The organism is Bacillus sp. CFBP9009 (assembly GCF_036541465.1).
Classification (GTDB): Bacteria; Bacillota; Bacilli; order Bacillales; family DSM-1321; genus Peribacillus.
In genome coordinates this window covers 1-49992 of record NZ_JAZHFU010000023.1, presented here as the reverse complement: position 1 = coordinate 49992, position 49992 = coordinate 1, and the positions used below count along the sequence as shown (strand labels likewise).

At 36.7% G+C, this 49992-nt stretch carries 47 protein-coding genes and 4 pseudogenes; 17 read left to right on the top strand and 34 right to left on the bottom strand.

The features are described 5' to 3' along the window. From V3595_RS26375 to V3595_RS26360, 4 genes and pseudogenes are all read right to left on the bottom strand, one after another. Nucleotides 1-848 (bottom strand): annotated as a pseudogene (locus V3595_RS26375) (IS110 family transposase); the annotation flags it as partial. Between the two features lie 222 nt (nucleotides 849-1070). Then, complete coding sequence (locus V3595_RS26370; RefSeq protein ID WP_485910729.1) at nucleotides 1071-1409, bottom strand: NIPSNAP family protein; 339 nt, start codon at nucleotides 1407-1409, stop codon at nucleotides 1071-1073. Nucleotides 1410-1657: 248 nt separating this feature from the next. Further along, complete coding sequence (locus tag V3595_RS26365; RefSeq protein WP_485910727.1) at nucleotides 1658-1837, bottom strand: hypothetical protein; 180 nt, start codon at nucleotides 1835-1837, stop codon at nucleotides 1658-1660. Continuing rightward, nucleotides 1837-2688, bottom strand: coding sequence for an SDR family NAD(P)-dependent oxidoreductase (locus V3595_RS26360; RefSeq protein WP_305275134.1), 852 nt, complete (start codon nucleotides 2686-2688; stop codon nucleotides 1837-1839). The genes V3595_RS26365 and V3595_RS26360 overlap by 1 nt, the downstream gene beginning before the upstream one ends. A gap of 291 nt (nucleotides 2689-2979) precedes the next feature. Between V3595_RS26360 and V3595_RS26355 the strand changes: the two genes are divergently transcribed. Next, nucleotides 2980-3630 (top strand): TetR/AcrR family transcriptional regulator, encoded by a 651-nt coding sequence (locus V3595_RS26355; protein ID WP_485910724.1) that lies wholly within the window; start codon nucleotides 2980-2982, stop codon nucleotides 3628-3630. 612 nt (nucleotides 3631-4242) lie between these two features. On the opposite strand, the gene V3595_RS26350 is transcribed toward V3595_RS26355, so the two are convergent. Both V3595_RS26350 and V3595_RS26345 read right to left on the bottom strand, forming a co-directional pair. Then, nucleotides 4243-5520, bottom strand: a complete 1278-nt coding sequence (locus tag V3595_RS26350) for an IS110 family RNA-guided transposase (RefSeq protein WP_485910722.1) — start codon at nucleotides 5518-5520, stop codon at nucleotides 4243-4245. Between the two features lie 405 nt (nucleotides 5521-5925). Further along, nucleotides 5926-6273, bottom strand: a complete 348-nt coding sequence (locus V3595_RS26345) for a VOC family protein (protein ID WP_485910735.1) — start codon at nucleotides 6271-6273, stop codon at nucleotides 5926-5928. Nucleotides 6274-6639: 366 nt separating this feature from the next. Here V3595_RS26345 and V3595_RS26340 point away from each other — a divergent pair, with 366 nt between their 5' ends. Continuing rightward, nucleotides 6640-7047, top strand: coding sequence for a helix-turn-helix domain-containing protein (locus V3595_RS26340; protein WP_485910720.1), 408 nt, complete (start codon nucleotides 6640-6642; stop codon nucleotides 7045-7047). Then, on the top strand, nucleotides 7044-7193 hold the full coding sequence (locus V3595_RS26335; protein WP_214795833.1) for a hypothetical protein: 150 nt from the start codon (nucleotides 7044-7046) through the stop codon (nucleotides 7191-7193). The genes V3595_RS26340 and V3595_RS26335 overlap by 4 nt, the downstream gene beginning before the upstream one ends. Nucleotides 7194-7445: 252 nt before the next feature. On the opposite strand, the gene V3595_RS26330 is transcribed toward V3595_RS26335, so the two are convergent. From V3595_RS26330 to pdxR, 12 genes are all read right to left on the bottom strand, one after another. After that, entirely contained in the window at nucleotides 7446-8873 is a 1428-nt protein-coding gene (locus V3595_RS26330; protein WP_278090119.1) for an APC family permease, read from the bottom strand. A 749-nt stretch (nucleotides 8874-9622) separates the two neighbouring features. Continuing rightward, entirely contained in the window at nucleotides 9623-10063 is a 441-nt protein-coding gene (locus V3595_RS26325) for an SRPBCC family protein (protein ID WP_485910718.1), read from the bottom strand. Between the two features lie 326 nt (nucleotides 10064-10389). After that, nucleotides 10390-11061, bottom strand: a complete 672-nt coding sequence (locus V3595_RS26320) for a hypothetical protein (protein WP_485910716.1) — start codon at nucleotides 11059-11061, stop codon at nucleotides 10390-10392. 226 nt (nucleotides 11062-11287) lie between these two features. Next, nucleotides 11288-12181, bottom strand: coding sequence for a DMT family transporter (locus V3595_RS26315; protein WP_485910714.1), 894 nt, complete (start codon nucleotides 12179-12181; stop codon nucleotides 11288-11290). Between the two features lie 317 nt (nucleotides 12182-12498). Then, on the bottom strand, nucleotides 12499-13701 hold the full coding sequence (locus V3595_RS26310; protein ID WP_485910712.1) for an aminotransferase-like domain-containing protein: 1203 nt from the start codon (nucleotides 13699-13701) through the stop codon (nucleotides 12499-12501). 203 nt (nucleotides 13702-13904) lie between these two features. Next, complete coding sequence (locus V3595_RS26305; RefSeq protein WP_485910710.1) at nucleotides 13905-15287, bottom strand: aminotransferase-like domain-containing protein; 1383 nt, start codon at nucleotides 15285-15287, stop codon at nucleotides 13905-13907. 80 nt (nucleotides 15288-15367) lie between these two features. Next, a complete protein-coding gene (locus V3595_RS26300; protein ID WP_485910708.1) occupies nucleotides 15368-15505 on the bottom strand; it encodes a hypothetical protein in 138 nt (45 codons plus the stop codon). Between the two features lie 472 nt (nucleotides 15506-15977). Next, nucleotides 15978-16355 carry a hotdog domain-containing protein gene (locus V3595_RS26295; RefSeq protein ID WP_485910706.1) on the bottom strand — a complete coding sequence of 126 codons (378 nt, stop codon included), beginning with the start codon at nucleotides 16353-16355 and terminating at the stop codon, nucleotides 15978-15980. A 201-nt stretch (nucleotides 16356-16556) separates the two neighbouring features. Further along, entirely contained in the window at nucleotides 16557-17576 is a 1020-nt protein-coding gene (locus V3595_RS26290; RefSeq protein WP_485910704.1) for an MBL fold metallo-hydrolase, read from the bottom strand. Nucleotides 17577-17598: 22 nt separating this feature from the next. Beyond that, nucleotides 17599-18375 (bottom strand): helix-turn-helix domain-containing protein, encoded by a 777-nt coding sequence (locus V3595_RS26285; RefSeq protein ID WP_485910702.1) that lies wholly within the window; start codon nucleotides 18373-18375, stop codon nucleotides 17599-17601. Between the two features lie 25 nt (nucleotides 18376-18400). After that, nucleotides 18401-18976 (bottom strand): LysE family translocator, encoded by a 576-nt coding sequence (locus V3595_RS26280; protein WP_485910700.1) that lies wholly within the window; start codon nucleotides 18974-18976, stop codon nucleotides 18401-18403. Between the two features lie 252 nt (nucleotides 18977-19228). Then, nucleotides 19229-20710: a MocR-like pyridoxine biosynthesis transcription factor PdxR gene (pdxR, locus tag V3595_RS26275; protein WP_485910698.1), complete on the bottom strand. Its 1482-nt coding sequence runs from the start codon at nucleotides 20708-20710 to the stop codon at nucleotides 19229-19231. 148 nt (nucleotides 20711-20858) lie between these two features. Here pdxR and V3595_RS26270 point away from each other — a divergent pair, with 148 nt between their 5' ends. Next, nucleotides 20859-21638, top strand: a complete 780-nt coding sequence (locus V3595_RS26270; protein WP_485910696.1) for a PhzF family phenazine biosynthesis protein — start codon at nucleotides 20859-20861, stop codon at nucleotides 21636-21638. Nucleotides 21639-22439: 801 nt separating this feature from the next. Here the strand turns inward: V3595_RS26270 and V3595_RS26265 are convergent. The 3 genes and pseudogenes from V3595_RS26265 to V3595_RS26255 form a co-directional block, all read right to left on the bottom strand. After that, entirely contained in the window at nucleotides 22440-23084 is a 645-nt protein-coding gene (locus V3595_RS26265) for a YczE/YyaS/YitT family protein (RefSeq protein ID WP_485910694.1), read from the bottom strand. A gap of 356 nt (nucleotides 23085-23440) precedes the next feature. Then, nucleotides 23441-23593, bottom strand: a pseudogene (locus tag V3595_RS26260) (site-specific integrase); the annotation flags it as partial. A gap of 290 nt (nucleotides 23594-23883) precedes the next feature. Further along, on the bottom strand, nucleotides 23884-24429 hold the full coding sequence (locus tag V3595_RS26255; RefSeq protein WP_485910692.1) for a TetR/AcrR family transcriptional regulator: 546 nt from the start codon (nucleotides 24427-24429) through the stop codon (nucleotides 23884-23886). A 180-nt stretch (nucleotides 24430-24609) separates the two neighbouring features. Here V3595_RS26255 and V3595_RS26250 point away from each other — a divergent pair, with 180 nt between their 5' ends. The 4 genes from V3595_RS26250 to V3595_RS26235 all read left to right on the top strand — a co-directional run bounded on the left by V3595_RS26250 (nucleotide 24610) and on the right by V3595_RS26235 (nucleotide 27400). After that, nucleotides 24610-25365, top strand: a complete 756-nt coding sequence (locus V3595_RS26250) for a carboxymuconolactone decarboxylase family protein (RefSeq protein WP_485910690.1) — start codon at nucleotides 24610-24612, stop codon at nucleotides 25363-25365. An 18-nt stretch (nucleotides 25366-25383) separates the two neighbouring features. Beyond that, on the top strand, nucleotides 25384-26130 hold the full coding sequence (locus tag V3595_RS26245) for an SDR family oxidoreductase (protein WP_485910688.1): 747 nt from the start codon (nucleotides 25384-25386) through the stop codon (nucleotides 26128-26130). Nucleotides 26131-26164: 34 nt separating this feature from the next. Beyond that, complete coding sequence (locus tag V3595_RS26240) at nucleotides 26165-26575, top strand: cupin domain-containing protein (protein ID WP_485910686.1); 411 nt, start codon at nucleotides 26165-26167, stop codon at nucleotides 26573-26575. A gap of 90 nt (nucleotides 26576-26665) precedes the next feature. Continuing rightward, nucleotides 26666-27400: a dihydrofolate reductase family protein gene (locus V3595_RS26235; RefSeq protein ID WP_485910684.1), complete on the top strand. Its 735-nt coding sequence runs from the start codon at nucleotides 26666-26668 to the stop codon at nucleotides 27398-27400. Between the two features lie 143 nt (nucleotides 27401-27543). Here the strand turns inward: V3595_RS26235 and V3595_RS26230 are convergent, their stop codons facing one another. Next, nucleotides 27544-27927 carry a YkvA family protein gene (locus tag V3595_RS26230; protein ID WP_485910682.1) on the bottom strand — a complete coding sequence of 128 codons (384 nt, stop codon included), beginning with the start codon at nucleotides 27925-27927 and terminating at the stop codon, nucleotides 27544-27546. 240 nt (nucleotides 27928-28167) lie between these two features. Continuing rightward, a complete protein-coding gene (locus tag V3595_RS26225; protein ID WP_485910680.1) occupies nucleotides 28168-29169 on the bottom strand; it encodes an ABC transporter substrate-binding protein in 1002 nt (333 codons plus the stop codon). 644 nt (nucleotides 29170-29813) lie between these two features. Here V3595_RS26225 and V3595_RS26220 point away from each other — a divergent pair. Beyond that, nucleotides 29814-30329, top strand: a complete 516-nt coding sequence (locus tag V3595_RS26220) for a DinB family protein (protein WP_170971726.1) — start codon at nucleotides 29814-29816, stop codon at nucleotides 30327-30329. Nucleotides 30330-30765: 436 nt separating this feature from the next. On the opposite strand, the gene V3595_RS26215 is transcribed toward V3595_RS26220, so the two are convergent. Continuing rightward, complete coding sequence (locus V3595_RS26215) at nucleotides 30766-31728, bottom strand: polysaccharide deacetylase family protein (protein ID WP_485910678.1); 963 nt, start codon at nucleotides 31726-31728, stop codon at nucleotides 30766-30768. A 488-nt stretch (nucleotides 31729-32216) separates the two neighbouring features. On the opposite strand from V3595_RS26215, the gene V3595_RS26210 reads away from it, so the two are divergent. Both V3595_RS26210 and tagU read left to right on the top strand, forming a co-directional pair. Beyond that, complete coding sequence (locus V3595_RS26210) at nucleotides 32217-33548, top strand: glycosyltransferase family 2 protein (RefSeq protein ID WP_485910733.1); 1332 nt, start codon at nucleotides 32217-32219, stop codon at nucleotides 33546-33548. Nucleotides 33549-33628: 80 nt separating this feature from the next. Further along, nucleotides 33629-34564 (top strand): polyisoprenyl-teichoic acid--peptidoglycan teichoic acid transferase TagU, encoded by a 936-nt coding sequence (gene tagU / locus V3595_RS26205; protein WP_485910676.1) that lies wholly within the window; start codon nucleotides 33629-33631, stop codon nucleotides 34562-34564. Between the two features lie 500 nt (nucleotides 34565-35064). Here the strand turns inward: tagU and V3595_RS26200 are convergent, their stop codons facing one another. Beyond that, on the bottom strand, nucleotides 35065-35235 hold the full coding sequence (locus tag V3595_RS26200; RefSeq protein WP_485910731.1) for an aspartyl-phosphate phosphatase Spo0E family protein: 171 nt from the start codon (nucleotides 35233-35235) through the stop codon (nucleotides 35065-35067). 205 nt (nucleotides 35236-35440) lie between these two features. On the opposite strand from V3595_RS26200, the gene V3595_RS26195 reads away from it, so the two are divergent. Next, a complete protein-coding gene (locus V3595_RS26195) occupies nucleotides 35441-35653 on the top strand; it encodes a hypothetical protein (protein ID WP_485910674.1) in 213 nt (70 codons plus the stop codon). A 218-nt stretch (nucleotides 35654-35871) separates the two neighbouring features. On the opposite strand, the gene V3595_RS26190 is transcribed toward V3595_RS26195, so the two are convergent. From V3595_RS26190 to V3595_RS26175, 4 genes and pseudogenes are all read right to left on the bottom strand, one after another. Further along, nucleotides 35872-36360 (bottom strand): hypothetical protein, encoded by a 489-nt coding sequence (locus V3595_RS26190; RefSeq protein WP_485910672.1) that lies wholly within the window; start codon nucleotides 36358-36360, stop codon nucleotides 35872-35874. 365 nt (nucleotides 36361-36725) lie between these two features. Continuing rightward, nucleotides 36726-36857, bottom strand: a complete 132-nt coding sequence (locus V3595_RS26185; RefSeq protein ID WP_094246567.1) for a hypothetical protein — start codon at nucleotides 36855-36857, stop codon at nucleotides 36726-36728. A gap of 542 nt (nucleotides 36858-37399) precedes the next feature. Further along, a pseudogene (locus V3595_RS26180) lies at nucleotides 37400-37555 on the bottom strand (JAB domain-containing protein); the annotation flags it as partial. 279 nt (nucleotides 37556-37834) lie between these two features. Next, complete coding sequence (locus tag V3595_RS26175) at nucleotides 37835-38095, bottom strand: CPCC family cysteine-rich protein (RefSeq protein WP_485910670.1); 261 nt, start codon at nucleotides 38093-38095, stop codon at nucleotides 37835-37837. A gap of 227 nt (nucleotides 38096-38322) precedes the next feature. On the opposite strand from V3595_RS26175, the gene V3595_RS26170 reads away from it, so the two are divergent. Both V3595_RS26170 and V3595_RS26165 read left to right on the top strand, forming a co-directional pair. Further along, complete coding sequence (locus V3595_RS26170; protein WP_289314799.1) at nucleotides 38323-38598, top strand: transporter; 276 nt, start codon at nucleotides 38323-38325, stop codon at nucleotides 38596-38598. Between the two features lie 75 nt (nucleotides 38599-38673). Next, nucleotides 38674-39165 (top strand): hypothetical protein, encoded by a 492-nt coding sequence (locus tag V3595_RS26165; protein WP_057277227.1) that lies wholly within the window; start codon nucleotides 38674-38676, stop codon nucleotides 39163-39165. 201 nt (nucleotides 39166-39366) lie between these two features. Here the strand turns inward: V3595_RS26165 and V3595_RS26160 are convergent, their stop codons facing one another. Then, the gene (locus V3595_RS26160; protein WP_485910667.1) at nucleotides 39367-40602 is read right to left on the bottom strand and encodes a chloride channel protein; all 1236 of its coding nucleotides are present in this window, start codon (nucleotides 40600-40602) and stop codon (nucleotides 39367-39369) included. Between the two features lie 698 nt (nucleotides 40603-41300). Between V3595_RS26160 and V3595_RS26155 the strand changes: the two genes are divergently transcribed. The 3 genes from V3595_RS26155 (at nucleotide 41301) to hutH (ending at nucleotide 46005) form a co-directional block, all read left to right on the top strand. Next, nucleotides 41301-42797, top strand: a complete 1497-nt coding sequence (locus tag V3595_RS26155; RefSeq protein WP_485910665.1) for a helix-turn-helix domain-containing protein — start codon at nucleotides 41301-41303, stop codon at nucleotides 42795-42797. 173 nt (nucleotides 42798-42970) lie between these two features. Continuing rightward, nucleotides 42971-44341, top strand: coding sequence for an MFS transporter (locus V3595_RS26150; protein ID WP_485910663.1), 1371 nt, complete (start codon nucleotides 42971-42973; stop codon nucleotides 44339-44341). Between the two features lie 131 nt (nucleotides 44342-44472). Next, nucleotides 44473-46005 carry a histidine ammonia-lyase gene (gene hutH / locus V3595_RS26145; protein WP_485910661.1) on the top strand — a complete coding sequence of 511 codons (1533 nt, stop codon included), beginning with the start codon at nucleotides 44473-44475 and terminating at the stop codon, nucleotides 46003-46005. A gap of 411 nt (nucleotides 46006-46416) precedes the next feature. Here the strand turns inward: hutH and V3595_RS26140 are convergent, their stop codons facing one another. From V3595_RS26140 to V3595_RS26125, 4 genes and pseudogenes are all read right to left on the bottom strand, one after another. Next, nucleotides 46417-47469 (bottom strand): NHL repeat-containing protein, encoded by a 1053-nt coding sequence (locus V3595_RS26140; protein ID WP_485910659.1) that lies wholly within the window; start codon nucleotides 47467-47469, stop codon nucleotides 46417-46419. A gap of 313 nt (nucleotides 47470-47782) precedes the next feature. Beyond that, entirely contained in the window at nucleotides 47783-48145 is a 363-nt protein-coding gene (locus V3595_RS26135) for a cupin (RefSeq protein ID WP_364277934.1), read from the bottom strand. A gap of 45 nt (nucleotides 48146-48190) precedes the next feature. After that, entirely contained in the window at nucleotides 48191-48460 is a 270-nt protein-coding gene (locus V3595_RS26130) for a hypothetical protein (protein WP_485910657.1), read from the bottom strand. A 712-nt stretch (nucleotides 48461-49172) separates the two neighbouring features. Then, nucleotides 49173-49553: pseudogene (locus tag V3595_RS26125) on the bottom strand (VOC family protein); the annotation flags it as partial. Between the last annotated feature and the right edge of the window lie 439 nt (nucleotides 49554-49992).

Here is a 49992-nt window from a genome sequence, read left to right as displayed (position 1 = left end):
TACATCCTTAACCTCTTGTTCCACTCTTTCGAGTTGTAAGACTGCGAGGTTATACTCCTCTAATAATTGTTCCAAATGAAATTTATACGCTTCAAGTGCTTGTCTTGTGCCGACAGATTTCCTAGCTAACTGAAGAAGTAATTGAGCTTTCTTTAATCCAGGCTGCCTCTTCATTATTGATTTCATCCTGAAACTACATCATGAGGTTTCAGGGAACGCAGTTCCATTGGAGATGGAAATAAACGAAGTGTGGCAATAGCCCCTTTACCAGTAATGTCTTTAAATACTTGCCTGAGTTCGGGAAAGACAATATCCACCCAACGGTTTAATTGATTAATAGTGCTAACGAGTCGTTTAACTACCACATCACGGTTAGACATAAGGACCCTAAGTATTTCAAATGATTCTGAAGTGTTCCTGACAAAGGCGTAGTAACCGTTCTTCACCATATCAGCGATGACCAGGGCATCTTTCTTATCACTTTTGGACTGAGTATTATCACGGTTTTCTTTATTCCTTTTTACTAAGTGAGGGTTTACTGTTACTACCTCAATTCCTTGTTTAAATAGCCATTTTGAAAGATTAATCCAGTAATGGCCTGTAGGTTCCATTCCCACGATGGTTGCATCCAGTTTATTTAATCTTTGAAGCTTATCCATCCATTTTAATAAACTAGCAAATCCATCTTCATTATTTTCAAATGCAAGTGGATCTCCAACTACAATTCCACGGAAATTCACTGCTCTAGCCACATGTAATTGTTGGGCAATATCCACTCCAACAACAAGGTGTTTATCGGAAATTCTTTCTATTAGTTGATTTTGTTTATCTTGCATTTTAAACTTCATATTAGGGTTCCTCCTAAAGTTTTGAGTTAGAGTGGTGTCTTACTCATATCTTACTGAGGAGCCCTATTTTTTTCAAAGCTAAAAAATAACGAACTACAGGAATGCTATCCTGCCCCGTTAGTTCCGTAAAAAAAAGGTTGCCGCAGCAACCTCCCTTATTGAAGTAAAGCACCTGTTAGCTTAACAAGGTATGTATAGATTTTTTTTTACTTTAATGTATGTTCATTCGAATATAGGACGCATAAAGCTTCTCTCATAACTTAAAATACATTTAGTCTCTTCTGCAAATTTATATGCTTCTTGACATTCTGCATCCAATGCCATTTTTACTCGGTACTCTTCATATGCTGCTAAACTTGGGAAAGTGAATAATGCAAAAGCAATATTATTAGCACCCTCATGTGGAAGGAAATAACCCTGATGTGTACCGCCTAATTTATTAACTAATCGAATCCACATCTTACCATATTCCTCGAACTCATTTAATTTATATGGGTCAATAACATATTTCAAATAGCATGTAACCATTTTAATCCCCCTAAAAAATCTATTTTTTTCCATCATAACATATAATTCGACTAACCTGCCCCGTTAGTACAATTGGTTACTCCATGTACTTCCACCTCTTTATCCTACTAGTAATTCAATCAAACTCCACCCTCTTTCGAGGTGTAGCTTTTAAATAAAGTTTAATCAAAAATATCTCGCAAACCCACATTTTACGATAAATAAAAAGAATCTATTTTGAAAAAAGATTGATCAAAATAGATTCCTGTCCAGAATATCCAGTTTGATTTTTATAAAATATTTTAATCAATTTCAGTGTATCTAAAGTTTATTCTGCCTTCTCGAATTGAATGTTCCAGCTTTCCATGACTTTCCCGGCCGGGCTGATCTCTGAAACAAGCCTGTGCTTCACCAGCGTGTGTTCGGTCCCGGATGGGTTGATGGACAGCAGCATTAGCAGAAATATTTGCCGAATTAGCCATCAGTGCGCCTCCTGGATCATCCATCCTGCAAGATCGGACGGACCGGCCGACTTCTTATTGTTGGCGGAGCCGTCGCGTGGACGAAGCATGCCGCCAACGAGACGAAGTCCCTGTTTCCTCGTCATGAATCGACCGATCTGCGTACCTATATAATTCTGTGTACCCGGAACGACATACAGCTTCCCGTCCTTCAATGCCCGAAGCGCAACTTCCACGACTCGCTCCGGTGTGTCTTTCTTACCGACGGCGGCTTCTTCCGCGCCTACGACGTTGAAGAAGCCGGTGTCCGTCGCTCCGGGACAAAGCGTGAAAAATTGGACTCCACTGTTGCGGTTTTCCCACCACAAGGCTTGGGTAAACGACAAGACGAAGGCTTTCGTTGCTCCGTATACGGCCATATAGGGAAGGGGCTGAAATCCGGCGGTCGATGCGACATTGATAACGGCCCCGGAGTTTCTACACAACATATCCGGCAAGAACAAGTGCGTCATATCTACAACAGCGGCAACATTGAGCATGACTTCCTCATGCTGGCGCACGCCTGACACTTGTTCAAACAAACCGTGCGTGGCAAAGCCTGCGTTGTTGACCAGCAGTTCGATCTCTAAATTCAGAAGTTGACATTGCCGATATAACTCGCCTGGCGCGCCCTCTTTGCCAAGATCGGTAGGAATCACCTCGACCTTGACGCCGTGCTTCTTTCTAAGCTCCGATGCCAGGTTCTCCAGCTTGTTTTTCGATCTGGCTACGAGTACAAGGTCGCCACCCTCTTTGGCCAATTGTCGGGCGAATTGCTCTCCGATGCCGGATGAAGCTCCCGTGACAAGCGCCCAATTTCCTTTTATGTTCATTGTGCAACTCTCCTATCTACTTTTTTATAATTAGGAAACAGTGTTACTTTGTTCTTAAAAATAATTCCTGACTCTCATAAGAGTCAAGAATTGTGATGCGTTCCGGTAACACCGTTTCTAATTGAAATCATTGTAACTAAGCTTTTTAAGAAAGTCAACATCGTTTCTTGAATCGGTGGTTTTTGGCATCCCTCGCAACATTGACAACGGTCCTACAATTATATTAAAATTCCTGTTAAGAGCTGGAAACATTGTTTCTTATCAAAAATGTATTAATTGAGGGTGATAGCGATGACAGACCAAAATAATTCCTTCGCTGCAAATACGAAAAAGTTGGAAACGTATCAGGAGGCTCGCTTGAAAAATATTGAAAATCTTCGAAAGCTCGTCGTCGATGCTGCGGCAACGATTTTGTACGATGAGGGTCCTGAAGCTGTGACGGTGCGTAAAGTTGCGCAGAAGATGAATTGCTCTACCAAAATCATATACAACCTGTTTGTCAATAAAGATGGACTGGCTCAGCAGCTTTATCTCGACGGCTGCAAGCTTCTCGCCAACGAATTCGAGGGAACGCCGCGCTCTGACGATCCGATGCAGCAGCTGTTTAATTTAGGCGAAACCTTCTGGCAATTCGGACAGCGTTACTCCGGTTATTACAAGCTGATGTTCGGAGGAGCCTTCGCGGATTTCAAACCAGACCAGGAGAGCATACACGGCACCGTAACAGCTATGCGGCAATTATTGACAGTAATTGGTAATGCACAAGAGCAGGGACTGATTACCGGTCCGTATGACACGGAAACCGTCGTCCGTATCTTCTGGGCGTCGCTCCACGGTGTTATCCACCTTTACATGTGCGGACATTTTGGTGATGTTCAGTCCGCACATGCCGTTTACAAGCAAACGTTGTCTTTGGTTGTCGGTTCGTTATTTTCGAGTTGAGGCTTCTAGAGAGGAAAAAAAGCACCTTAGGGTGTCTTTTCTTTATTTTTTTAAAACGTCGCAACTTTATTTCAAAACGACACGAGGGGTATTTTTTTAATACAAGCAACCTTGATAAATGAATAAATAGAAAGGGCATGTTTTGAAAAAGATTAATCAAAACATGCCCTTATACTATTTAATTGGATTATTCTTTTATAAAAAAGATTGAACATTTTTATGTTCCTTAATGAACTAACCTCCCTCTATAAACATTGATGTATCAACGGTTTGCACCACTCGGTGTATTAGGGTAATTATTTTTTCATTCTACTTTTAAACAGAGTATTGAAATTATGGTTTTTATTACTAAATTGAGCGTACGCTTCGCTAAAACTAATGGAAATCATTAGCTATTTTCTCCACTATGTGGTGCACAATAGATCTCTGCGAAACTTATGATGACGTACCCTCCCATGTCTCTTAGCGTCATTTGCGCTTACATTCCTTCGTTCGGTCTATTCATAAGGCAGAGGCCTGCTAAGCTGCCCCGGGGACTCTTGGTCTTAGTTTAGTAATGTTGCTGGCTTCTCCGTGTCATCCTTCTTGTTATAAATCGATAGTTAGAAATGCTTACGCTGCCTCTGAGAGGCAGTAGAGATCCTTCATCATATTCCGCTCATTAAAATGGACTTTCTTTTTACAAATACCATGCAATACTTTCAACAATTTACCACAGAGTACCACCATCGATTGCTTTCCGCGTAAGGGATTTTGTTGGCGTGTTGTGTAATATTCATGAAGCTGTTTAAACCCCTCGTTGTGACGAATGAGTGGTACTATTACTTTGAAAAGAATATATCTAAGTCGCTTTCTTCCTCGTTTGGAGATATGTTTTTGTCCCTTATGTTGACCAGATGAGTTTTCACGTAATGTTAATCCCGCTAGTTTAATCAATTGGCGTGGATTTTCATAAAGTGAAAAGCTCCCGACTTCTGAAAGCAAATCAACAATGGTTGCATCTCCTAATCCAGGAACTGAAGCCAGCAGCTCATATTCCATAGTTGTTTGGGCCATTTCGGATAATTGACTATTCACAGATTCAATTTCGTTTTCTAGTAAACGATACTGACGCAGGAGCGTGGCAATTTCATGTCGGGCCATCTGTGTCCCTTCTGTCAGTCCAATTGAGTTCGTCGCTGCTTCAATGAGTAGCTTTGCTTTTGGTAGCTGTGGGGCTCTCATTCCCTTTACCTTACGGTAAAGAAAGACAAGCTCCTCAGCACTTTTTCCATCGATATCCTGTGGCAACGGAGTCATTTCCAATGTAGCTAGAGCCATCTTTCCGAAAGCCGGAAAGACTTGAGTAAACTCGGGAAAATAACGATCAAGCCAACGAATGATTCGGTTTTTAATACTCGCTAAATCTTCCGTTAACTTTGAACGAAGAGTAGATCCGATACGAAGTTCTGCTTCTACTTCTTTTAATAAACGTGGATAGCTAAAACGCCCATCTTTCAATAAACGAGCGATGACTAATGCATCTTTTTTATCGTTCTTTGTCGGTAAATTATCGTCCAGTTCCTTCGATCGTTTGACATGCATTGGATTCACCATGACTAGTGGTATGCCGTAATGATCTAAGAAATTAGCTAAGTTCATCCAGTAGTGGCCTGTTGGCTCAATTCCAACAATTACTTCTGTTTTCTTAGCTTCCTTCATCGTTTGACGAATCTTTTCATACAGGTGTTCAAAGCCCTCTTTTGATTGATGTACTGCGAAGGCTTTTTCTATCACGCGCCCTCGTTCATCAACAAAACAAGCGTAATGAACACGCTTGGCAATATCCATACCAACAACGAGTGTATTTTCAGTAACTTGATTAATTTTTTCATTCCATTTAAACTGCATAGAGAAGTCCTCCTTGTTTGATGCTGAGTCAATGGTCGTTGACACTCATGCATCATACAAGAGGGCTCTTTTTCTTTCAAGACTTCGAACATCCTCCTAACAGGAATGCTGCCCCTTTAGTTCCATAAGAAAATGAGCTGCCAAAGTAACTCTCTTATAGAAGTAAAGCACCCGTTAGCCATCCATGAATCGCAAAAATCGGCGATCCACCACAAAGAATGAAAATGGTTGGGAAGTGTCCATACTGATACTGACCTTAATCCAGTCAACCCTAATCCATAGACTAATTAACGCTCTCCTCTTTTTTTAAACGATTGAGCAGGGTCTTCTTAAGTATTGTCATTTTTCATTATTAAAGAATCTTATTTTCATGGTAGTTCAACAACAAAATTTATTATTATCCTATTACTTCTCCCAAAGCTCTATACGTCTTCCCTCTGGATCTTCAATCCAAATAAACTTTCCAAATTCATTAATCGTCTTTTCCATAACAAGGGGAACACCCATTTTTTCTATATGTTTGATACTGTCATCCAAATTTTCAACTTGAAAGTTTAACATCACTTGTTGTTCTGTTGGAAAATAGCGGTCATTTTCAGAAAAGAAGGAAAAGATAGTTTCATTGCCTGATTGTGGTGTAATAATGGTACCATTCCAATTTTCAATTTCAATTTTTAGGACTTTACTGTACCATTTTTTTATATCCTCTAGATTTTTAGTCCTCCAAAAGATTCCTCCAAAACCCTTTATTATCATAAGAATCTCCTTCCTATCCCATTAGTTATTAATTTAAATTCTAATTTTGAAAGCGAATTCCTCTTTCACTAACCTGCCAGTTAGAACAATTTAAAAAAGGCTGCTTCGGTTATATGTAATTCCATATAAATGTTATTTTATAGGGGGTTTTATATAGTATTTAATAAGATGTTGATCATTAAAACAAGTAGAAACAAAAGGGATAGAAATCTATCCCTTTTTATTTATGCTGACCTCAAAATGACCTCATTTACCACAACAACTCAAAGAATGTAATTGTAAAATTTTCAATTTTAAATTTTGGCTCTGTTAAAGTAAATTGTTGATTTTTGAGCAAAAAAAAGACCACAATTTTTGTGGTCTTTGCTTTTCCTTATTCAATTAACGCACCCGTTACTTTGTGACCGTATCGCTAAGATTGAGGGCAGTAAGAATGAGTTTAAACGATTCCAAGCCCCAGTATTAACACTGAATAAGGAAGAGGAGGAGGATATCTTTGATAACCTTATTCATCTGTTTGACGGGGTTGTTGTGGAGGGTGAAATTCAAGAGGTCAAAGAAGAAGAACCAATTGACCAGCTGAAACGCTGGATCGCAAACACTGGTGAGCTCCGAGTAAATGAGTTAGCAAGATTGATAGGTTTAGGGAATAATAAGGTTCATGCCATGATGGTGGAATTAGTAAATGAAGGGTATTTGAAGAAGGAAGGCAGAAGTTATGCCATTAACGTGAATGATGAAGAATTGGATAAATGGAGGGATAAGGAATGATACCTTTTACGACTGCATTGATAATCCCTGTTGTAACCTTCTACGCAATGATCAAAGGAATCGATTATATGTATAGTGAAATGACTGGAAAAGAAAAACCGATTACGTCCATTAACTTTCGCCAATGGAAGGACGGATGGGGATGAATAAAAAATTAGTAAAATGTAAGTCTGCGTTGATAGAATAATTGAACATAAGCAGAAGGGTTCGAGAATCTTTAAAAGATCTCGAACCCTTCTGTTTTAATATGTGAGTGTCCAGTCTAGTTTACGGGATGCGTGAAAAAAAAAACGAGTGAAAATATAATTTCTGGTAATCAAAGTTTAAGAGATTTTTACGAATAAAAAAAGTGAAGAAGGAAAACCCTTTAGAGTGGCTAATATGAGTTAGCAACAAACCTACATTGACATGTCATTGCGCTTGTTTTTATGAGAGATATATTTTTTCGGTATCGCAACATTATACGGCACATTGCTATGTCCGTAGCTACGATGAATCATCATATACAGTAAACCAATACCTACAACTATGACTCCTGAAACGAGCACGATATAGTTATCATACCAAGGTGCATCTGGCGTTCTTGGCCAACACATGTTGATCATTGCGATGATTCCGTAGACAAGCGCACCAATATTGACGGGCAGTCCCCACTTGCCCAATTGATACTTACCACTTGGCTTCCATCCTTTTAGTCTAGCTCGAAGTGCAGCAAAGACAACCATTTGGAATCCAAGATAAATGCCAAATGCCGCAAAACTGATTACCTTTGTGAGCGCATCTGTAGACACTTTTGATCCAAGCACAATGAGGGCAGGGACAATTGCGGCAAGAAGCAGCGCATAAGGTGGAATGTGACGAGCAGCCGAAAATTTCTTTAACAATCGGCTTCCTACAATCATGTCATCACGGCCATACGAATAGGCAAGTCTGCTTGCTGCCGCTTGTAAACTCATTACACATGAAAGGAAAGAAATCAACACAATACCCAGTACAATCTTCGCGCCAACAGCACCAAATGCATCGTTTAGTAAGGTATCAACAGGCGTTACGTCCTTACCAGCGATAACTGCTGGGATATCAGCAACTGATAGTACTAAAGCAAGGCAAACAAAAGTTGCTGCAGCACCGCCAATGTAAATGGTCCGACGCATTGCCTTTGGGATAAGAACACCTGGATTCGGTACTTCTTCAGCAACATCACCACAGGCTTCGAACCCATAATATTGAAAAATTCCAATTAATCCAGCTGCTGCAAATGCATACATGTAGCTATGACTACCTTGAGCACCAAAAGAATCAAAGAGCACATCAAGACCGTGCACCCTTTGTGTGATAAGCAACCAAAATCCAACTACAAGCGCACCGATAAGTTCAGCAGCAAAACCAATAACTGCTGCAGCCGCGAGAACCTTTGTGCCAAGAAAATTGATGATAGTCGATAGTGCAAGAAGGACTACTGCACAAAGAATCGCAGAGTCCACCGATACTTCAAAACCCAAAACTTGTGCTAGATAAGGTCCAGCTCCGTACGCGACACTGGCAATCGTCACAAGCAAGGCCATTAAGTAAACCCAGCCAGTCATCCACGCCCACTTGCGCCCCCATAGTCTTCGTGCCCAAGGATAAACTCCTCCTGCAACAGGGTATTGCGCAACAATCTCACTGAAGACAAGTGCGACTAGTAATTGTCCGAGTCCAACGATGAAAAAACTCCAAATCATAGGTGGGCCACCTTGCGCAAGTGCGTATGCAAATAGTGAGTACACACCTACTACAGGTGAAAGATAAGTGAACCCTAGCGAAAAGTTTGCCCACGGACTCATGTCGCGGCGAAATTCAGATTCATATCCAAGCGATGCCAGTTGTGCAGCATCACTATCATAATGTTCTGACGCAGAACCTCCATTTTTTTTATTCAGATTTTCTTGCATATTTGAGCCTCCTTAAAATGGTAGATATATTCTTATATGCAATTGTTGTGCCAATATAAAAAATAATATAAATATTCAGTTAATTACACTTTGATAGAGGTAAATTTTACAATTAAATTTCAATTTTGATATTTTGTATTCAACTCTGAAATAATTTTAAGATGGGGGATAGGGATTTTATGCCAAATAACTTCCATCTGTTATTACTTTTTAATCATTAATGCATAATTTATTCATAACTTCATAGGAACGTGGAATTGTTGGGCAGAACCCTAGCTTTTTAGTAAGTAGTTCAGATAACGTGGAGAAAAAGCCAAATAACAAAGTAAATAACATACGAATTGGCAAGTTAAGTAGCAGATTAAATAACAATATAATTAGCATAAAAAACACTTGAGTACCCAAGTGTTTTTGGTCTTTAATGTGTAATTCTTGTTCAACTAACGCACCCGTTAGTTCATTAAGAAAAGCGATTCTGGAATATTGAAAAAAAGAGGCCATCCTTTTTGGACAGCCCCCTTTCCGCTAATTATAAAATTTCTAGTAGAGCTCGATATCATTATATTGGTCACTTCAGAATGTTACCATCTATACTTCAGAGAAGGTATCTCCAAAATGAATTGGCTTTCAACCTTTGAAAACTATGAGAATACTGCAATTTTACGTGCGATAGATTCTGTTAAACGAGATGCTACTTTTGGAACAGCCCATTTAATAATTGGTGTTAACACCGCACCAGATAATCCGCCTGCATGGATTTCCACCGTACAAGTCATTATTGTTTTACCATTAACATCTTCTGCAGTAAAGTAACCGCTTCCTGTAAAATTATCTGATAAACCTTTTAGTTCAAACTTAATATTTGAAGGTTCATTCCATTCGGTAATATCTACCTGCGCTTGTATTGTTTTTTTAATACCTTTCACACTACCTTCAAATGTCCAAATAGATTGCTTGTCATTTATGATTTCATGTTCTTTATAGGCTGGTACTGTCGTTGCCCATTTTTCGAGATCACTGACATAATCCCAAACTGCTTGTACATCTACTGGAACTACTACAGTATGCGTTCCCGTTGCCATTATGATCCCCACCTTCACTATGTATGTATTATAACTTTACATTTCTACAAAATAATTATTACATAAAAAGCATAAACTTACATCACTAATTATACATAGCTTTCCTTCTTCCAATCCCCCAATTATTTGTAGAATCAAAATTTTCCAATCCTCCACAATCCGGCCCTTTAATGGAATAACAGGACTGACGTTTTTAAACGACTTTAATGTCACTTAACAGTATTCCTTATGGAACTATCCTGCCCCGTTAGTTCCATAAGAAAAAGCTGCCTTAAAGACAGCTCCGATCTTCAGCTAACGCACCCGTTAGTTCTTTAACAATTGAGTTAATAAATATATCTAAAAGTCTCATATTTTCCATACTTGATAACAGTTTTAAATTCTTCTCCACCATTTTTATCATTTAACAAAGCATCCATCTTATCATCTTTAATATTGTAATGTCTCTTATTCAGAAAGCCTACACTTCGGATTGTTGGATGGTCTAAAATTGGTGATAAGTCACCATCTAGCACAATAGTATCAACAAATCTAAAGTCAATTAGGTTAGGAAATTGATTTAAAAATTTCAAATTATCAAGATTACCGCAAGAATTAAGGCACAGAACCCGAAGATTTTTCAGAGAGAATAATTCTTCATTTGGTACAAATTTCTTTGATTGATTAATATGTAAATGTTCTAGCGTATTGCCTAAGCCAGACAAACCAAAATCATCTTGTAATTTAGTACAATAATGTAATTCTAAACGCTTTAATTTATTCATTTTTTCTATCCCAAGGAAATCTTGTATATTAGACCAGTTTAATTCTAGATAGAGGAGATTTTCAGGAATACCAACAAAGTTGCCCAGCTTATTCTTTTTATGATGCCAAAAAGTTAAATACTTAATGTTTTTAAGCTGCATCTCATTAAACTTATCTTCTTTTAAGTTTAAGTAAGACTGAAGATTATCTGGTATTTGTTCAAACCAAATCGTATTATTTCTCCAGTTATCCATTTTGAATCTCCCCTATATTCGCCATTATTTCTTTATCTTATCATTTGAACTTATTAAACTAAACTGCCCCGTTAGTTCATTAAGACTTATTGTAGAGTGACACAAGCTGTGCGTCAGTTAAATAAAGAAGTAGTTTAGTGGAAGTAGGGTGATTAACAAAACTTAGACTTTTTACTTGGAATATAGTAAAAAGCAGTGAGGGATTTCCCCTCACTGCCCCGTTTCTTTATTTTGTTAAAATCTTCGTGTGTCGTTTTCGAAAATTAATTGAATTATTTTCACTAATAAAAGTTGAACCTAAAAGGAGTGTGCCACCTATGATTTGAACAATTGTCATTTTTTCCTGTAAGATTACAGCGGAAATCAGTATAGCTACAAAAGGATCTACATAGCTTAGCATAGCAATACTTTGTCCCTTTAACTTTAGCATACCAGAAAAAAATAACCAAAAGCCAATACCAGTGTTAACAACGCCTAAGAGTATTATAAAAGGAATGGAAGATCTTGATACTTCCAAGATACCAAATCCCTCAGTGTATAATACATAGGGAAAGAGAAGTAAAGCAGTTGTTCCAAGTTGAATGATTGTAATCTCTAACATGCCCATGTTTTGAATGAATTTATTTAATAACATTAAGGCTGCGTAAAATGCAGCCGCAACTAACCCGAAAAGGATTCCAAGTAGATCATCTTTACCAGAGGCTCTAATGCCGTTTCCAATAATCAATAACATACCTAATATCGCTACACCAATACAAACAATTTTTTTAATTGGTAAAAGCTCCTTAAGCACAAATGGCGAGAGAACCATGACAAACACTGGCGCAAAATAATACCCAAGTGTTGCATTAGCAAGTGTTGTATGATCGTAGGATTGATAAAGAAAAATCCAATTCCCTCCCAATGCAATCGCAGAAAGAAAAAGGGTAGAAGCATTAACTTTCACTAATTTCCATGGAATGGATTTCTTCATAATGAAAAATACAAACACTAAAAAGAGACACCCAATTGAACTGCTTAGAAAAGCTGTTTCACTCGAAGATAAATCAATGTATTTCACAACTAAACCCATTGTACCGAAAATAATCATTGATAATATAAACTGAATTTTAGATTTCATCGTCTACTCCTTCGAATCTGCGAAACAGCTTATATATTTCGCAGATTCTTAATCTGTTTTATATATAAGCGTATATAAAGGAGTAAACTGTGGTGGTGGTGATGTCGAAACGGGCTTTGTAATGTATGGATTTATAAATGATATTGGCATAATAAGCCTCCTGATTATTCAAATGTAAGATTTATTAATAATACAATTAAAATCTTATTGTTTGAATTGGATTTTTTTTAAAATAGTGCTTTCATTAAACATTTAGAAGGTAAATATATTTATTAATGGTTTTGGTGTTTGATTTAATTATTTTTTGTTTCCTTTAGTTACAAACATATTGTCTCTTTATTTAGTTCACGATGTAATACATCACCCATACGCTTCATGCCTTCAATGATTTGGTCTTCAGGCATATTCGAGTAATTTAAACGTAAAGTGTTCTTCTGTGTGCCATTTGGAAAGAATGGAACACCAGGAACACAAGCAACATTATTTTTCAAGCACTCTGTAAATATATGTTTGGAATCAACCCCCTCTGGGAGCTCAACCCAAATAAATAAACCACCTTCTGGCTTACTGTAAGACAAATTTTCCGGAAAGAATTCTTTTATGCATTTTATCATTTTTGTACATCTTGCTTTATATACTGCTTTGATTTTTTTAATATGCTCTTCCATATCGTAAAGTTCCATATACTTAGCTGTTATCCTTTGAGCAAAGCTGTCGGTATGTAAATCAGCTGTTTGCTTGAAAGCCACGTACTTATCAATAAACGATTGATCTGCACAAATCCATCCAATTCGCATGCCTGGAGTGAAAATTTTAGAGAACGTGCTCATATAAATTACTCTGTTCTCTGTGTCAAAATGTTTCACTGGCGGGATTCCCTCTCCAGCAAACCTAATAGCTCCATAAGGATTATCTTCTACAATCAGTACATCGTATTGATTAGCAAGTTCGATCATTCTTTTACGTCTTTGAAGTTTTAATGTACGACCTGTAGGGTTCTGGAAATCGGGAATAGTATAGATGAATTTTGCGCTAGGATGCTCTTGCAGTTTCCTCTCTAGCTCTTCCATTATCATCCCATCATTGTCCATAGCTACCTCCACAAAGTTTGCATTGTATGATTTAAATGCATTAATTGCTGCAAGATAGGTTGGGCTTTCACAAATTATAGTATCTCCTTCGTTGATAAATAATCTTCCAGTAAGATCTATTGCTTGCTGCGACCCTGAAGTGATAAGAACATTGTTAATAGCAGAGTTAATCCCAATCGCTTTCATCCTTTGACATATAGCTTCTCTCAACGGACCATAGCCTTCAGTAGTACTATATTGAAGAGACGCCGCGCCCTCTTCATTCAATACAACATTGCAAGCAACTTTAAGGGCTTCAACAGGAAACAGCTCCGGAGCTGGAAGTCCTCCCGCAAAAGAAATGACTTCTGGCCTTTCTGTTACTTTTAATATTTCACGGGTCTCAGAAGAATTAACTAGACGGGCCCTCTCAGCATATTTATTTTCCATTTGTAAACATTCCTTCCTTTAACATTTCAATTTTTTTATCTACCACTTTTAATTTTATTGGAATATTCAGATTTTTATATAAAGGGATAAGCCTATGACACTAAAATTAATATTTCCTTTCATCCCCAACTAAGTTTGAATTATCATAACACGTAAAAAAAAAGCCATACAATATAATTATTGTATGGCAAACAATATTTATTTTACATTTCAATTATTTTTCTAAGTATAATAAGAGCTTTTTCAAGTTGCTCTCTCGTTTCTGGAGCGCAAATCCCCACACGTACGGCATTTGCTGGTGCGACATTACCTACCGCAAATCGCCCTCCACTATATACCTGTACACCTTGTGCTGCAGCTAGTTGTTCAAATTGGTCACCTGTATACTGATGCGGCAGATGTAACCAATGAAAAATCCCTGTTTCTTCACCTAAACAGTTCTCTTTACCTAAATATTGATTAACCAACTGATTGCGGGCTTTTGTTTCCTCTTTATGAAATGCAACAATGTTTTCAAACTGATTCGATACAATTACTCGTGATGCTAACTCTGCAAGAAGTGGGGATACGGAAATATTTAAATTATAAAGAGCTTTTCGAGTAGAATCCAGGTATTTTAAAGGAACTGCCACATAAGCAAGACGGAGTCCAGGTGCCATTGATTTCGATAAACTCGCTATATAAATCGTATGCTCAGGGGCATATGTCGCTACAGCCGGCAACACTTTTTCTTGGATTAAATGATACGCTCCATCTTCAATAATAAATAAATTATACTTTACAGCAATCTCAGCAATAGCCTTACGAGTTTCAACGCTCATCGTATAAGTCATCGGATTCTGATAATCTGGAATAATATATAATCCTTTAATATTTTCATTTTTACATGCATAAAGAAGTGCTTCCGGACTCATTTCATCAGATTCTGAACGAATCGGTACAAGCTGAATTCCCAGCATCGCGGCGGCTGTCTTTAAGCCTGGATATGTATGGTGATCTACACCAATTCGATCTCCATGCTGACAAAGGCTTGCAAGTGTTGCTGTGATGGCGTTTTGTCCGCCAGTAGCAAGTAAGATATGTTCTCTAGTCGTTTCAAAACCGGCAAATTTCAATAATTTGACGCCTGCATCTTTTTGCCAAATCGCATCGCCTGGCCGACTGTATCCAAACCATCTCGCACAATCTGATTCTTGTAACATCGATTGCAATAAGTCAAATAAAGGTCCATACGACACACGATCTGGTAAAATTGCTCCCATTTCAATTAAATGCTTTGGCTTTTCTTCTGCAAGCAAATAAGCGTTCGAAATCGCATCATACGAAACATAAGTGCCACTACCTATGGTCGCACTGACCAGTCCTTTTAACTCAGATACTTTAAAAGCTTTCGAAATCGTACTTAGATTCACCTCTAAGTAATCCGCTAACTCTCTTTGTGGTGGAAGTTTCGTGCCAGGCACTAAGCGCCCCTCTATAATGTCATATTCTAACTGCTTAGCTAATGCCTGATAAATCGGTCTGTCTTCTCGATTTATTGTCGGCTTCCATGTCATTGGATAATCCTCAAACGAATTAATCGGCACATTCCTCATCCTTTTTCACACAATCATTAATCATACAATTATAAAATTGTATGGCAACAAATTCAAATCCATAAATTCTTTTAAAATTTTTTACTAATAGAGTGCGGAATGCTCGTTGCCCCGGAACATACATGCAGCATGGATATTCCGGAAAGGAACCCATTAGTGGAGAAAACTGTGGAGTTACTTGCAGCCTCCACATTTCCTTTTTTATCCATCATCAACATTCCTTATTAATAAGAGCATTACTCCTTCTTCAACAATCCTGCCATAGCTTAATAACATTTATTTCAAATTTTGATCATTTGCACAATCAGTTACTACAGAATTGGGCCCATTAAAGATCAAACAGCACTTTACAACTATCCTGGCCCGCCATTAGTTCCATAAGAAAAAGAGCTGCCTTAAAGACAGTTCTGATCTTCAGCTAACGCACCCGTTAGTTCCATAAGACACATATTAACCCCCAAATTAAAGAGACATTTATAAATGATTCAATATAGTTAAAGCATCCATGTTGAATATTTTGTTGAATGTCTCCGTATTCTTTTACTAAATGGGTTTCTCTAGGAAAATGCGACTTTTCGTTATTCCAGAAGGAGCGCTCGATTAAATGGAAAATATGAAAAAGCTACAAAATGACACCTCAGCTATTTTACTAAGCACCTTGTTAAGGAAAGTATACAGAATTTAAAGTATTACACCTGAAAAATCCCCTTTTAATACTTCCTTTTCATTCTGATTTTTACATAAAAAGAATGCAATAATAGCCATTCTATTATTTTCTTGCCTTTCATATTTTTCAATTTTAACTTCACAAATTATTGTATCCCCGGTAAACACAGGTCTTAAAAACTCAAAATTCATAGTACGAGCCAGTACGTTATGATCTCCACCTACTTTTGTTGGTAGAGTTGCTGTTAATAACCCTTGAACGACTAGTCTTCCCTGTTCATCTGGGGTTATATGATGATTCCCTTCATCACCTGAAATCTCTGTAAATAATTCAACATCCTTTACAGTAAAAGTCCGTTCAAACGTAATGATATCTCCTACTTTTAATGACATATAAATCTCCCCCTGAAGGTTTTATAAAGTTGGTATAATACCCACGGACAAAACACGAATTTATATCTTAATAAGTAACAGCGTCTTTAAAGTATTGTTTTGGTAATTTGTTTTCGGTTAAGCATTTGGATACAAGATATTTATCTGAGGAACGGAAAATAAATACGCTGCATAGAAACCAGAAACGTTTTTCAGATATCCTTATGTGAGAAGATCTTGAGGTTTCCAATCTTTCGGCTTTATGTTCTTATTCATCCATTTCTTTTGTGGTGCTTGGTATGGGGTGGAGGCAATTAAATGATTATTGTGCCAGCTTGCTGCTCCGGAACGAATCATTTCATCGAGCAGGATTGGGATAAATTCTTCTGGTTGAAGTTGGAAAGAGTAGCGTGCAAAATCTTGGAACCAACCACACTTTAGTAGGTAGTTATCGAGTTCTTCTTTTGTCAATCCGTTTTTAATGATTAATGTGAATGAAAAAATCCTTTTGCAGGCATGCCATGCAACTTTTTCTGGCATTCTGAGCCACTTTTCAAACCGTTCCCTTGCTGCATCAATGGCAGCCAGAGGATTCTCTATTTGTGGTCCATGTCCTGAATATGCCTGTTGAATTCGAAGCATGGACAACCGATCCAAACTTTCTATCGATCGTTGGATAGATGAAACACCCTCTCGAAAGATATTTAACCATCCGATATCACCTTTGTGGAAGAGATCCCCGCAAATTAATACTTCCTCTTCCGGTTCATATAAAGAAATATGTCCTAACGTATGTCCTGGTGTGTGCAAGATTTTTAACGTTCTGCTTCCTGTATTAATATCATCGTTATCAGAGAACTTTAGATCGACTCGATAAGGTTCTACAGGCTGATCTAACCATTCTGAACTACAGGCTTCCGAGTCGCAAGAATTAATTAATTCTGCTTCCCATTTATGAGCACCAATCCTTACTCCATAATTTTTTTGAAAATGAAAATTGCCTCCTACATGGTCACTATGATAGTGCGTGTTCACAATAAGGTGTAATTCTTCTGGTGAAATGCCTACTTCTTTAATTAATTGCTCTGTATCTTTCACATCACTTCCAAAACCAGTATCAATAAGGACCGGGAGCTGATCCTTAATAAGGATCATGTTTGCACTTGGGAATTTTCTTTCAAAGAAAATAATACTGGATTTTTTAATAAGCCATTCCTCCTTAAATTCAAATAGACTAACCAATAATAATCGAACAAACTACTAATCAATTTAAATGTGAAATATATTCAAAAGCTGTTGTTCCGTATACGCTTTTAAAGTGTTTATTTAAATGGGTTAAATCAACAAAACCACATTCAGCTACAGCTGATTGAATATCTCTATTTTTTTCTATTAACTGCTTTGCATATTCTATCTTGCAGTTAAGAAAGTATTGATATGGTGAAATGCCAGTATGAGCCTTGAATAACCGGATAAACTTAAATTTCGATAACTCAAGCTCTTTACATATCTCGTCAAGTTTAGGTATAGTTTCTAAGTTGGTGTGAAGCATATCCTTCGCTTTTCTAATTAGAGTGTTATCTTTCTTATAGTCTGTAGAAAGATCAGTTTGAATAAGGTTATCGGTGAGGGATAACAGTAATTCACTGCACAATGCCTCATCTTTTTCACTTAATATTGCATTAGAAAGACTTAGTATTCTTTGTTTAAGCCTATAATCATAAACAATGGGGTTTGAAAAGCGTATGATATCCTTCTGCTCAATAACCTCCAGAAGCAATTGTGGCTCAATATATAGCATCACATAATCTAGTCCTGTCTCATCATGTGCCATTCCGTCATGTGCCTGTTCCGGATTAAAAAGCATAACGCCATTTTGATAAGACAAGTGTAAACTGCCATCCAAGTTATAGTGTTGAATGCCACGCAATGTGACTCCTATTGCATACTCTTTATGAGAGTGCTTCTTATATGTGAAATCAGTAATACTTGCTGACAAAGCCGTAATACCTGCCGATTTTTTATAGATAAATTTATCCATTTCATTCACCTCTTAAGTAGCTTACCTACATCCATATCATGATTGCAGCATAAACTAAAAACAATGCCATCAATATATTAACAATTTTTTTATGCTTCTGTAAAAACTCCTTGAAGATTGCACCAAAAGTTACCCATGTAATAAATGCTAAGAATCCTATAACAGTTATAGCGATAACGCTTATTGTAACCGCAGGCATTGAGACATAATAGGGCATTATATAGGTGGGAATGACAGTCATTGTAAACAATACTACCTTTGGATTTAAAAACTGTGTAAGAAATCCAGACATAAAGGTACCCGTTTGTTTTACATTTGGTTTTGATGAATCCATTTTGTAAACTTGATAAGCAAGATATAACATATAAAAGCTTCCGATTATCTGCATAACAATTAATATTTTTGGTATTATCGTTGCAAGTATCGTATTTAACATAGCAGAAATAGCAAGTAAGAAACCAAAAGCAATCGTTGCTCCATACGTATATTCCATTGCCTTTTTTGTACCAGAGTTATGCACGGTGGATAATATGACAATGTTAGTTGGTCCTGGTGTAAATGTAACAATAAAACAGTAAAATACAAAAGATGTAATATTCATGAGGTAAACTCCTTTCAAGATATCCTCATGTAATTGTACATCCTAACTTTAAAAGCATATAGTATGTTATTGCAGGGTTATATTTTGCTTCTGTAAAGATAACTCTACAAATTCAGGGTGCGGATACGTCAAAACCCTGACTTCCTTACGTAAGCAGGAAACCAGGGTCTTTATATAATTTCTATGAGATGAACCGAAAAAATTTACAACCATCAAACTTTAATCTGAAAGTATTTTTGTTGCAGCCTTTCTTTACATAATGGGGGATTGTCTAAATTGTTGATTTGAAGATAAAAAATTTCTTGTGATATTGCAAAATTTTAAAATTCCATTTTCTAATTCACTATCCGATAAATAGGAAAAGTTTAACCTTAAATGATGGTTTTCGGGTTCTCCTGCGAAACAAGCTGAACCAGGAAGAAAGTAAATATTCTCTTTTTGACATTCGATTAATAAATGGTTCGTGTTCCACTCTGATGGAATCGATACCCATATATTTAATCCACCTGTTGGTTCAATCCATTGAACTTCATTCGGCATATGGGAATTGAAGAGTTCTATAACCTTATCCCTTCTTAACTTTAAAGCAAATCTCAGCTTTTCCATATGGTCCTCCATCCTTTTCGAATGAAAAAACGGGAGAATTGCCTTTTGTGTTAATAATGGACTACCAAGGTCCGTATTCACTTTAGATGCCACTAAACGATTAAACAGAGTGCCATTTGCGGTCAGCAGTCCTATCCGGCAACCAGGAACCAATGTCTTGCTTAGCCCCTTTAGATAAATGACGAAACCATTTGTATCAATACTTTTTATAGGTGATGGAGGTTTCTTGTCAAAAAATATCTCACTCCAGGGTTCGTCTTCTACAATGATTATTTGATTTTCTTGGGCAAATATTAATAATTGCTCCCTTCTTTTTCGACTTAAAACCCTTCCAGTTGGATTCTGAAAGTTAGGGATGGTATATATCATTTTGGGTTTATATATTTCGCAAACTCTTTGTAAAAGGTCCATTCTCATTCCTTCTTTATCTAATGGAACAGGAATAATAGTAGCCCCACGAGCACGAAATGTATCAATTGCATTAGGATAAGTGGGTGCTTCTGTAACCACAACATCACCTGGTCCTATAAAAGTTCTCGCCACCAAATCTATTCCTTGTTGAGTGCCACTAGTTACCAATATATCTTTATGGTCAATATTTAAATCTTGTTTGCGAAGATACTCGCTCATAGCTTTTCTCAGTTCCTCATCCCCTTGTGCAGGTCCATAACTTGATAAAATACTGGGATTCTTTTCTAAATTCGAATGGATTTCTTTCTCCAGATAATGATTCGGAAGTAAAGATGGACAAATCGCTGCAACAGAAAACTGAATACAATTTTCAAATGAACCATAATGGGTACCAAATTGAGTTCGGGGAAGATAATCTAAAACGGATAATTGCCACTCGAAAGTGTTCTTTTTATTATTTTCTTTATCTTCTGATGTTATATTAGCTTTAACAAATGTCCCCTTTCCTTGTATCCGTTCAATTAACTCATTTTTTTCTAACAATGCATACACTCTGACAACTGTAAGTACACTTACCCCTAATTCTTTTGCTAACGCTCTAACGGAAGGCAAACGTTCATCTTCCGATAACCCCCCTGACCTGATTCTATCTGCTATATTCTCATAAATTTGTTGATTAATCGGGATATTGGAGTTCCTGTTTATTTCAATCTTCATAATAAATCCTCCATCAGCACTGTTTTGAAAATTAAGTGTTATATGATTAAGTTGACTGTTATACATATATACCCATTAATATAAGGATATTCAAGTATAACACCTGAACATTTCACGTTCAATTTGATTAATCTAGGAGGAAAAAATTATGAAGTATTATGTGGTTGATGCATTTGCAGAGAAGGTCTTTGAGGGAAATCCTGCTGGGGTTTGTGTTATGAATGAATGGATTTCTGATGACATTATGCAAAAGATTGCTATTGAAAATAACCTTTCTGAAACGGCATTTGCAGTAAAAGGTGCGGAAAACTATAAACTTAGATGGTTTACACCTGGAGGAGAGATCAACCTTTGTGGTCACGCAACTTTAGCAACTGCTTTTGTCATTATGAACTATGTTGAAAAGCAATTGAAAACCATTCAATTCGACACGATGAGTGGGGTACTTACAGTAAATAGAAAAGATGATTTGTATGAACTTGATTTCCCAACTGTCCCTTCAAAGGAGATACCTCTTACTGAACAAATGATTGATGCTTTGGGAACCAAACCGATAGAAGCATATCTAAATAGAGATTTGTTATTTGTATTAGAGTCAGAAGAAGCAGTGAAAAATCTAAGTCCTGACTTTTCAAAACTAGAACAGTTGCCAGAAGGTCTTGGAGTTATTGTTACTGCCAAAGGAAATGATTATGATTTTGTTTCAAGGGCATTTTTCCCAAAGTTAAAGGTAAATGAGGACCCAGTATGCGGCTCTGCACACTGCGGTTTAGTGCCCTTTTGGGCAGAGAAACTAATGAAACGTGAAATGGTAGCAAGACAGTTATCCAATAGAGGCGGTACACTTTTTTGTAAGCACGAGGACACACGGGTAAAGATGGCTGGAAAAGCAACACTCTACTTAATAGGGGATATAAATATTGGGTAATGACTATGGAAGATATGAAATATAGTCAAACCAACGTTCTAATCAAACAAATAATAATAGCTTGGCGTTTTATGCCAAGCTATTATTTTAGCTGCAAATCAACACAGTAATTTAACAGAGCCTTGTAAAGTTATTTCTTATTCAACTCTACTGCTTCGTTTGTTGAAGAAGAAAAAGAGATGCCGCAGCACCTCCCGTTACTGGGGCGTGTGCATTTATGACAGTAATAACAGAGCTAAAAGACAATTAATTAATTTAATTGTTATATTTGGGTCATTTTCTCATTACTTTAAGCAACTAACCTGCCCCGATATTTGCATAAAGAAAAAACTGCCTTAAAGACAGCTCCGATCTTCAGCTAACGCACCCGTTGGTTCAACAAGAATATATCAACGATTTATTTTACCACTCAAAATCCATATAAATTTCTGAAAGTAGTTTTTCTTCGATTGTTCCATATTTAAAAAGAGCCTCAGAAGTTTCAAACTCTTGAGTATAGGCACCTCTGACTCGCGTAAGATAATATGCACCTGGATTTTGGCTTATCCAATATTCTTCATTTTGATATATAAATGAGTATTCTTCCCGATTGCTATACCTTCTTGGAACTCAATAAACTCTTTTAAAGTCATCTTCCCACCACCTGTGAGCTTTTATAAAATTATACCTCTTATTAAACTAACCTGCCCCGATATTTGCATAAGAAAAGGAGCTGCTGATCAGCTCCTTATAATGAAGTAAAGCACCCGTTAGTGGAATAAGAGCACGAAAGGAGGTGACCAAAGGACATCCTCCTTCCAATTATAACGGAATCTCAAATTGTCCCTTTCGCTTCTGCTCCAAACTAACGATAAAGGAACGCATCAGCTTCATGGAAAACTGAAAGATGGGGCTTTGAATAAAGGTATATGCAAACGTCATAATAAACACTGGACCTCCAAGGATGAACCCGATAATCAAGATGAGGCTCTCGACAACGATTCTTGCCCAACTGACCGATAACCCGGTTTTTTCCGAAACGGAAAGCATGAAACCATCCCTAGGACCAGCCCCAATTCCCGCAGCCACATAAATTCCTCCGCCAATTCCGGTTATGATGATACCCATCAACAAGATGAGTATATTCAACCACCAATGCTCCGTTTCATGAGGAAGAATGTTGAGATGCAAAAAGAAATCCATGATCGGGCCGATTGACAAGGCATTTAGAAAGGTACCAATATTAATATACTTCCTATCCACGACAAAGGCGATCAACACAAGTACTAAACCACACATGACACTCCACGTCCCAATTGTGAACCCGAACCGCTCGAACAGGGCGACGTTTAAAACCTCCCAAGGATGCAGCCCCAAGGATTGAACATTCACCGCAATCGCATTCCCTAATCCAAAGAAAGTTAATCCAAGAAAAAAAATAAAATACCGTAATAGCCGCAATGCCATCTCTTCACCTCTACACCTTATATATCCATCTACTATAGATGAAGAAGGTTAAATGAACAAGATGATCTATTCAAATCAAAAGTTGTTACCAAATGATTAACAGTGAAGTATATAAAGAAGTTCCTTAAGGTGGTAGGTTATTGCAGAACCGCCGGAGAAGTTAATATTCCCTAGATAGGAGGGTTACAAATTGGAAAAACAATTATTAACTATGGCTCAAGAAAAATAGTCAGTCCACCCCTTCGGGATCTAGTAAACATTTGTATTTGGTCCAAATTATTTTTATAAAAAACATTTAGCAAAATTCTTGGTACATCAAAATGAATAAAATTACTTGAAGAAAATAAGAAGTTAAATTAGTGAAAAACGCTAAAATGTTTCAATACGTTGTTCGTTTCTTCTTCCGTAATGCCGATATAACGCAGGGTAACGGATGGATGAGAATGATGCAGAATCCTTTGCATGGCAATATCCTTCGTGGCTTTGTAAAACCAATAGCCAAACGTTTCCCCTGTCCTTTTGGATGAAGTTATTTTTTTATGTCTCAATTCCCGGTGATACATTAGTAAAGATTGTTTTCCCAGTCAGGTGTGCATCTTTAATTACCCACTATAAAGTCTATTCAAGAATCGCACCCGATTACTGAAGAACGAATATAAAACCTTGGTACCAAGTGGCCTTGTCATTTAATTATGATACGGTTCACCGTACCTATTCAAGCAGTGATTTTTTAAAAACTGTCAACCTTTTAATTTTACACTTCTACTTTAAATCGACGCTGCTGAAAAACTATCCTTAACTATAAATTCCTATCTAACAAAAGCCCCACTTGTTCTGCCACGACTTGAGTCGGTTCTGATAATCCATTAGTGAACCACGCTTCTACTATTTCTACTATAGCTGCTCCAAAGAAATTAAGAATTAAATCCTTACTTAAACCTTGATTTTTCCCTTCAGTTACATCTACTTCACCCTCTAACTCTTGGATTACAAATTCTAGGAAATGACTACGAAAAGCAGGGGCTCCTTTACTCCCTAACATTGTTGAAAAGAATGAACGATTACGTTCAAAGTATTCAAACCAAATCAGATTTCCCTCGACAAAATTCAATTCAGATGCCGATTCGCACAGTATCCTTAGTTCGTTAATATGTTCTTCAATAAGTTTATCCAGTAAATCAAATTTATCCATGTAATGGTCATAAATCGTTCTGCGACCGACATTTGCTCTGTCGGAAATATCTTGTATCGTAATATGATCAAAGCTTTTTTCAGACATTAGTTCAATAAAAGCATTTTTTATTGCTTCTTGAGATTTTTGTACTCTTCTATCTACCCTTGACATTGTAGTTTTCACCAAACTTCCTTAAAAATTATCGCACAATTTCAATTAACTTGTGCAATAACGCACAAATCCTGGCGTTTTGATTGTTGCAGACATCATCTTTTCATTTTATATTATACACAGATGTGCGATACCGCATCAATATGTGATTTACTAACACGTCGAAGAGGAGGTTTAGTTATGGACCGTGTTGAAAAGAGCCAGGAAAAGTTCAAACAGCTATTTGGTGAGGGGGTAACTGCCGCACATGCTACTGATCCTGATTTTCAGGACATTCTAAGCCATTTCATTTTCGGGGAAGTATTTTATCAAGGTAACCTTGACGATAAGATGCGTGAGTTGATTACCCTGGTGGTTCTTGCGACCAATCAAACATTGCCCCAACTAAAAGCACATGTTAGTGCTGCACTAAATGTGGGGCTAACAGTTGTAGAGATTAAAGAGGCTGTTTACCAATGTGCTCCGTACATTGGATTCCCGAAAACGTTAAATGCTATCAATGAAGTCAATGAGGTTTTCAAATCCAAGAATATTGCGTTACCAATTGAAAGCCAAAAGAATGTTGTTAAAGATAATCGCTTTGACAAGGGACTTTCAGTACAGGTAGAGATTTTTGGTGATGCCATTGCAAAAATGCGAGAAGGCGGACCAGAAAATCAAAAGCACATACAGGATTATCTCTCCTCTTTTTGCTTCGGAGACTTCTACACCCGGAGCGGACTTGATTTGAAAACACGAGAGTTGTTAACACTCTGTATTATAACTGCTTTAGGTGGTGCTGAAGGTCAAGTAAAAGCACATGTGCAGGGTAACAAAAATGTGGACAATGATAAGGAAACTTTAGTCACCGCTATCACCCACTGCCTTCCATATATAGGTTTTCCAAGGACATTGAATGCATTAACTTGTGTGAACGAAATTATTCCTGAAAATTAAGAAAGGGTGTTATTTATTATGTCAAATATTCAAGATAAAGTTGTCATTATTACAGGTGCTTCTTCTGGGATTGGAGAAGCTACTGCAAAAGAACTTGCTCTTAAAGGTGCAAAGTTGGTACTTGCGGCTCGTCGTGAAGATCGTTTAAAGAAATTACAAGATGAAATTAAAAACAATGGTGGACAAGCTATTTATAAAGTAACAGATGTTACTTCTCGTCAACAGATGGAAGAACTCGCTGCGTATGCTCTTAATGAGTTTGGAAAAATTGATGTGCTAGTCAACAATGCTGGAATCATGCCACAAGCTTTTCTTGCAGAAAATAAAGTTGATGAATGGGATAAGATGATTGATGTTAACATCAAAGGTGTTTTGTATGCTATCGCTGCTATCGTTCCATCTATGAGAGAACGGAAATCAGGTCACGTTATTAATCTTTCTTCTGTAGCTGGACATAACATCTACCCTGGTGGAACGGTATATTGTGGTACTAAATTTGCTGTAAAAGCCATTTCTGAAGGTTTACGCCAAGAAGAAGCAATGAGTGGCACGAATATCCGTGTAACAAATATCTCTCCTGGAGCTGTTACAAGCGAATTGTTAGAAACTACAACAGACCCAGCAATGAAAGCAGGATTAGATGAATTTTACAAAGCTGCCATCGATTCTGACCGTATCGCTCGTGCAATAGCCTTTGCCATTGAACAACCATCTGATGTAGGAATTAATGAAATGATTATACGCCCCACAGTTCAAGTAGGTTAATAATAAAAATTATAGTTTTATTGGAGGAAGTAAAATGGCAAAACATGAAGAAGTAAAAAATGGCGTAATTTTCCCAGTGGGTGAGAAAAATGAAGCATATGCACAATTTTTTGTGGGACAAAGTTATCTTAAATCATTAATTGCTGACCCTAAAGTGAGTGTTGGTGTAGGGAATGTGACCTTTGAACCAGGATGCAGAAATAACTGGCATATTCATCGTGATGGATTCCAACTTTTATTAGTAACTGGTGGCGAAGGTTGGTACCAAGAAGAAGGTAAACCTGCTCAATTCTTAAAAGCTGGAGATGTTATTGTCACCCACGATGGTGTAAAACACTGGCATGGCGCTACAAAAGATAGCTGGTTTGAACACATTGCAATCACTGCAGGTACACCGGAATGGTTGGAACCAGTAACAGATAAGGAATACAGTAAAGTAAAATAATAGTTGAGGATAAAAAATGCCCTGTTATTCAGGGCATTTTTAATATCAATCCTAGGATTATGATTTGTTCTTATAGAAAGGAGGAATACTTTGGAAAGACCATATATAATATGCCACATGCTGACATCATTGGATGGGAAAATTATTGGGGATTATTTGGAAGAAGAACGTACCCAATATTTTATTGACGAGTATGAAAAAATTCATGAACGTTACGGATGCAAAGCATGGATGTGTGGCAGGATTACCTTGGAGGAAAACTTTACCTTTGGACATAAATTAGATTTAACACATGAAAACATTCCGTCAATGCCAAGAACTGATTATGTAGCAACAACAGATGCTAAAACGTATGCAATTGCAGTAGACCCTTCTGGAAAATTAGGATGGACAAAAAACTACATTTCAGAATGGAGCGAGAATAGGACAGAAGATCATATAGTAGAAGTTCTTACAGAGCTAGTATCTGATGCTTATCTTGCTTATCTACAAAAAATAGGTATTTCGTATATTTTCGGTGGAAAAGAACAATTAGATTTTATGATAGTAGTTCAAAAGTTAAAAAAATTATTTTCAATCGATAAAATAATGTTAGAAGGCGGAGGCGTTTTAAACGGAGCGTTTCTAAATGATGGTTTAATTGATGAGTTAAGTTTGGTCTTAGTCCCAATAGCTGATGGTTCAACTAACTCTTTGACACTTTTTGAATCTAGCTCTCATCTCCCAAAGACAGGGCCATTAAATTTTTATTTAAAAGAAATAGAAAAATTGGATGATGGCGGGTTATGGATGAATTATGTTACAAAACAAATAGATGAGGAATAAAACAAATTAAATAATAGTTAGTCAAAAATTGCCCTGTTAAACAGGGCTTTTTTAGTAACATTGTTAAAAAGTGTACTTAAACTATCCTGCCCCTTTAGTGCCATAAGAAAAGCGTCACTTCCTTCTAAAAGTAACGTCACCCTTTAATTTAAGAAATTATAGATTGTAATAATACCCCATATTAAAATTAAACCCCAAATTAAAATTATTATTGAGCCGACTATCCAATTCTTAGGTTTACCTTTTTTCATCAACTCTTCTGCCTTTTCTTCACAGTCGGTTAATACACTCGCTGCAATCATCTTTAATGCAAGCATTATACCTAATGGAACGATAATTACATCGTCTATATAGCCAAGAATCGGTATAAAGTCAGGTATTAAGTCAATTGGACTGAATGCATAAGCAACTACACAAGCAGCGAATAACTTTGCATACCAGGGTACTCTATTATCTTTATAAGCAAAGTAAAGTATAAAAACCTGTTTCTTCAAATTCCTTGTCCACGCTTTAATTTTTTTAAGCATTTTATTCTCCAAATAACATTTATTTTTATTCAATTATATCAAAAGTAAGATTGATAAATGTTTTTTCTTATAGAACTAACCTGCCAGTTAAATAAGGTCTAGCATCAATCTAAGGATATCTTTGTCACTCACATTGAAACAACACTTCTGTTAACTATTAATTTGCGAAAAAAGAGCAAAAACCAGAAAGTATGAATATACTTTCCGGTTTTTCCCTAAAGTGATAGAACCTTTGAAATTTTACTTACTAGTCATGATCTCTTCAAGTTCATCTAACATTTTGTTAGCTGCAATTACACCGCCAGCAGTATTCCAAACGGCGTCACTCACCCCATATGCATTTCCTTTTTTTACTGCATTTAGATTATTCCAAAGAGCTTCACTTGTCCATTCTTTTGCAGTTTTTATTGCTTCTTTATCTCCACCTGGAGCATATGTAAAGTAAAATAGAATATCTCCATCCATTTTAGGAATAGCTTCTTTACCTACTTCCAAAGAAAAATTACCAAGCTTATTGTCAGCGTTAAATAATTCTTTTTGTTGCTCAGCAGGTTTAAATCCTAATTGGTCAAAAATCACGCCTGAAAATGAATCTGTGTAATAAATATATGAAGTGCCTGCTAGGAAACGCACAACAGATACTTCTTGGTTTACCTTATCACCTAGCTTTTCTTTTACATCTGCAATGTGTTCATTGAATTGCTGTAATACTTCATTCCCTTTATCCTTATTATTAATTGCTTTTGCATATAGACTGAAATTTTCTTTCCAATTCCCTGTTAAAGTTTCAGAAAAAACAGTTGGAGCAATTGCACTTAATTTATCGTAAATGGCTTCTTGACGTACCTTATTTCCTATAATTAGGTCTGGTTTTAAAGCTGCTATTTTTTCCAAATTAACTTCAAGCTCAGTTCCTACAATTTCCACACCATCCATGTCATCTTTAATATGATCGTACCATGGTTCACCAAGCCAAGATTTCACAGCACCTACAGGTTTTACGTCCATTGCTAAAAGTGCTTCTGTTCCTTCATTTGTTAAAACGACAACACGCTTTGGATTTTCAGAAATCGTTGTTTCACCCATAGCATGTCTAACAGTATACGATTGTTCTTCTTTTTCAGAAGACTTTGTGTTTTTTGTTCCAGCTTCATTGTAACCACAAGCTGCTAAACAACCTAAGCAAAAGACTGATAACAATAGAAAAATAGTTTTTGAATATGTACTTATTGTAAATCTCATTGTAAACCTCCTTGTGCAATTAAATGATAATGATTATCATAATCATTTATGTTACTGTACCAATATTCATTTTGTCAATTAAATATTGGTATAATGACGTTTCTTGTACTCTAAGACCATTATGAGTGTATATAACTTAATTTCAATCTATTAACTGAACATAGATAAAGAGATGAGTTAATGAACCTACAACAGAGATAAACCCTTATAAATCCATTAACGATAAGGTGTTAAGAAACTTACGAGTTTTGGTACATAGATGGCAGATATACAATCTAAAAATGTACGTTGTTAAAAGAAATATAAAGTCATTGAAATTTACTATTAAAAATGTAAAGGAGGCACTACTTAAATTGTAGTACCTCCTTTTAAAGTTCTTTAAAAATATTCAGTTCAACTTTAATTCAGAAATCAAAACAGATAATAAAGTTTTTTAAAAACAAAATAAAACTGTTTGAAAACGTCAGTCATGTTATTCCATAAAAGGGCCATTTTCTTGAATAAAAGAGAAGGGATTATTTGTAAGTAAGTCGAAGTTAATGTCAGAAGATGTTATTTAGTTTAGCATTGGGACGTACTACTCAACATTAAGGAGAAAGAAAATTATAAAGAAAGTGGGAGATCTATTGGATACAAAAGAGATATTGAAGCGATTCGAACAGGTGGCTACATACTATATTGAAGAGTTAAGTAAATATTCGCTAGATGAGTTTACGAGGAAGCCTTCTGAGGATGAATGGTCTTTAGGACAAATGTACAATCATTTAATAAAGGGCACCCTTTATCTTCATTTGAAAGCCATTAAGCAATGTGCTAATGGCACTACTTCCGATGGCGGTAAAAAAACAGAAATAGGCGAATCGATTTTCAAAGAAGGAACGTTTCCCCCAATCAGGGTAAAAGGTCCGGATACACCTGATTTCACACCGCCAAATCCTACAGGAAAAGAAGAAGTAAAGGAAGGACTGCTTCAAATCATTGAGAAAATGCAAGAGATAGAGAGAAAGCTCTCTGACATTCCGGCCAGCCAGAAAGTTCAGCACCGGAGAATGGGATATTTAAATGCAGAGGAATATTTTCAGCTAATCGAAATGCATTTCCGGCACCACTTACGGCAAAAAGAACGTATCGATCAGTTTCTTTTAAAAGTAAGTAAGTAATTTATCTTTATTGTTGATGCAGTTATTGACCGTCGGAATATCAGCAGGAGCCCAGTTGAGGGAGTTTAAAGAACTGAGAAGGTGCCATTCAAGTTAAACCAATAAGCAGTTTACAACGAAGGTTGATTATGAAACTGTTGAATGACGAATAGCATTGTTCCGTTAAAGGGCGCGATTGCTAAACGATGAGCAGTCGCTTTTTTACTAGGCGGAACCGAATAGTTCTATAAATGATTGGATGTAAATAATTAAGAAACCCAGCTAATCTCTCATGTGAAGGTAGCTGGGTTTTTAAAGTTGGATGTGCAAAATACCACTTAAAATATACGCAAAAAATCTCCTAAAGTGACAACTCTAATTATAGTAATCTTAAGAAAACAAAAGCATCCCAATAGGGTAAACCTATTGGGATGCTTTTTATTTTTATATTTAATTCTTATTTACCTAAGAGTGTTGGAACGGTAACAAATTCATAGCCCTGTTCCCGTAATTGGTCAATGATTTGAGGCAATGCCTTAACAGTTTCAAATTTCCCGGATGCATGGTAGTTATGTTGAAGGACTATGACCCCAGGGCTTGCATTTTGCTTCACTCTTGATTGAATATCTTCGGCAGACACTCCGCTCCAATCCATTGTATCTGCCGTCCACATGATCGAACGGTATCCACGATTATTAAGCAGCGCTACCTGTTGATCTTGAATTTCACCATATGGGGGTCGGAATAAATCTGTTTTGAACCCTGTAATTTTCTCAATTTCTGCGGTAGTGAACTGTACGTCTTCGATCAATTGTTGGTTCGTGAGATCTGGTAAATGCGGGTGACCCCAAGTGTGGTTACCTATTGCATGTCCCTCTCTGTAAATTTGTTTTAGAAGTTCAGGATACTCCCTTGCCTGCTTCCCTACCACAAAGAAAGTTGCCTTCACACCTTTTTGTCTTAAGATATCTAAAATTTGCGGAGTATAGATATCTTCTGGGCCGTCGTCAAAAGTAAGGGCGATTCTTTTCTTACTGGGATTACCCATATAAATCATTTCATTTTTTATTGGAACATTTATTATTTGTCCAGGATAAATCCAATGAGGATTTTTAATTTGGGGGGTAGCTGCCCGTGTTAACTCAGGTATAGAAACACCGAGTTTAATTGAAATATTATAAAGTGTTTCACCTTTACTAATGTACATTTTAGGAACTTCTAATTGTTGTCCTGGCTCAAGTATAGTAGATAGTAATTTGTTCAGGTTTACCACCTTATCTACTGATGTTCCATACTTGTCGGAAATTTTCGAAAGGGTATCTCCCGGTTGAACTGTGTAAGTTACAGCCATTGCAGGTTTTCCGAAAATAGGAAGAAAAACTAAGATAAATACTATTAAACCGGTCACTTTTTTAAGCATGAATTCACCACGTCCTGATCACAATACTTTGAAACACTACACTTTAATGAAAAATGGAAAGCAATCTTCTAAACTTTTATTATATTAACTACTTGGAATCTTTAAACATCTCATTGCGGATGATAGGCAACCCTTTTACAAGAAAAAAATAAAACGCCCTCCATATAAGGAGGACGGAAAATCATCGTCGAGAAAATCATAGCACACTATAGTGACAAAACAATACAGTCATATTATCTAAAAAAAGCCTCATTGTGTGTAGGGCAACCTAATTATACGGAGAAAATTTTCCCATTTTTTTCGACACATCTCCTCAAAATACGTCAAAATTCGTGGGTATTTGGTATTCTTTTACCATTGAACCCTCGTAAAAAAATATTCTTTATGCAAATATTATTAGTAAAGTGGGGTTATTTTTTCTTTACTTATGTCAATAAAGGAGTGTTTTTTTGGATATTTTTGTCGAATTTTTGTTATTTTTATGTATTGTGTTTCCTGTGCTTCATTTATTCCATTGTTTACCTTGGTTTCGTGAACAAAACGAAGGGCTCAAAAAAAACCTTAAAATAGATAAGGGAATTAGCATCTTAGTCCCATGTTACAACGAACAGGGAATTATAGAAACTTCGATTAAGAGCATGAAATCATTATCTTATTCCCAATTTGAGGTCATTTATATCAATGACGGTTCAACGGACTCAACAATGATTCTTTTGAATAGATTTCTAAAGTTAAGACCTTGTTCAAAATCTCCGCTCAAAAGACTGTCTCATAAAAAAGTTGAGGAATTTTATCAGTCCGAGCTGTACCCTAATATTTACGTCATAGATAAATTGAATGGCGGAAAAGCTGATTCCTTAAATGCAGGGATTGAATATTCAAGTCAAAGTTTAGTGGTCACATTAGATGCCGACACCATCCTGACAAATCAGGCCTTATCAGTTGTTAACGATACTTTTGAGGATAAGGATGTCGTTGCAGCCGGCGGAATGGTGCATGTTTTGCAAACAAAAACAGCTAAACCTTTAAATCGCTTGTCTTTACTCCATGCAAACATGCTAATACGAGTTCAAACTTTGGATTTCCTAAAAGCATTCTATATTACAAAGATGTCTCTTTCACGCTTTCATGCTCTAGCAATCATATCGGGAGCATTTGGTATTTTCAAAAAACAAGTGCTTCTAGATGTGGGTGGTTACCGATCAACAATAGGAGAAGACATTGACATCACGCTGCGCATCCATAGGCACATATCGAAACATAAAAACAAGAAAATTATTTTTATACCGGAAGCTATTTGTTATACCGAATTGCCTGAAACCTGGAAGGATTTAATCAAGCAGCGCGTACGCTGGCAAAAAGCATTTATTGATTGCTTTATCCATTTCCGGTCCTTTTTCGGGAAAACTTTATTTACTAAATCCGTCTCTTTCTTTTACATATTCGAGTCATTTCTAGTAGGCACCATCGCTCCTTATGTGATGACAGGTATAGTTGTGCTAAATGGGATCTTAAACCCTCCATCTTCCTATGTTCATTACATATTATTTTATTTGCTTTACATTTTTTTATTTGGAATAGCGTATGACTTGGTGGCAATTGGAATGGGTAAGTATTACGGGTTTTCGTTTCAAAAGAAGGATGCATCCCGCTTACTATTTGCCATCATCTTTGATATTTATGTCTATCGATTTGTAACGATGTACATCGTATTGTATGGAAGTATTTCTTATTTCTTCAACAAAAAATGGAACAAAGTTGCTCGAACAGGACGAAATTATCAAACTGATTCTAAACCTGATTCTAAACCTGCAGCATAGTCATGATTATTTTCAACTTAACAGGTAACAAAAAACTGTGAAAATGCTCAATTTTAATAGCTTTTAAAGTGAGGTGCAAAATGGGTACTAGAAAGAGAAAAAAAGTTCTACTAATGATTTTAACAATAATTTGTGTATTAATTATAGGGTCAGGCAGTTATACATATTATTTATGGCACATGGTAACGTCAACAGTAGCAAATATTGAAGAAAATATCGATCGTGATAAATCTGAAAAACGATTAGAAAAAATTAACTTCAAAGAAGGTGATCCGATAACTGTTTTGCTAATGGGGATTGATAATCCAGCAGGTCAAAAACGTGGGCGGTCCGATTCATTGATCTTATTAACGATTAACCCTCACTCCGAATCGATGCACATGGTAAGCATTCCTCGCGATACGTATACAAAGATAAAAGGGAGCTGGAAGACAGACAAAATTAACCACGCTTATGCGATCGGCGGCACTGAGATGACCATTCGTTCTGTGGAAAATCTCTTAGATGTTCCTGTTGATTATTTTGTGAAGGTAAATATGAAAAGTTTTAAAGAAATTGTTGATACAGTAGGAGGAGTGGAAGTAAATAATGATTTAGATTTCACTTATTACAGTGTGCACTACCCAAAAGGTCGTCTCCATTTGGATGGTGAAAGAGCACTGAGGTATTCTCGGATGAGAAGTAAAGATCCGCGAGGAGACTTCGGCCGGCAAATACGACAACGTCAAGTAATTGAAGCTATAATACAAAAAGGCGCAAACATATCCTCTATCACGAAATTTGGCGAGATGGTTAAAGTCGTTGAAAATAACGTAAAAACGAACTTGACTTTCGATGATATGTGGGATATTCAATCAAATTATAAAGATGCTCAGAAAAATATAGAGCAGCACAAAATTGAAGGAAAAAGTAAGGAAATAAAGGGTACTTACTATTATATACCTGATAAGGAAAATCTTCGTACAGTTTCTAATGAACTGAAAAAACACATTGAGATAAACAATAAAACTCCGTAATAATTATTTAATCATTTGTTAATTCAGTTCTGGTGCAAAAACTCCAAGATAAATTGCAATTAATCCCTAAATCATGGACATTTTTTTGGTTTAAGTCTCTGTTATCAAACTGTTATTTTTCATTAACTAAACTGTAAACAAGCTATGATATGGTAGATACTCCAAGGAATTTCCTTTAGTAAAAAGCCGGCAATCCTTTATCAGAGGAAAGCCGGCTTTTTCATTCAAAGAAATTAAGGGTAGTTGCCATGTTTAAGCCCTAAACAAAAGGTCCTTTCACATTAGACTGCTGAACGGAAAAAAATGACGTTTTCCAGTATCCACTATTTAGCAACTTTATTGTGATTACATGCTTTAATGAATACACCTTTGATATGAAGAAAGTGTCAAGTTTACATTCACTGCGCCCTCTTAACCAATAAAAATAAAAGCCGATGATTACTTAGGGCTACTAGAAGGGCTTAGTATTATCAATCAAATAGAGTAGGCGACTAACTTGTTTATCCTGTTTTTTTCATTAACATTACTAAAGTTGCCTTTTCAAATAACAGATAATTAAGAAGACGATCTAGCTGATGACTTGCATTAATTGTTACCGGGGACGTTAGTCCATGCAGATTTCCAAGGAGGATCATTTCTTCTCTCTTTCTATTAATTTGAACAAGCAACATCTCATATGGATTTTGCACCATCACTTTATCACTTTATCCCCTTATATATACATAAGTGAGGAATGTTTTTTTGTGAGGTTCTTTATTAATTACGAACATCCATTGCAAGTGACCTAGTAAGACTAGGGCGGTGCTTGATTGGAGAAGATTAAACATACTATAGGGAGAGGTATAATTTCCATAGTATTATGGAGGGGACAATAGTATGAAAACATTAACCAAAATAGAAGAAGAATATCAGGAAATCATTCTTTTAGTAAAAGAGCCTATGAGAAGCCATCTATTGATGGAGTTAATGACCGAAATGGAAAGGGAATACCATATCCCTATGACACGTACTGAAGATTGGGAAATTAAAAATAAACCAGTTATTGCATTATATAGAAAGATCAATTTAAACAATAACTTAAATTTTTAACCATATTTAATATGGTTAAAAAAAGTCCATTTTCGAGTGCCACTCTTTTAAGGGTGGCATTTTTTTCCTGGTACTAATTATAAAGTAAAAAAGATCTTATGCAACTAACCTGCCCCGATATTTCCATTAGAAAAGGCTACTTTACCACAAACTTCCTCCTATAACATAATTATCCAAATTACGTCATTTTTAGCAAATTCGGTAAAGGTTCGTATGACTTATTTATTAGGTTCTATATAGAAATAAATCCCAGTTTTCTTGTAAATTGCAGGACTTACTTCACTATTTGTTGTTTTAACGATAGGACTTTGATCCTCACTTAATCCTGTGTAAATTGTAAATTCCTTTCCTGATTGTGTTGTTGTTCCCCAACTGATCTGGGAGGAATACTTTTTGACTTTATCGTTCTTAACAAGAACATCTTGATCAGGGTCATACCAAGCAAATTTTCCTTCTTTCTCACTTATGCTTGATACTCCTACTCCCAAGCCTTCCTCTACTTGTTTCTTATAAATAACAAATGTTTCTCCGTTTTCACTAACTTCTCCTATGATGTCTTCTTTTTTCATCTTTTCTTCTTTAATGCCATGATCAATCGTTTCTTCTTTTGTTTTAAACCATTTCAATTCCCTGAATCCATCATTCGCTATTGCAGAACATCCTGTAAGTGCAATCATGGCTATTACAAAAGGTAACACTACTTTCATTTTAAATATCCCCCTATTAAGAAAAGATGTAGTACTTATATAATACATTTGATGTGAATAAAATCCCATTATATAGGAAACGTTTTAGAGATTTAGACTAAATAAAATATGGTTTCAATAGGCAGTAACTCTAGGACAAAAGGAAACTATCTTATATTTATAGAGATCACTTTTAACATTATATATTCTAACGAGTGTTCATGGTCTTGAATATGACCCTTTTTTTCGAGTGATAAATCAATAAAGAGAACTGATGTCGATATATCAGTTCTCTAGTAAAAATTTTTTTCTATATTTTTTATTTGTTATATGAGAAGAAATTTATAGTGGAATCAAAAAAAATCAGTCCCTACTGAACCTCCCCATTATTCTTTCTTATCATTATTCTCTTGGTTATTCTTTTCTGAAATTCGTCTTTGATTGGCTTTCGTCTCAGCATTCACATGGTTTGCATCATTTGGTTTATTTTTTTTAGAACCTCTTGCATCATTACTCATACTTATTCACCTCCCGTGGCAGCTTATATACGTATGTTAGCTTACTCTTACCTCCAAATTTTATACGCCTCACCTGGATGTAGCACATCGCTAACTAGCAAAAAGACATCCCGTACAGACCGCAGACAACATTATTTCAATCACACAAAAAGAGCAAACCCGTTTAGAGTCCGCTCTTGTAATGATTCAAAAATATCCCCATCAAAACTTAAATCCCTTCGATGTTCAAATTCAATTACACCCTATTCACTACGTGAAAACCGAAAGAGGTCCTTATAAATGAATTCAGAAGTAGTAGCGTTACAAATACTCGCTTAATCGCAGGATTTCATCACCCTTGAACCTCAGTGCAAAAGATCTTTAATAAAAGGATAGTTGTAACTATCCTTTCTCTGTGCCTGATTTTTTTTGACCGCTTATCAAAAGTAATCCTCAAAGTTCAATAAAATGGCCTTCATGGCTTGGCTTGAGTTTTCCTTTTCTTTAATCCTTTTCAAAAACAAAAGGGAGAACCATCCCCCCCTTGCTCGTCTTTTTTCTTATTATAAATACCCCTTTTCTTTTAAGCTAACATACTTACCCGTATGAGAAACAATCAAATGGTCTAAAACTTCAATCCCAATAATTTTCCCTGCTTCCGCCAATCGTTTTGTGACTTCAATGTCTTCCATACTCGGGGGTGTGTCACCCGATGGGTGGAAAAGGACATGTTTATTTAAGATAGGTTCGGTTATGCCTAATAGAAGCCCTTGTCAGTTTTTGAGATATCACTGTAGCTTTGAAATAAAGTTTGATCAAAATAGATTCTTCTCCAGCAGATTTAAATTTGATTTTCATAAGAAAGTTGATCATTTTCTACCTAAGTTGTTCAACAATCACGCCTTTTATTGTATAACTAACATCTGAAGTCACTCATAAAATCACTTCATTCTTATTAAAATAACGCACTCGTTAGTTTAATAATTCCCTATGTAAACTCATATCGGTTTCCAATTTGGATCCTTTATATCGGAATTATTTGGTTTTCTTACGTTTTCCGAAAAATCCAGATCGCTAACGCCAAATTTTATAAAGTTTTGTTGTGACTCTCTAAAAGAAATTTTATTTGCACCGTCTTCATCTGGATATTCATATTGGTAATTATCATTTTCCCAAAAACAAATTCTACAAATATCATGCGTTCCTGGAGGTTCTTCATCTAATGTTTTATATCCACAACAAGGACAAGTATATTTCATACAATCACCTCGACAATTCTTATGATTTTTACCAGGATTTCTTGTTCAACTAACTGCCCCTTTAGTTCCATAAGAAAAAGCTGCCTTAAAGACAGCTCCGAACTTCAGCTAACGCACCCATTAGTTTAAGTACATTACTTCACAATCTTTAGTTTTCGCGTTAAATAATCCTTTTACTTCTTCTCAACATATAATGTTGAGAACCTAACTAAAAGGAGTGAAATCACATGAGATATTTCCCACGCCAGGGGACAATGAGTCCACAATCCCCTCCTCCAACATTCATACCACCAAAACCTTCTGTGTCCTATATCGTCGACTGTCTATATCAAAACACTTATGTATGGCTTATAAATGGCAGACAATTTTGGTTTTACCCTACTCGTGTGGAATATGGAGAAGTATCTGGATATAGATGGAACGGTGCTTTCTGGCAATTCTACGGTATTGACCCAAGACTTATAGATGCTGTTGCCTGCCCTCCTATCCCTACATTATACTAAAATCCTAAAAAAGCCTTATCTCGAATAGTCTCAAAATAAAAGATCGCCCCTATCTTTTAATTTTGGAGGTATTGTATGACAACTTTTTATTCATTTCATGGAACTGTCACGGTGATTAGTGATTTTTTTACAGGTCAAAATGGTGAAAGAGAAGGTTGTTATAAATTATTTACAATAGAAAATGAATTGGGTTCAATAGTAAATTTCGTGGTTTCACCCTCAACTTACTTCGTTGATCATGAAATGGTCATAGTAGGAGATCGCGTGACAGGATATTATGATGGAGATTTACCTGCTATTCTTATTTACCCTCCACAATATCAAGCGCTTGTCATGGTAAAAGATAACCCAAATCAGAATGTAAAAGTTGATTATTTTAATAACCAATTGGTGAGTAGTGATGGACAATTACAATTAAAATTATCTCCCTATACCCAAATATTATTAACAAATGGGCAACTCTTTTCAAGATATCCAGCGAACCGAGATTTAATTGTTTTCTATGGACCTGCCACAAGAAGTATCCCTGCTCAAACCACACCCTATCGTATAATCGTTTTATGTTGAGCGCATTATTATTTCAACCAGCAATAAAAATAGGTATTTAAAACTCGTTAAGTTTTTGGCGAGTTTTTTATTATATTTTGTTCTTTCCATAACCCAATAAAATTAATATTCCTTTTTCAACTAAACTCCCTCAATAAACTAACCTGTTAGCTAAGTACTGTTCTTCACAAACATCTAACTTCCCAGCGTCTCCAACTAAAATTAAGCAGTTATTTTTCGAGGAAATTTTTTACTCATTTTACTTAAGCAAATAAATAAAACCACAATGATTAATATAACCGGGGCTAACTCTTTCGGGAAAAATAGCATCAGAGACAGCCCTACTAGTACAGGTGTCTTTAAAATAGCAATCGAAGCACTACTACCTATAACAGCTACGATAAAGAGCATATCTAGTTGTGGAAAAAAAGTCGCGATAGCGTAGCCTTGTAAAATGGAAGCAAATATAACTGGTAAAATACTCCCACCAATCCAACCTGACTTTAAACAAAACTCCATAAAAATCAGTTTTAAAACAGAACCCAAAATTAAAGTAGCAATCGAAAGTGTCGGTACTAAACTAGGTAAATCTCGCATAGAAAGTTGGCCGGAAAAAAGTAGATTAGGAGCGATTAAAGACATCAAACCAATACCAATACCACCGATAACAGCACTTAAAATAATTTTATTGTTCATTTTAGAAAAGAATTTATTCATTGCTCTTTCTATTAGTTCATAAAGTTTACTAAACAAAATACCAAACAAAACAAAAGGAATAAAAAGAAACAATTCATCCAATCCCCAACTAGTTTCCCCTAACTTTGTCACAAAAGGGGGTTGTTCTGATATTTTAATTAAAAACATAAAGGTCACCATACCGTTAACGATAAATAACATATATAATAATTTCTTAAATAAAAGCAGTTTTTTCTCTTTAGGAGCCCGATCAGGATTATAGGGAATAAGGTAGTTATGAGGTAAAGCTAATTTTTTTAGTCTAATTAACCAAGATTCCTTTTTCCATTCGTTGTAGGAAAAATAAAAGTAACGCATTTTATCTCCCTGCCATACCGATAACGCAATAACAGAACTTAATATGGCTGCTGCAGGACCTACACTTGCACCAAAGATTAAAATTAAAAAAGCAATTAAAAAATTGAGACATACATATGAATAGTCAATTCTTTGAGTTGTTTTTAATTCAACAATAGAATCAGAAGCTGTTTTAGGTAGATTCCCCCACCTATACCTGCTAACACCTACTAAAACACCACCAAAAATACATAAAAATAATGTATAAATGGAGGGTACTTTTAATTTATTGGATATGTCAGTCCATAAAAAATCTGTCAAGCCATTAACTAAAATTAAAAAAACAGAAGAAATAAAACCGATTATCCCACTTAGAATTAAGCCATAAACAAGTAATCTGATTATTTTAATATACTTCTCAGTCAAAATAAAATTCACCACTTTATATATATATTAAGACTCTTTCTTGTTGAATTAAGTAACTATATTCATTTGAAATATTAATAATTTTAATTATGTCGAAATAATTATACTAGACTTTACAATGAAAGGGTTACTTTAATGTGTTCTCTTTTCGGAGAGAACACATTAAATTTCAGTGAAATAACACTTCAATTAGCAGCTTCATTGGAGTGCTATTTTTGTTTTATCTCATAAACTTATCTATTAGAAGTAATTTTGTTATTCAACTAACCTGCCTCGTTCGTATTATAAGGTCAGCCAGTTATTTCTGGTCGAACAATTTTTATATCGATCTATGATAACGGCAGCCGGGGTAGACGTACCTGCCCGTGGGACATGATCTGAAAATTTTAGAGAAGATATTGACATCCTATTAGCTGGTATCGTTTCATTAAGTAGCGTGTGTTAATGCTGGGATTCAAGCCGTATGGAACACCCACTTCTATATTGAGTGGTATTAAAGCGAAGCGATACATACGATGAAAAAAGGACAACTTCACCAACAGTGAAAGATGTGAAATTCATACATAAGTTATTTGGAATTTCATCATAATCAGTTTTTTGCACTAGAACCCTTAATCTGATAGACACTGTAGTGATGAAAATAAGCTTGGTTTGGTGATAATTAATAAGAAAAAATCTATCATTAAGGGAGAACTTGTATGGTTAAATTGTTAATTGCTGATCGCGATCAAAATGAACGAACAGGGATTGGCTGGTTAGTTTCTTCGTTTTCGATTCCATTTGACCACATTCTATTAGCAGGCTCAGTATCTGATGTATTTCATCTAATAGAGGCCGAAGTACCAGATGTTGTTTGCATTGAACTCGATATGATTCCAAAGGATACGTGGGACAGCTTTAAGGAGCTGACCAAACGGTACATACAAAAGGTCATCGTCATGACGGCTGAAGCCACATTTGAACGTGCGCTTCAAGGCATCGAGCTTCATGCCTATGATCTATGGGTAAAACCTCAGTCGCCTGACCATATCAAACGAGTATTAACCCAGTGCTGCAAGGCTGTTTCAAAAACTGAGGAGAAACAAGAGCCATCGGCTCAAATTAAGGTTCCTTCCGTATCTTACAGTTCTCTATTCGTGCATCAAGAAACGTTAGGCGCCAATTTTCGATTAATGCTGATGCAGTTGGAAAATTCGAAGAAACAACCTATACTGCTATCTTTTTTACAAGAATATCCATTTAAGAACCGACCGGTAGTATTGCCGCTAAGCGACATGATCGTTTCTGTTTTTTCATTCGATAACCAGCAGCCACAGCCGCTCAAACAATTAAAGCACATAGGCAATCGGATTCTAACCGAATGGGAAGAACAGTTTTCGGAGCCCATGTCACTAGTTTTATATGATACTAATGACCCGTTGCTTTCGTTAAATGAAAAATATCTTCATGCTAAGCAAGCGCTAGAAATTCGTTTTTTCAAAGGATATCGGCAGCTTTCGATCATTGAGAATAAGGTGAACTGGGTTATGATCGATCCGTTTTTAACCCCGTCTGAACAGCGCGAATGGATTGACATGCTGAACGAAGGTGACAGGGACAAAATTAAGCAGTGGATGTATAAAGAATTTTTGAATAAGGAAGATCCCTATCCCGAGCCAGGTTTATTGCGAACCCGGTTAACAAGCTTATTAGCCCAAGTCCGACGCTTTATGAAGTCATTTTACCTTGACGAAGGGATGCTTGAGAGACGTTATCATCAAGTATTTGAATCCATCCTATACAATCCGATTCTATATCGGATCGTCCAGGAATTATTGCTGTTCTTATATGAAGTTCTTGATCGGGCAAATAACAATCAAGAAAACGCTCGTACAAATGTGATTGAGCAGGCCATCCGGTACATTGAGGAGAATTTCACTAACCCTAAGCTAAGGCTTGAGGACGTTGCGAACCAAGTAAACAGAAGCGCAGCGTATTTTAGCTCGCTCTTAACAAAAAAACAAGGTAGCTCGTTCCGACAGCTATTAACAAAGACACGGATAAACGAAGCGCAGCGTCTATTGATAGATACAAAACTCTCGATTCAAGATGTAGCAGATAAAACAGGATTTATAAATGCAAATTACTTTAGCAAAATTTTCAAGGAAAAAACCGGTACAACCCCTCGTTCATTTAGAAATCGTAAAAAAGTATAGAAATCTAAAATAATTATAGTTTTAAAATGTAAGCGTTTTACATTACACTTTAAATTCGAAAAAAATTAGAAAAATTCAAAAAATAGACGTCTGTTTTCAATCGCTTTCCTTCTCTAAACTAGAGAAGTAGGAAGTGTCCCAAAAATCAAATATTGAAAAGGGGAAAGACGCATATGACCGAACAAAAATTTAAGATGGATGACGCTCCACTTAACAAGTTCCATATGAAAATTACAGCGCTTACTTTTGGCTCTAATTTCTCTGATGGTTATGCTCTTGGGATTATTGGTGTGGCCCTTACTCTCCTTAGCCCACAAATGGAACTCAATTCGATGTGGATAGGACTAATTGGAAGTTCTGCTTTGATCGGGCTCTTTTTCGGTAGTCTAGTACTTGGAGGGTTATCTGACCGCATAGGCAGACAGAAAATATACCTGCTTAACTTCTTATTGGTCACTATAGCTTCGTTGCTGCAACTATTTGTGGATGGTCCCGTAGAGTTGTTAATTTTGCGTTTACTGATAGGTTTTGCTCTCGGAGGCGATTATGCAGTCGGATCGACTTTACTTGCCGAGTTCGCGCCTAGAAAGTATAGGGGGTTCTTACTGGCTTCTCTAAATGTGCTCTGGACGGTAGGTTACGTCTCTGCAACCATTGTCGGATATTATTTAGGACAAGCTGGTCCGGAATCATGGCGTTGGATGCTTGCTAGTGCTGCAATCCCTGCATTCATTGTGCTGCTACTGCGAATCGGAACGCCTGAATCCCCACAATGGCTCATCAGCATGGGACGTATTGATGAAGCACGCCATATCGTAAAGAAGTATATCGGGCCTAATGCGGAAATCGACGAAACTGTTATTGAGACTCAAAATAAAAATGGCTTTCGTGCTCTTTTTAACAAAAAATTTCGGAAGCGAACAGCTTTTGGAAGTCTATTTTATGTCTGTATTGTCATTCCGTACTTTGCCATCTACACATTCCTACCGTCTATCTTAAATAGTATGGGTTTAGCAGAAAACTTCACTGTAGACTTGTGGTTAAACATATTCCTAATCTTGGGTTCGATTGCTGGTCTTTGGCTTATGGAGAAATTTTCTCGCAGAGGTTTCACGATTAGTACGTTTGCAATCCTGACTGTCTGCTTGCTTATGCTTAGCATTTTTCACGAACCTAAACTTTTAGTAATTCCGATTTTTCTGGCTTTTACTTTTATATTATCAGCAAATTCAAATCTTACGCTAACATATCCGGCCGAACTTTTCCCAACCGAAATTCGCGCATCTGGGGTTGGTTTTGTGACAGCGTTCAGCCGAATTGGTTCTGCTATCGGGACATTCCTCCTGCCCCTTAGTATGAACACTATAGGGTTGGATGCCTCGATGATTGGAATGACGGCTATTCTGTTAATTGGTACTATCATTTCGATTGCCTGGGCACCGGAGACAAAGTCACTCTCTTTAAGCGAGGCAAGTAATCCTTTTAATGAAGAAAGTAATTCAAATTCAAACTTAAACCCCTTGAACCATAAGAAGATAAATTGACATGAAAAAAGGAGTACTTCTCCAATTCTCGAAAGAGAGTTCTCGTTGCGAAATTTTACTAATCCAAAGGCTTAAACATTATAAAAGTTAATGTTTTGTCAAGCTGCACAATATTAGGAGATGATTTTATTATGAAAACACAAGAAAAAGTAATGATAACTGAAGATGATTTTAGTATCGGGGATTTGATTTCAGTAGCAAGGCATCATGCACCTTTGGAGCTGTCTATGAGTGTAAAGAAAAGGATTAGCCAAGGAAGGGATATAGTCGAGCGTTTTGTCGAGGAAGAGCGAGTCATATACGGAATTACGACCGGAGTAGGAGAGAATTCAAAAATAAAAATTTCAGCTTCTGATTCGAGAGAATTGCAAAAAAATATAATTATGAGTCATGCTTGCGGTATGGGCGATCCGTTGGAGAAGGAAATAGTAAGGGCAATTATGGTGATGATGATCAAAAATTTATCCCTTGGTTATTCTGGAGTAAGACTTGAAACGGTAGAGAGATTAGCAGAGATGGTGAATAAAGATGTCATGCCATTCGTCCCTCGAGAAGGTTCCCTAGGTTACTTAAATCATCAGGCACATATCAGTTTGGTCCTTTTGGGTATGGGTGAGGCCTATAATCAGGGCGTACTAACAGATGGAGAGACGGCTTTGAAGAAGGCCGGAATCAAGCCAATCGAACTGCATGAAAAGGAAGGGCTTTCTTTGATTAATGGCACGGTAGATATGACTGCAATTGGCGCTCTGGCCGTTTATGATGCCATTAATGTTCTTAAGGCGGCAGACATTGTTTCGATAATCAGTTTTGAGGCGCTGAAAGGAACATACTATGCCTTTGATCCCAAAATTAGTAAAGTAAAACGTCATCCTGGACAAAAAAAGACAACTGATAATATTCATAAGCTGATAGAAAACAGTGAGATCACGGAAAAATTTAAAGATTACCGCACACAAGATGCTCTTAGTATTAGGTCGATTCCACAAGTGCATGGAGCTTGTAAAGATGCTGTTGATTACGTTCGGACGATTGTGGAGAGAGAAATGAATTCAGCCTCAGATAATCCGTTGGTGTTTGATGATCAAGAGGGTGCAAGAGCGATATCCTCTTCCAATTGTCATGGAGAAGCGATAGCCTTAGCCATGGACTTTCTGGCAATCTCTCTATCTGAATTAGCTAATATTTCTGAACGAAGGATTTTTAGACTCGTGTCGCCTCAGTATAGCGAGCTGCCCCCGTATTTGATCGAGCAAAGTGGGCTTAACTCGGGCTATATGATTCCGCAATATGTCGCGGCGTCATTGGTTTCTAACAATAAGGTTTATTCACATCCGTCGTCTGTGGATTCCATTCCGACAACAGGGGGACAGGAAGATCATGTAAGCATGGGGACATCTGCAGCTTTAAAGGCACTGAAAGTAATCGCCAATACTGAAAAAGTGATTGGGATCGAATGGATGTGCAGCTGCCAGGGGATCGAATTCCTTCAGCCGTTACAGCCTGGAACAGGAACGACTGCAGCCTGCGATTTGTTTAGAAAATATGTGCCTCGCCTTGAGCAGGACAGAATTTTATACAAAGACATGCGTACAGCTTCGGAACTGGTTCATTCAGCAGAAATTGTAAAGCATGTAGAAGCAAAAATCGGTCCTTTGCAGTAGCTTTGAAACAAAGTTTGATCAGACTAATATAAGAAACCTTGATAAATGAATAAATAGAAAGGGCATGTTTTGAAAAAAGATTAATCAAAACATGCCCTTATAATATTTAATTGGATCATTCTTTTATAAAAAAGATTGATTATTTTTGTGTTCCTTAATGAACTAACGCACCCGTTAGCGTAAGTACATTTCTTCACACTCTCCATGAAGAAAATAAAGACGTAATACCTTTATCGTGAGAACCACCTTGACCTGTGTGATGTTAGAAACTTGGCGAACTCACCTCGCTGTAAGGAATATTTTAAAACAAATCAAAGACCTTTTAGAAAAGTTACACCTTGTCCAAAGAAAGACCGCTATCTAAACACAAGTAGCGGTCTTTCCTTATATATTCACATTTTAACTACTATTCTAGTCACCGCTTTCATCATCATGGTGGTGATCATGGTCGCTGCTTTCTTCCTTGTCATGCCCGTAAGCTAGTGTTGCGGGGTCCGTTTTGCCAAATGTCAGATACCACGGCTCCGTTAACGGTCCTCCCAGAAGAGCCGGACGTACAAACACATCAAATGTTTTGCTCTTAACGTTGTAGCGACGTACAGAACCTGTATCAGGTCCCAAAGGCTGGCTATTAACGGGACCCGGTCCTGTAATAGGGATAAACAGTTTACCGTTTGGACCAAACAGGATTGCCTGCGCAAAGGCGCGGGGCTGTCCGACGGCATAGAGATCAATCTTGTCAAGAAACCTGCCCTTACGGTCGAAGATAAGAATTTTGTCTGTGTCATTCGGGTCCCTTCTAAAACTTGTGATATAAAGGTTGCCATCAGGACCGAAGACCAAACCTTCCGGACGATTAAAATCGGGGTTGGAATCGCCCTCAATGAACACATCAATGAATTCCCGGGTTTTCGGATTATAGCGCACTACCCGTCCACCGAGCTGACCTTCTGGAGTAGTAATGTTGTTGCTGACAGACACATATAACAAGCCGTCCGGACCAATTACTACACTTCGGGGGAAAAACTGTACTGCAGGTGGGTGTTCAAGATTCCCCTGAAACAGTCCAGTGATACCATCATATGTCCGCACTTCTCCATTCAGTCCACTCTGTACAATAAGGTCTGCCACAAACAGAATATTTTGTTTCGAAAGAATGATACCGCGCGGTGCGAACGGGGCGTTAGGGTCATTGGGATGGACGAGAAATCCTAGAAAAAGTCCAGTGTGTCCGTCGTACTTTAAAATGCTTCCATTTTGAGGTGCTGGAGGAGGAGGAGGCTCAACGTTTTGGTTAGTAACAAGGAGATTACCATTATGGTCGAAGATAAGCCCTCGAGGACCATTTAAGCCGTTGTCACCTGATGGAACAAATCTTCCAAGGAACCTGCCCGATTCTGCATCAAATGTCTTCACGGTGTTGTCGAAGCCGTCTCCAATGTAGAGATAGTCATGTCGTTTCATTCTAGATAAAAACTCCCTTCTATTAATATTGTTTTAGATTTAAAAAATATACTTAAATCTATTATTAATCTATTCGTTTGAGAGCTTTTTGTATAAGACAAACACTCTGATAAAAAACACTATTTTAACTTTAGGTAGTCACGCCTAATGGTCAACTAACTCTTACCTTGCTCCTTTCATTGTTAATGAGATGAGGTAGATGTGAGATGCCTACTTCAATTAAACTGCCCCGATAGTTCCATAAGAAAAAGCTGCCTTAAAGACAGCTCTGATCTTCAGCTAACGCACCTGGTAGTTCAACAAGGATTATTTTTTATTTATGTTCTTTAATTGGCATAAAATTAGAAGGAGTTAATTCTTCAGACTCAATTACAATTGCAGTTAGTCCAGTGGCAGTTGCTGTTTCGTGTCCTTCACCTTTTTCCCAAAAGACCACATCGTTAGCTTTTATATTTACTTTTAATTCATCATCACTACGAACCCATCCTTCCCCATCTACAACAATGAGTAATTGTGGAATAACAGCTTGATGGAAACCTACAATTCCGTTAGCATCTAAATGCATACAACCAATTTGTGTAGGTTTTTCTGTTTTTACAATTCGAGACATAATGAAATTTGAATTAAAATGAGAAATATTTTTTCCTACTTCCTTGTCAAATCTATAAAATTCCAAAAGGATCAAACCCCTCTTTACATTCTACTTTGTAAATACTTTCATTTAAAATCCATTACCTTGGAATACTATTCTCATTAATTCGAAGGCTATAAAGTAAAATAAACCGACAAATCTACTAAGACCTAAAGCCAATTTTCTCCAAATTCCTTTCTCACTGAGAAAAGAGAAAGAGAAAGATATAATGATTCCACATATCATTAATACTCGAAAAGTTGTTACTCCAGAATCAATTACTTGTGTTATATTTGCAGCCAAGAAACAAATAACCAAGATAATTAAAGCAAACGAAATAACCCCTAAATATTTTTTCATGATTTCCCCCTTCAATCTATTTTACCAAATTATAGAAATTATGTATTTTTTTATCGATGAAATATCCTGCCCCGATAGTTCCATAATAAAAAGAGCTGCCAAAGCAACTCTCTTATTGAAGTAAAGCACCTGTTAGTTCATTAAAAAAAGCGATTCTTATTAAAGAATCGCGCCCTTTTATTGAATAAGAATTTTCTTCAAATCGAGACGGATTTGCATATAACGTTTTCGCATTCACGAACCCTGCGAGACTTAGAACAAAGTTCTTAGGCTCGCAGGGTTGTCGCCTGAATCTGGCTTCCCTGTTTCTTCTCCTGGCAACCAAGGGGCTCGGAGAGTCCCGCAGCGTGAATGCTGTGTTATATGACGTACCCGACTTCTTCGAGATACTTTCACACTGCTTTTCTGTTTCAATTTTTACTTCAGTAATGTATATTTCAGTAAAGGCTTTTTAGTAAAACGTCACTTACTTATTTGTTACCGAGTTGTTCCGCCAAACCGATTAGAAGTCCTTCGGTTCCACGAATGTAGCAGAGCCGATACGAGTCATTATATGCAATAAACTGATGCGAAAAATTTTTAGTCCTTCCAGAACCATTTACGAATCCATTTGGCAGGAATGGCAACCAATACAGCAATTACAATAAGAACTACTTTAAGTATAAAAAATCGTTCATCTAAAGGTATCAAAATATTTCCTCCACATGTATGACGTATCCTCGTACTGAACCACTTCGCCAACGAGCTGAGCACCATACTTAGTGAGTCTGGATACCATTTCGTCAATGTCTTCAACGGTGAACATGACGCGTAGATAACCGAGGGCATTTACAGGAGCAGTCCGGTGATCTGATATAGTAGGTGGGGTGAGAAATCGCGAAAGTTCAAGTCGGCTGTGGCCATCTGGGGTAACCATTATAGCAATCTCTACGCACTGAGAACCCAATCCGGTTACGCGACCAGCCCATTCACCTTCGACAGTGGCTCGCCCTTCGAGGTTCAAGCCAATCTCCTCGAAGAAAGAGATTGCGTCATCAAGGGATTCTACAACGATGCCGACATTGTCCATTCTTAGTAATTTGTTTTTTTCAATAGTTTTATCTCCTTATGTGTAAAAATTTATTATCTGATCATCTTCATAATTATTCTATTAAAAAGTTACAAATTCCTTCCTAACAAAAAACACCTTGTCACAGTTCATGATAACAAAGAAAAGTCACAGTATAGGAAAATGTGAAATTGGGTTTTCGAGTATTTGTTAAGAACAACACTTCGTAAACCCTCAACTATTGGAATATTCGTGAACCTTATTTCGTGAATGCCATCATGTTCAAATAGTTTCAAAAAATTCGATACCGTAGTTGCTATTCGATAAAACAACTTCGACTTCCCCACAAAATATTCCTGCCCTGTACTCCATTAAATACCCCTTATTCAACTCCCTCAGTTTAATACGATTTTCTCACAAATACTCGCTTATTCGCAGGATTTCATCACCATTGAATTTAAGTTCACGGTTAAATGGAGTGATT

Excerpts from the sequence above, each read along its gene's own strand:
- V3595_RS26255 (WP_485910692.1), bottom strand. The coding sequence starts at position 24,429 with ATGTCAAGGGTAGATAGAAGAGTACAAAAATCTCAAGAAGCAATAAAA.
- V3595_RS26140 (WP_485910659.1), bottom strand. The coding sequence starts at position 47,469 with ATGAAACGACATGACTATCTCTACATTGGAGACGGCTTCGACAACACC.
- hutH (WP_485910661.1), top strand. The coding sequence starts at position 44,473 with ATGAAAACACAAGAAAAAGTAATGATAACTGAAGATGATTTTAGTATC.
- V3595_RS26370 (WP_485910729.1), bottom strand. The coding sequence starts at position 1,409 with ATGGAAAAAAATAGATTTTTTAGGGGGATTAAAATGGTTACATGCTAT.
- V3595_RS26185 (WP_094246567.1), bottom strand. The coding sequence starts at position 36,857 with ATGAGTAATGATGCAAGAGGTTCTAAAAAAAATAAACCAAATGATGCA.
- pdxR (WP_485910698.1), bottom strand. The coding sequence starts at position 20,710 with ATGAAGATTGAAATAAACAGGAACTCCAATATCCCGATTAATCAACAA.
- V3595_RS26270 (WP_485910696.1), top strand. The coding sequence starts at position 20,859 with ATGAAGTATTATGTGGTTGATGCATTTGCAGAGAAGGTCTTTGAGGGA.
- V3595_RS26175 (WP_485910670.1), bottom strand. The coding sequence starts at position 38,095 with ATGAAATATACTTGTCCTTGTTGTGGATATAAAACATTAGATGAAGAA.
- V3595_RS26365 (WP_485910727.1), bottom strand. The coding sequence starts at position 1,837 with ATGGCTAATTCGGCAAATATTTCTGCTAATGCTGCTGTCCATCAACCC.
- V3595_RS26310 (WP_485910712.1), bottom strand. The coding sequence starts at position 13,701 with ATGGAAAATAAATATGCTGAGAGGGCCCGTCTAGTTAATTCTTCTGAG.
- V3595_RS26250 (WP_485910690.1), top strand. The coding sequence starts at position 24,610 with ATGGACCGTGTTGAAAAGAGCCAGGAAAAGTTCAAACAGCTATTTGGT.
- V3595_RS26265 (WP_485910694.1), bottom strand. The coding sequence starts at position 23,084 with ATGGCATTGCGGCTATTACGGTATTTTATTTTTTTTCTTGGATTAACT.
- V3595_RS26280 (WP_485910700.1), bottom strand. The coding sequence starts at position 18,976 with ATGAATATTACATCTTTTGTATTTTACTGTTTTATTGTTACATTTACA.
- V3595_RS26320 (WP_485910716.1), bottom strand. The coding sequence starts at position 11,061 with ATGGATAACTGGAGAAATAATACGATTTGGTTTGAACAAATACCAGAT.
- V3595_RS26335 (WP_214795833.1), top strand. The coding sequence starts at position 7,044 with ATGATACCTTTTACGACTGCATTGATAATCCCTGTTGTAACCTTCTAC.
- V3595_RS26170 (WP_289314799.1), top strand. The coding sequence starts at position 38,323 with ATGAGATATTTCCCACGCCAGGGGACAATGAGTCCACAATCCCCTCCT.
- V3595_RS26330 (WP_278090119.1), bottom strand. The coding sequence starts at position 8,873 with ATGAGTCCGTGGGCAAACTTTTCGCTAGGGTTCACTTATCTTTCACCT.
- V3595_RS26295 (WP_485910706.1), bottom strand. The coding sequence starts at position 16,355 with ATGTCATTAAAAGTAGGAGATATCATTACGTTTGAACGGACTTTTACT.
- tagU (WP_485910676.1), top strand. The coding sequence starts at position 33,629 with ATGGGTACTAGAAAGAGAAAAAAAGTTCTACTAATGATTTTAACAATA.
- V3595_RS26150 (WP_485910663.1), top strand. The coding sequence starts at position 42,971 with ATGACCGAACAAAAATTTAAGATGGATGACGCTCCACTTAACAAGTTC.
- V3595_RS26355 (WP_485910724.1), top strand. The coding sequence starts at position 2,980 with ATGACAGACCAAAATAATTCCTTCGCTGCAAATACGAAAAAGTTGGAA.
- V3595_RS26240 (WP_485910686.1), top strand. The coding sequence starts at position 26,165 with ATGGCAAAACATGAAGAAGTAAAAAATGGCGTAATTTTCCCAGTGGGT.
- V3595_RS26190 (WP_485910672.1), bottom strand. The coding sequence starts at position 36,360 with ATGAAAGTAGTGTTACCTTTTGTAATAGCCATGATTGCACTTACAGGA.
- V3595_RS26195 (WP_485910674.1), top strand. The coding sequence starts at position 35,441 with ATGAAAACATTAACCAAAATAGAAGAAGAATATCAGGAAATCATTCTT.
- V3595_RS26225 (WP_485910680.1), bottom strand. The coding sequence starts at position 29,169 with ATGAGATTTACAATAAGTACATATTCAAAAACTATTTTTCTATTGTTA.
- V3595_RS26285 (WP_485910702.1), bottom strand. The coding sequence starts at position 18,375 with ATGGATAAATTTATCTATAAAAAATCGGCAGGTATTACGGCTTTGTCA.
- V3595_RS26200 (WP_485910731.1), bottom strand. The coding sequence starts at position 35,235 with ATGTTGCTTGTTCAAATTAATAGAAAGAGAGAAGAAATGATCCTCCTT.
- V3595_RS26350 (WP_485910722.1), bottom strand. The coding sequence starts at position 5,520 with ATGCAGTTTAAATGGAATGAAAAAATTAATCAAGTTACTGAAAATACA.
- V3595_RS26325 (WP_485910718.1), bottom strand. The coding sequence starts at position 10,063 with ATGGCAACGGGAACGCATACTGTAGTAGTTCCAGTAGATGTACAAGCA.
- V3595_RS26300 (WP_485910708.1), bottom strand. The coding sequence starts at position 15,505 with ATGGATAAAAAAGGAAATGTGGAGGCTGCAAGTAACTCCACAGTTTTC.
- V3595_RS26155 (WP_485910665.1), top strand. The coding sequence starts at position 41,301 with ATGGTTAAATTGTTAATTGCTGATCGCGATCAAAATGAACGAACAGGG.
- V3595_RS26165 (WP_057277227.1), top strand. The coding sequence starts at position 38,674 with ATGACAACTTTTTATTCATTTCATGGAACTGTCACGGTGATTAGTGAT.
- V3595_RS26215 (WP_485910678.1), bottom strand. The coding sequence starts at position 31,728 with ATGCTTAAAAAAGTGACCGGTTTAATAGTATTTATCTTAGTTTTTCTT.
- V3595_RS26230 (WP_485910682.1), bottom strand. The coding sequence starts at position 27,927 with ATGCTTAAAAAAATTAAAGCGTGGACAAGGAATTTGAAGAAACAGGTT.
- V3595_RS26315 (WP_485910714.1), bottom strand. The coding sequence starts at position 12,181 with ATGAAATCTAAAATTCAGTTTATATTATCAATGATTATTTTCGGTACA.
- V3595_RS26360 (WP_305275134.1), bottom strand. The coding sequence starts at position 2,688 with ATGAACATAAAAGGAAATTGGGCGCTTGTCACGGGAGCTTCATCCGGC.
- V3595_RS26130 (WP_485910657.1), bottom strand. The coding sequence starts at position 48,460 with ATGAAAAAATATTTAGGGGTTATTTCGTTTGCTTTAATTATCTTGGTT.
- V3595_RS26245 (WP_485910688.1), top strand. The coding sequence starts at position 25,384 with ATGTCAAATATTCAAGATAAAGTTGTCATTATTACAGGTGCTTCTTCT.